Consider the following 57,671-nt stretch of genomic DNA (forward strand, 5'->3'; position numbering starts at 1 on the left):
CTAAAGTCGAGTTTGTTTTCCCCTTTCCTAATATTTTCAATAAATTACTGGTTATCATCAACCAGCAATTTCTCAAGTTCATCCATTTCCTGACTTATCTTTCTCTCCAGATCTCTTATATTTGCCATTATCTCAGATGTAGGCGGATACTCTACTGGTGTATACTCTACTTCCTTGTACTTATTGATGCTGAGGTCGTAAGCATTGTCCACTATCTCTTCCTTTGACACAAAGAATGACTTGTCCGTTCGCTTTCTGTCATTTTCTTTGTCAAGATGTGCAAATCTCTCTATTATGTCAGGTATATCGTTATCATTTACCGGTGTTCTCTTATCGTCAAGACTGTATCCGTCTGCCGTCATATCATAGAACCATACTTTGTCCGTTCCACCGTGATCTGTCTTTGTAAATATCAGTATCGCAGTTGAAACTCCCGCATATGGCTTAAACACTCCTGATGGCATGGAGATGACTGCCTGAAGTTTCTGATTTTCCACTATTTCTTTACGGATTGCCTTATGTGCTACAGACGAACCAAACAACACTCCATCCGGAACTATACATGCACATCTACCGCCTACCTGCAATATCCTTATGAACAATGTAAGGAACAGCAATTCTGTCTTCTTTGTCTTGCACATCTTGAGAAGATCTGCTGAAACTGATTCAGCATCCAGACTTCCCTTGAACGGTGGATTTGCAAGAACAAGTGTATATTTATTCTTATCACTATTCTGATCTGATAAGCTGTCTCTATATTCAATACATGGATTATCTATACCATGTGTCATCATATTCATAGCACCTATACGAAGCATCGTTCTATCCATATCATATCCATAGAACATATGATTCATATAGTGATCTCTATTTGCTTTGTTATAAAAGATGTCTTCTTTCTTCTTTTCCCTGAGGTACTCCCCTGACGCAACAAGGAAACCGGATGTTCCACATGCAGGATCACATATCATCTCGTCTGCTGCCGGATCCATCATCTCAACCATCATTCGGATTATATGTCTCGGTGTCCTGAACTGACCGTTTCTTCCAGACTGTGCTATCTTTGAAAGCAAATATTCATACACATCGCCTCTCACGTCAACTGACTGGATTTCATTCATCAATTTATATATCTCATCCAGCGAGTCAACAACCTTCGAAAGAAGAATCGGTGTCGGAAGCTTGAATATAGCATCATCCATATATTTTGAATATGCGCTGTTCTTGTCACTATGAAGATTTTTTATAAATGGGAAAACCCATTCTTGCATGACACTGTACATTTTCTCAGCAGGAAAATCCCTGAATACAGACCATTTGAGCTGCTTTCCGTCAATGTTTCTGTCTCCTATCTTCACCTCATCAGCAAATATACTGCTAAACGGAAGCCCTAGCATCTCACATTCCTTAGCCTTTTTGTTGTCCACATCGTCTAAATCATGGATAAACATAAGATATGTTATCTGCTCTATAACCTCAAGTGGATTGACGAGTCCACCCGCGGCAAATATATCCCATAAACTGTCTATTTTATTCTTCAAATCCCCTGTTATCATTTGCATTCTCCTTTACACGTACAACAAACCAAAATTTGTATGCTATAAATTATACACCACGTAATATCAAAAGCAAACAAATAAAACTCCCCATGCCAGCCATTTATGAAGGGGAAATAACAGATATGGAACATCATATAAATGCAAATGAGCCATATGACAGTCAGGCATACATAGACGAACTCTCACGGATACCCGATGATTTCGACGACTTCAAATACAGTGCAGGCAGATTGCAGTTCTAATTGGAAATTTTGATTACCATTATAAAATAGTTTATACGATACAATTTTATCCAAAAGTCCTAATGCAATTGCTCCATTCTCTCCCTGAGCACTTCCTCCTCAGTGTATGTGTGCTTTCCAAGAAGTTTATCTCGTTTTCCGCCAAATGCCTTATTTAACTTGCCAAGATTGAATCCAACAAGGAATGCGGCAATAACCGTACCGGCGCCCACGCTTCCAAGACTATGTATACAGATCAGGCATGTTACGACCGACACAGCCACCATAGAACAATCAAATCCGATCTTTACCTTTGAAAATTCAATGTGTGTGACCTCTGAAACAGCCTGCATAACACCCTCCCCGGCAAGTGGGATAAGATCCGCCGGCAGATAAAAGAATATTCCGCCTGCTATGAATACGGTACTCACAAGCATCAAGGCAACTCTGACAACTATGATATCTGTTGACGGCAGAAATGTCGCAAGATAATTACAGAACGTCGTAAAGTATCCAAATACTACTCCAACCACTATCTGAAGGAGATTTATCGGTTTGAAATTCTTTCGAAGTATAATGATCTGTATAAGCACCAATGCCGCATGGAATATGATCGTTGCCTTTCCCATCTCGATTCCCCATACACATGTCATCGTATATGGTATAGAGCTAACCGGCGACACTCCCAGATTGGATTTGACTGAAAGTGCTATTCCTATAGTCATAATAAACAGTCCAACAAAATACATTGGGATTCTTACCTTCATGTTCTTCATTACTCTGCTCCTCTTTTTCCAAAAACGGATCATCGTTCTATATATTTTGCAATGACAGATATTAAAATACTCATGTCAACCGGCTTCGCCACATGGTCATTCATTCCTGCTTCTTTAGCTTTCAGCCTGTCCTCCGTAAATGCATTTGCTGTCATTGCAATGATCGGTACCTTCTTTGCATCCACTCTGTCCAAAGACCTGATCATCTTTGTGGCTTCATAACCATTCATGACCGGCATCATAATGTCCATAAGAATAGCATCAAAATCACCAGATTCACTTTTTCTGAACAGCTCAACAGCTTCCTTACCATTCCATGCTTTTGTCACGTCCGCACCTTCATTATGAAGCACAAATTCTGCAATTTCCATATTCAGCTCATTATCTTCTGCCAGAAGAATATGCAGTCCCTTTATAGATTTTTCTGATACACACTTCTGCTCTTCACGTTTATTCGCATCTAGATCTATTTTAAACGGAACCCTGATCACAAAGGTAGTTCCTTCGCCTTCTTTGCTTTCAAAGGTAATTGTTCCACCCATTTTCTCGACCAGATTTTTTACAATCGGCATTCCCAGGCCTGTTCCTGCAAATTTTGTGCGGCTTCCTGTGTGTTCCTGCGTGAATGGTTCAAACACACATTTCTGGAACTCCTCAGTCATTCCGATTCCTGTATCCCGGCAGACAAATTCCATTGTCGTCATTTCTGGCTGTTCGGATGGAATTTCCATGCAGCTGATATATATACGTCCGTTTTCTATATTATATTTCACCGCATTCGACAGGATATTCATCATCACACGTTTCACATACCCTGGACTTCCAATAAAATTCTGGTGTGTGATTTCTTTTTTCTCCCACACGATCCGGATATTCTGTTCTGCAGCCATCGGCTCGATCACAACGAATACTTCCCTTGAAATACTGCTCAGATTAAATGGAATCTCTTCCAGAACGATTTCACCAGACTCAAGCTTACTCATATCCAGAATATCATTTACCAGTTCCAGCAACAGATTGGATGCCTCTTTAACCTTTGTCCTGTATTCCGCCTGCTTCTCCATATCATCTGCATAATAGTCTGCCATATTGACCAAACCGCAGATTCCATTGATCGGAGTCCGGATATCATGGCTCATTCGCTGAAGGAACTCCGTTTTTGCCTCATTGGCGGCTTCTGCCTTTTTTGCAGCTATCAGAAGTTCTGCTTTATATTTTTCGTCTTTTTCCTGTTCCAGTTTCTGATGTGTAAGATTGGTTCTGTATGCCCAGAACCAAAATGTACTGAACATCAGCAAATAAAGAAAAATAACACCTGCTACACTCAATGGAAGGTTATGAAACACTTCTGTGTCCGGAAGATATGCATAAATATAATAATCTCGCTGCTTCAGCATGATACCGTAACATCCAGTTCCCTCATTCTTCAAATGATAAATATGCTGACTGTCTGTATGCTTTTTCATTTCCTGAACAACCTCGTTACCAGTTGTATTCTGCCCCAGAAGGCTCTCATCGTTACTGGCAACAACTATTCCATCATCTGCAATAATTATTGTTCCATCTTTATGGACACTATAGCCGTTTAAAAGCCTCTGTATCGTAAGGGTATAATTTCTAGCAAATTCAGGTGATGTGTAATAGTAGATTGCCACAATACCCGGTGCATCTTTTCTGGCGCAGGCTGCAATATCAATATATGATCCATCTTCCCTGGTAAACCGTTCTGAATAAGATCTTTCTTCATATCCGGCAAAATCCATGATAATTTCTTTTTGCAGATACTCCGTAATCTCGTTGTACAGAAATTCATCCGTGCTGTATTCACAGTCCGTCTTTCCTTCTTTATCCAGTACAATGATACCATCCACCCAGAGCGTCTGCAGATTTTCTTTCAGAAATTCCTGACTCAGCTGACCACCGTTTTCTGTTTCCATGTCGATATTCGTACTCATCTGTCTGGCACTTTCAATCGCACGGAGGAGACTTTTGGATTCCGAAGATTCATTATAATGGGTGTAGCTTGAACACTGCACTTTGACATAGTTTACAATCTCCAACATTCTTTTCTCTGCTTCTGTTTTTTCTGCGTTGAAGAAATAGAACAGAAAGGCTATTGCCACACAGATTCCAATCAGACCACCGAGCAGCCGGATTCGTTTTTCTTTCTTCTTTCTCTTAATATCCAAGATCATCTACCTCCAGATACTTCTCAGGATTATCCAGGTATTTTTCAATGATTTTCAGGGATGTGCCATCCTGACGCATTTCTTCCAGCGTCTGGTCCATCTGCTCACAGATTCCTCTGTCATCATCTTTTGCGAAAGCAACACCTATCCCCGTAATCATCAGCGGTTCTTCTAGAATACGGAAGCTTGTGTTATAATCCTTCATATACTGGAAAATCGATTCCTCATGTGCGGCAACTGCATCTACATATCCTTTCCCCAGAAACGTATAAATCAACTCCCGGTGTGCAAGACTGATCAGATTTCCCAGCTTGGGGATTCTTTCATCTGTCCGGTTCAGAAAGATGCCTTCCGGTTTGGTTGTGGACTGGACAGCCAGGTTCTTTCCCTCCAGGTCACTCAGTTTATAGATATTGCTGTTCTCATTTACAGCAACCACCTGACGGCTTGCTATATATGGTCCCGCCCAGCGATAATCGTCAAGGCGTCCTTCCATGGAAAAACAACCCATGATACAGTCAATCTCTCCGCTCTCCACCAGTTCTTTTTTCTTCTCCCAGTTGATCTGTACAACCTCCACCTGATATCCCATTCTTTCGAAAGCTTCTGTAGCCAGTTCTACATCGATTCCTGTCGGGATTCCATCCTCATTCAGATAATTGTATGGTGGATAACTGTCACTCCCGAGCGTGATGATGGGTTTTTCCATTTCTTTTCTACTGTCACCTGTGTTTGTGCACCCTGCCAGGGTGACTGTTAAGATTCCCGCAAGCAGAATGCCTGCAATCACTCTTTTTCCTATCATTTTCCGTCTATCCTTTACTATTTTTTCGTTTTTTCATATCTGATTTCCTAATAAAATTATTATGGTTACATCTATGAAATAGCATCATAAAAAAACACTGTCCTACAGACAGTGCAACTAATTTCATGCAACTGGCTGCCATTTTAAAGGCCCTGTAGCTTTGCGTCCCAGACTTTCATCTGGTTTGCCGATTATCCTTTTTTAACTTTTAAACTTATACCCAAAAAAAGAACAGCCGATATATACATTCGAACTGTTCTTCTACTTCCGAAGTCCACACAACATTGACATCACTGTTTCCTGCTCATTTGTACTAAGATCGTTCCATATCTTTAAAACGTCTTTCTGCAAAAGTCATTTTCGCTTATATCTTTTTTATAATATCATAGGATGTTACGTTTGTCACATAAAACTTTGAAGCGCAAATCATTTTGTAAACCATTCAAAGCAAAATATTAGGCAATACCATTCAGCAAACTCTTTGCCTGTTTTATGTTAAGCACCTCCGTCCCCCATCTCTACCTATAGAAAAAAGATCCAGGCACAACTTATACGTCATGTCTGGATCTTTCTGAAATGTCTATAAAGAAATTATTTTATTGAATATATCTTACTTTTTGATAACCGCTTTCTTAGACACACCCCTTGCTACCAGAAGTTTCTTATAGTAAGCAAGCTTTGATGCCGGTACTTTTACGGTCATCTTTGCGTATGTTCCTGTAAAGGCAGCAGCTCCTACCGTCTTTGTGGTCATGGCTGTGTTTCTCACCACAAGTGCCTTGAGGTTCTTACATCCGTAAAATGCCTTTGAACCTATGGTCTTTACATTCTTGCTTATAACAACCTTTGCAAGCTTTGTATTGCCCTTGAATGCTCCGCCTCCTATGGCAGTGACCTTGAATGTCTTTCCGCCAAGCTTTATCGCATCCGGCACTGTAACAGAAGTTGTCTTCTTGACAGCTGACACAAGAGTTACTGTTCCTCTTCCGCTTGTGGATGCATTTGTTATCTTGTATCTATAGTTTCCGTATGTGTATACCTTTCCAGCCTTTGTAACTATATTGAAGTATCTCACCACACTTCCACCATAGTTGCCAATTCCGGTTATGACGACCTTTGCCTTGCCGAAGTTCTTATTGGAATAGCATGTTATCTTGTAGTTCTTATTCAATGTGAGCTTGGTCTTGCCATACACCACCTTGGTATTTGGCTTTACAGCCTTGCCTGTATACAGAACCTTTGCTGACACAGCCACCTTTGCCTTTTTGATATCTCTCTTTGCAATGGCAAATGTCAATGTAACCGTGCCTTTGTATTTTCCTTTGCCCTTTACGACCGCTTTGGCTGTTCCGGCATTTATATTCGATGAATATGTAACTGTGTAATCTGTGCCAGATACAAGTGTGGTATTTCCGACACTAACCACTACTGCAGGAGTTATCTTCGCTCCCGTATATTTAGCCTTGTAGGATGCCTTCTGTGTCGCCTTATAAATTACCTTTGCGCTCTTAGATATGTCAACCGTTATCCATGTCCACACAGCCTTCAGTGTAATATCTCCATCCACGGCTCCATACAACGCATCGGCCACATATGTCTTACCTGCATTGTCGGTCCATGTCAGGCTGTACCCAGGCTTTGATGCTGAGTAAGCTACACCATCTTTTGTAGTTATATCGAGCTTTGAGATATCAAGTATTGAACCCTTGTTGAATGACGATACACAGATCTGATCATCATTCTCATCGACAAATGTCACCTTGACCATAACAATGCTCTCACCCGTGCTGTCTACAGGATCCTTTGAATACGTCGGATCTCCGCCTATAACGGCATCTCCGTCAACTATGATCTTTCCATCGTCTGATCTGACACCAAATGATCCACCTGTACTTGAACCTGATGCATCTGCTGTGATCTTTCCGCCTACAAGCTTTATAGAATTATCCGCTGATATAACCGACTCATCCTCGCCAAGAGCTGTGGATGTGGCATCAAGCAAGCCACCTGTCATCTCGACATCCTTCGCTGCAACGGCCTCCGACACTGCCTCTATCTTGTTGCTGCCACCGGATATCTTCACTGTGCCAGCTGATTCAACGCCCTTGCCCTCAGACTTTATCTTTATGCCTGATATCTCAACATCTCCGTCAGCCTTCACCGCCGGAGCATCCGGTGTTGATGAGACTATCACTGATGAATCGCCATTTCCATTTATCTTCACAACACCTGATCCCGCAGAATTCTCCATACATTTGATTCCATCTGAGACGATATTGTTTCCAAGCACACTGATCACGAATGTTCCAGAATTGCCTGGATCTACTGTGAGTTTCTTTAACACAGCACTGTCTATCGTGATACTGCCTGCTTTTCCGGTATCAACCGCCACATCTGCGCCATCGCCCGTCACAGTATAATCACCGCTCTGTGTAAATGAAACCAGTATATTTTTACCGGACTCAGACACTCTTACAGTTGGATTGCCATTGCCATCTACCAAAGCTCCAACATATTCACTGTCGCCAAGTCGTCCAACATCTATTGTGTATGGATCTGACACAAGTGTCACAATCTCAAGTGCCTTACTCATTGCACCGGCATTCAGATTTGAAGTTGCCTTCATTCGTCCATATACATAATACTTTGTAAATGCCTTGCGTCCTGCAAAATATGCGCCGTCCTGCCATGTGAGACTATCCGCATCATCGACAGGAACTGTAGATATTGCATATTCAACTCCTGTATTTGTACCTGATACATAGCTCTCAACTGTTACAGATAATGATGAAACTGCCTTTTTGGCAAGTGACACACTAGCTGTGTTCTCAGACTTTGCGACTTTCGCTTTAAGAAGTATATTCGCTGTTCCATTTGCTGTTGTGATCACAAGTGTATCGCTATAGCTTCCTGCAGCAAGGCCTGTCACAGGTCTCACCTCAACAGAGGTCTCCTGTCCGGCTGCTATCTGACCTGCAGGATATACTGTGATCTGGAAATTACTTCCGGTCTTGAGACTCGCCTTCACATCGCTCAGCTCAGTCTCGCCACAATTACTTAAGCCTATGCGTTCTGAAGAAACATCCCCGTATCCATAGACAAGAGCATTCCATGCCTTTCCAGAAGTTTCGCATGACAGTTTTCCCGGCTCAAGAACCTTGACTTTGCACACAGCCTTAACTCCTGAACCATCCTTTGCCTTTGCGGTGATGGTGGCCGTTCCAGCTGTAAGTGCCGTTATCTTGCCATTCTGAACTGATACCTTTGTCCTGTCAGAGCTTGTCCACACGAGTGAGCTGTCTGTCGCATCCGCTGGTGTGACTGTGGCTTTTATCTGTCCACTCTCACCTACCTTCATAGTAAGTGCCGTTTGGTCAAATGTGATTCCTTTGACTGGTATAACCTGAGTTTCCGTAGAAGACTCTGTAGTCTTTTCTGTTGATGAACCTGTTGTTGATCCTGTCGAACCCGTGCTGGATCCAGATGAAGGATTCTTTGTTGCCTTCTCTGTGGTAGTTGTCTTTGTTGTAGTCTCAGTGGTGACATTTCCACCTGATTCACCGCTTATCGTCCTAAGCTCTGACGACACCTCGCTCTTTGGAACTACCTTCTGTGCTGCCTTCTCCTCATCTGTTCCGCTGTTCTTTACATACAGATAAAGTCCAGCTGCTGCACCCACAAGGCTTGCATTATAGTCCAGTGCAACCTCGTTCTGGTTATAATCTTCTGAGCTATCTACATAGGATGTACTCGAACCCGCCGGACCGCCAACCAAAGCGCCGACTAGTACATGTGCCTGCTTTGTATATGCATTTCCAGTTACAGAACCCTGATATCCGCTTGAGGCTCTGTGATGAGGGTACTTTGATGAATACTTGTTGTAACCGACAACAAAACACTTTGAACCTGCATTGTTGCCAAGTATGTACTTCATCTGACCATTTGCCCATGATGAATAATCATTCTTTCCATATATAGTATCATACAGAAGACCTGTCATCTGATGAGCAGTGTTATATCTCGCCGATCCCCAGCTGTCTATCAGGCAGAAATTGTTATCTCCTGACTGTGTCTTGCTTGCTATAAGTCCTGACTGGTTCTCCACGAACACGCTCTTCTTGGATGAATTAGGACTGTAGAGCAGAGCCGCCTGAGCCACGTTATTCCAGCAAAGAGCCCAGTTAGGATTTGTTCTGCCACCATATACATTATTGTATTTTGTTGCATATGCTGATTTTCCTGTAGCCTTGTACAGAAGAGCCGCCGCAAGGGCATAGTCATCTTCCCATGAATCTGAGTTATAGAAACCTGATGCCGGACCCGAGCTGTTCTTCTTAGCCTTAGTATCCGCATATGTGAAAAGCTTCTCCGCATAGGAAAGCGCTTTCTTATCCTTGTAATTTATATAATATGCCGCAAGTGCCGCCGCTGTCTCTGAAACGATATCTGTACACGTATCCGAATCAGATGTGAATGTTGCCTGTCCACTTCTTGATGACTGCTTTTCCGGAGCTCCCCAGTAGCCATGATCGACATTTCCATCACCGACCTGATAACAGAAAGCCTTAACCGAGCCATCACTTCCAAGGACTGTGCATCTCTCGAAATAATCAACGAATCTGTCCATGATCCTCTTATAGTGTGCCTCTGTAGCAGTATCCGCAAATGCCTCGGCAAACTCCATGTGCGCAAGCCCTAGAACTGTAGCCGAATATGCCTGTGGCAGACCAAACTTGGCATGATCTCCCGCATCATGGTATCCACCGCTGACATCCACAGTCTTTCCATTATATGTTGTTTTTGCATCCTCAGTATGGCAGTTTGATCTCCAAGAAAACTCACTCTTTGCAGATACATCACTTCCGCACATATTCGCATCATAAAGATACAGTGACTCCTGAAGAAGCTTTGCATAGTTGTACTCAACATCCGTATTGATCTCACCTGTGTTGTCCCCGGCTCCGCCAGATGATGATGAAAGTGAACCGATAAATGAGTCAAATGCACCTGACTGTGAGCTGTAGTACACCTTGACACCTGTTATAGACACACCATTTGCCGTGCCTGTGTAGCCAAGCTTTGAATAACTCACGCTCGATCCGGCATTTACTGCACCTGACTTCTTGGATGTGTTTGGATATATGTACAGCTTTCCATCACTGAATACACCCTTGAGGGCTGACCAGCTACTGTAATCCTTTACTGCAGTTACTGAACCATTCACATCAGCCACCGCTATCCAGTCTGCTATGTATGAATTGCTCTTGTTATTTATCGTTATCTCTGTCTCGTAGTAGCCGTCTCCCTTGGCTGTTCCATCTCCATCGGCAAGGCTTGCAGTTACGCTTGAGCTTGTGTTTCCTATAGAATCAAGATCCGCACTTCCTTGTCCGCTGCCTCCCGAACCGCCAGACTCCCCTGATGAACCACCAGATGTGCTCTTTGTTCCCGAGAGCACCGCTGACACGATCCTGAATTTGATCGTGCTGTTCTCCTGGAGATTTGCAATCTGTATACCAAATGCCACGCTCTCTGTGCTGGTAGTATTGATCGATGCCAGATCAAGTGTAGCCTCAAACTGTCCGGCTTTTTCCAGATTAATCCATACATCATTATTGGACCACGATGGCCCATATGATACAAATGGCATAACTCCTGAACTTTCCCCACTTAGTTCAGTGAAATCCTCCACCGCATATGTGATCTTGAGTGTCTTATACCCGGCATCAGCAATCGCTTTCATAGAGCCGAGTTCACTCGGTGGAGAAAACCTCATCTCTGCCTTAGGCTTCTTACTATAAGTATCCGACTTTGCAGTCACCGTCTTCCAACCGGTGTCCGGTTTCAGATCCAGCGTTATGGTCTCCGCCTTAGCTGTGATCTCCGGCCAGGTTATACTGCCGATGATCATGCATAAGGTGAGAACATATGCCAGGATCCTGCTCGCTGCTTTCTTTCTCATTTCCCTTTTCCTCCTTGTACTTCCTTTTCTACCAGAAAAAAATACCCTATTATTAAAAATATAGCACAGAAAACATCTTCATGCGACCCAATAATCCGTCATTATTTATCCGCATAATTACCAATGTTTTCTGTGCTATTTTACCAACACCTTGTTTCCAAGTATTCTCTTTGAATTCTCTATGTCATTTGTCATCTGGGCCTTGAGCTCATCCAGGCTTCCAAATTTCTTCTCGCCCCGGATCTTCTCTATAAGCTCCACCTTGATGACCTGTCCATATATGTTCCTGTCAAAGTCGAAGATATTCGTCTCTATGGTGATATTTCCCTTGTCGTTGACTGTAGGATTGTCTCCTATGTTGGTGATTCCCATATAGACTCTGAAGGGATCCTCATGTCCCGTATGCTTCCCCCGGATTATCCTGATCCTTGAAGCATACACACCAGCCGGCGGGTACAGCTTGCGCTCCTCCGGCAGCATATTCGCAGTCGGTATTCCTATTGTCCTTCCAAGCTGTTTACCGGACACCACTTCACCTGTCATACTGTACGGTCTGCCGAGCATCGGAATGACCGACCTCACATCTCCCTCAGAAATATTCTTCCTGATGACAGTTGAGCTGACCACCTCGTCATCCTGTTCCAGCTTGTCTATGACTATGACCTTATATCCATACTCGTCCGCATAGCTTCTGAGGGTATCCACATCGCCCTTTCTGTCTCTGCCGAATCTGTAATCGCTTCCAACCACGACATATCCGGCCCTCATCATATCTACCAGTACATCCCTGATAAAAGCCTCCGGCTCTGTTGCAGCAAATACATCATCAAACGGATATTCGACCAGAACGTCAACTCCGGTATCCGATACCACCTGTGCTTTCTCTTCAGATGTATATATGGTCTTCATATTACTCACATCAAACACATGATTTTCCCTCATGTCAAATGTGAACACAACGCCCATATATCCCTGTCTCTGAAGCTTCAACACCTGCTCTATCAACAGCATGTGTCCCTGATGGATTCCGTCAAACTTTCCAAGGGCAACCGCCGTGCGCTCTGTGCTATTCAGTTTTACCTTCTTCGTGTCCTTTATATGAATCATAACTGTCTGTCCTTAATTGCTCACCGGAAACATCTTGAACGGCACATACTGCCTCTTCTCATCGCTGTATTCATACAGTGCCGCAAATCTTCCATTCTCATTGAACACCTTGACATAGGTATCCCTGTGTATCTTATCCTCGGCAAATGCATCCGCACTGAGCTTATTTCCATTTGCCAGAGGCTTAACACCCTTCTCAGCTATATGAAGCTCCGGTATATTCGGCATGAGCTTATCCGTTGTTAATATATGCTGCATGAGTGTCCCGTCATCCCTTGCCTTCTCCACCTCATCAAGTGTCAGACTTTCCTCTATAGTAAAGCCCTTCACCTCGGTTCTGACAAGCTTCTCCATCACCGCACCGCAGCCAAGCTTCTCTCCTATATCCCTGCATAGGCTTCTGATATATGTTCCCTTGGAACAGCTCACATCGAATGTCACCCTCGGAAGTTCTACCGACTGTACGGTGATACCATGTATCGTGACCGGTCTCGGCTCTCTCTCTATAACCTGTCCGGCCCTCGCCAGCTCATAGAGCTTCTTACCATTTACCTTGATGGCTGAATACATAGGCGGGATCTGCATGTAATCGCCTACAAAACTCATCACCGCAGCCCTGACTGTCTTCTCATCAGGATATACATCTGTCACGTCTGTCATGACTCCTGTCACGTCTTCGGTGTCGCTGGTCTTTCCGAGAAGCATGGTACATGTGTATGTCTTGTTCTTCTCAGTGAGCAGATCGCACATCTTCGTAGCACTTCCCAGACACACAAGAAGAACTCCCTCCGCCATGGGATCGAGAGTTCCGGTATGACCTATCTTTTTCTGTTTTAATATACCACGGAGCTTTGCCACCACATCAAATGACGTGAACCCCTGCTCCTTATATATATTGATAAATCCATCTATCATAACTATTTCAAATCCAATCCAAAGTCTTTTACATCAGTCCGCTGTATCAGTACCTGTTCCAGATCGCATCTTTTCTGCAATTTATCAGCCAAGCTGTTTCTCTATATCCGCAACTATCTCCGCAACTATCTTTTCCGGATCACCTGACATATTGCATCCCGCAGCCTTCACATGGCCGCCACCGCCGTGACTGCACGCGATCTCACTCACGTTCACGATATCATTTGCCCTGAGGGATATCTTGTAATTATCCTCACCAGCCTGATACATAAAGAAAGCAACCTCAGTACCTGATGTCAGTCTGAGCTGATCCACTATTCCATCCGTATCCATCTTGCTGGCACCAAATCTGTCAAAGTCCTCCTTTGTCAGAAGTGTATGGGTTATCTTTCCATTCGCAAACTGCTTCATATTGAGAAGAGCATAGCCCAGAAGCTTGTTCTGTATGAGCGTCTTCTTGTAGAAGGTTTCATCTATGACAAAGCTTGGTCTTGCCCCCTTCTCTATAAGAATTCCCGCTATAGTCATGGCTGCCCTTGTTGTATTGCTGTGCTTAAACACTCCCGTATCGTGGACTATTCCGGTATACAGGCACTCTGCACACTTCTGATTGATCTTATCAGCGTCAAGGAGCTTGAATATGGCTTCCGCAGCAGAACACGCACCACTTTCCACATAACATACATCTCCAAAACCCTTATTGGACACATGGTGGTCTATACACAAGGTTCTCTTCGCAGTCTCATAATATCTGACAAATGGTGTGAATCTGTCCATATCTCCGCAGTCAAGCGACATAAACAGATCATAGGTCTCGTCATCTGCCTCATGCTTTACAGTAGATGCACCATTCAGGAACATGAACACATCCGGGAATTCCTGAAGATATACCTGAACCCTCTTGTCAGGGTAATTGCTTGTAATATAGTTATACATTCCAAGTGTTGAACCTATACAGTCACCATCAGGATTGATATGTCCTGTTATGGCTATGCTGTCTGCGTTCTCTATCTCCCTTATAAGATCGTTCATGATATACCTCCTTTTAAATTCTCATATTATATCCTACTCTTCAAACTCATCTTCACTCTCTGAGTTTTCATCTGTACTCTCGTCAGCATCGCCATGCTTTCCGAGAGCCTCATCTATCTTGTGGGACATACTGACACCATACTCTATGGACTGGTCCATGATAAATGTTATCTCCGGTGTATTGCGCAGATTTACAGAATGAGCAAGCTCTCTTCTGATATATCCCATTGCGCTGTTCAACCCTGCAAATGTGGAATCAACAGCATCCTGGTCACCCAGGACACTGATATATGCCTTACAGAACTTGAGATCAGGTGTGACAACCACATCAACGACCGAAGTCATAGGTGATATTCTTGGATCCTTGATCTCACGGCTGATGATCCTGCTGAGTTCTCTCTGGACCTCACCGTTGATCCTGTTATTCTTTACACTGTTTTTTCTCATATCTATTACTACTTTCTAGGCACCTCTACCATCTCGTATGCCTCTATCTGATCTTCCTCTGCAACGTCCTGGAAGTTCTCGAATACCATACCACACTCAAAGCCGGACTTAACTTCCTTGACATCATCCTTGAATCTCTTGAGTGAAGCAAGCTTTCCTTCAAATATAAGATTGCCCTCTCTGGTAATCCTTACGCTGCAGTTTCTGTTGATTGTTCCGTCGAGAACATATGAACCGGCAATGACACCGATACCAGAAGCCTTGTATGTCTGTCTGATCTCTGCGTGTCCGATGACCTTCTCCTCATATATAGGATCAAGCATACCCTTCATTGCTGAATCAATATCCTCTATTGCATTGTAGATGACTCTGTACAGACGAACATCTACGCCCTCGCTGTCAGCCATATCCTTTGCTCTCGCATCCGGTCTGATGTTGAAACCGATTACGATGGCATTTGATGCTGATGCAAGGATTATATCTGACTCGTTGATAGCACCTACACCTGCATGTATGCACTTGATAACGACCTCGTCATTTGAGAGCTTTAAAAGGCTCTGCTTAACGGCCTCAACCGAACCCTGTACATCTGCCTTGATGATGATCTTGAGCTCCTTGAGGTTGCCGGCCTGGATCTGGCTGTACAGATCGTCAAGCGACATTCTCTGCTTTGTATCTGCAAGAAGCTTCTCCTTACCCTGTGAGATGTATGTCTCTGATATGGTTCTGGCTTCCTTCTCATTGTCAACTGCCATGAATATCTCACCTGCGTCAGGAACTGTGTTGAGACCCTGGATCTGTACAGGTGTTGATGGAAGAGCCTCTGTAACTCTCTCACCTCTTGAGTTGGTCATGGCACGCACCTTACCATGTGACGCTCCGACAGCGATGTAATCTCCAACATGGAGTGTTCCCTTCTGTACAAGCATTGTTGCAACAGGTCCACGTCCCTTGTCAAGCTCAGCCTCGATGACGATACCTCTTGCCTTTCTGTTAGGATTTGCCTTAAGTTCAAGCACATCCGCTGTGAGGAGGATCATCTCAAGGAGATTGTCAATACCTTCCTTAGTATGTGCAGATACAGGACAGAATATTGTTGAACCACCCCAATCCTCTGGGATAAGCTCATACTCTGTAAGCTCCTGCTTAACTCTCTCTATATTGGCACTTTCCTTATCGATCTTGTTGATCGCTACTATGATCTCAATCCCAGCAGCCTTTGCATGGTTGATAGCCTCGATAGTCTGTGGCATTACACCATCATCGGCAGCTACAACAAGGATAGCTATGTCTGTACTCTGCGCACCACGCATACGCATTGCTGTGAACGCCTCATGTCCAGGAGTATCAAGGAATGTGATGGTCTGGCCATTTACATCTACAACTGATGCACCGATCGCCTGTGTGATTCCACCAGCCTCGCCCGATGTAACCTTTGTCTGTCTGATCGCATCAAGGAGTGATGTCTTACCGTGATCAACGTGTCCCATAACGCAGACTACTGGAGGTCTTGGAACCATGTCCTTCTCGTCCTCTTCGTCCTCCTTCAGGAGTTCCTCGATCACATCTACCTTCTCCTCTTCCTCAGCTATACAGTTGTACTCAAGTGCGATCTCTGAAGCCTCGTCAAATGGAAGCTCTGAGTTCACATTGACCATCTTACCTGCGAGGAACAGCTTCTTGATAAGTGCTGTTACAGGAGTCTTTACCGCATCAGCCAGCTCCTTGAGTGTTACAACCTCAGGAAGTGTGATGGTTCTGATTGCATCCGGATCCTCCTGCACAGTCTGCTGCTTCTTCTGTGGCTTGTTCTTCACATTCTTCGCAAGTCTGCTGATATCAGCCTCGACCTCCTCAGGTGATCTTCTGTTGCCCTTACGTGGCTTGTTCTTATCTCTGTTGTAGTTATCTCTGTTCTGGCTCTTTAAATCCTTACCCGGCATCTCCTTCGCATCGAAGTCCTTGCGTTCTCTCTTGAATGGTGCTCTCTTCTGAGCTGGGCTGTCATCCTCGTCATCCTTGCCAAATGGCATATTGATACGGTTGCTGAAACGGTTGCCACCATCTCTGTTAAAGCCTCTTCCGCCCTGGTTTCTATCCCCATTGCCGAAGCGTCCGCCACCCTGGTTTCTGTCTCCGTCTCTGTTAAACCTTGGTCTGTCACCCTGACCGTCCCTGCCTCCTCTTGGTCTGTCACCCTGGTTTCTATCACCATCTCTGTTAAACCTTGGTCTGTCATTCTGGCCGTCTCTGCCTCCTCTTGGTCTGTCACCCTGGTTTCTGTCGCCATCTCTGTTAAACCTTGGTCTGTCGCCCTGACCGTCTCTGCCTACTCTTGGTCTGTCACTCTGATTTCTGTCGCCCTGGCCATCTCTGCCGAATCTTGGTCTGTCACCCTGATTTCTGTCGCCCTGGTTCCTGTCGTTGCTGAATCTGGCTCTGTCTGAACCGCCCTGTCTGTCGTTGTTAAATCTGACTCTGTTACCGTTGTTATTCATCTTGCCGCCGTTTCTGTCCTCCCTGGCAAATCTTACATGATTGCCAGAACCCTGTCTGGCTGCTGAATTGTCATCCCTTGAAGGATTCTGCTTCTGCGCGTCCGCCTTTGGCGCTGCAGCAGGCTTTGCTGTCTCAGGCTTTGGCTGCTCTGTCTTAGGCGCTGCCTTTGGAGCCTCCTGCTTTGGTGCTGCAGGCTTTGGGGTCTCAGCCTTTGGAGCCTCGGCCTTTGGCGCAGTCTTTGCTCCAAACTTAGCCTTAATTATTCCAACCATCGAATCGTCCAGATTGGACATATGACTCTTGATCTCTATTCCCTTTGCGCCAAGGGTATCTATGATATCTTTATTTGAAATGTTTAACTGTTTTGATAATTCGTGTACTCTGATTTTAGCCAAATGTTACACCTCCATGTTTTCATTTACATTCATGTACTTTATGATCTGATTCCCGAATCCCTCGTCAAGTATCGCAATGGATGTTCTCATCTCATTGCCACTGTACTTGCCAAGCTCATCCTTTGTCCCGTACTCATAATAAGGAATCCCATAATAATTACATTTCTGGTCGAAAAGTTTCTTCGTATTGTCAGAAGCGTCCTTCGCCACAATGACCACGTACGCGCTCTGATTCTTAACTGCTTTCTCTACTGAGAAATTGCCACTGCACAGCCTTCTGGCTCTGGCACACAGAGAAATTAACGAGTAGATCTTGTTATTCTTCAATGTCACGCAGCTCCTTGTCTAATTGTTCATACACCTCAGCAGGTATGCTGACCTTGAAAGCCTTCTCAAGTGCTTTGCTTCCAACCGCCTTCTTAAGGCACTCGGATCTCTTGCATATATAAGCGCCTCTTCCGTTGAGCTTGCCGGTTGCATCAACTGCGAACTGCCCGTCATTGCTTCGGACTATCCTTATCAGCTCACTCTTCGGCATCATCTCACGGCATCCAAGGCATTGCCTCAGAGGTACCTTCTTTGCCATCTCATCACTCCCTATTCTCTATCATGTGCCACTACATCAATGCAAATGATTACTCTTCGTCGTTTGTGTCTACTGTTTCATCTATGTCAAATGAAGCAGCATCGGCATCTTTATCTTCGCTTACTTCATCATAATATTCATCGTCGTTATAAGAATCAAAGTTCTCATCGTACTCATCCTCTGGCTGCTCATCAAAGTAACCCATCTCCTCAGCCTTTGAATGGCTCTTGATATCGATCTTGTATCCTGTCAGCTTTGCTGCAAGGCGGGCATTCTGACCCTTCTTACCGATTGCAAGTGAAAGCTGTGTATCAGGTACTACGACAAATGCTGTCTTCTCATCAAGATCAACGGATACGTCCTCAACATCTGAAGGACTGAGCGCATTGTAAATAAACTCAGCAGGGTTCTCACTCCAAGGAATGATGTCGATCTTTTCACCGTTCAGATCTGCAACGACAGCATTTACTCTGTCACCATTGATTCCTACGCATGCTCCAACTGCATCGACGTTCTCATCGTTTGACCATACTGCGATCTTAGATCTTGATCCTGCCTCTCTGCAGAAGCTCTTGATCTCAACTGTTCCGTCTGCGATCTCTGTTACTTCCTTCTCAAAAAGTCTCTTGACGAGCTCTGGATGAGTTCTTGATACAGTGATCCTTGGTCCTCTGTTTGTCTTCTTGACCTCTGTGATATAAAGCTTTATTCTGTCGCCTCTCTCGTAGCTCTCTCCCTCGATCATCTCTGATGGCTTTAAGAGTGCCTCTGTCTTGTCATCAAGGCTCACATTCACGCTGTCTCCAACCTGTCTCTGAACGATTCCTGTTACGATATCCTTCTCCTTCATATGGAAGTGATCGTATATAGCTGCTCTCTCGTTCTCGTTGATCGCCTGAACGATGACATTTCTCGCACGCTGGGCTGCGATTCTTCCAAAGTTCTTAGTTGTGATCTCTATATTTACTGTATCACCTATCTCGTACTTGCTGCTTATCATCTTGGCCTGCTCCAGTGTTATCTGGCATGCAGGATTCTCAACTTCCTCAACAACCTCTTTGGCTGCATATACATGGCACTCACCAGTCTCTCTGTCCAGTGAAACTGTAATGTTCTCGTCTGTATTGAAATCCTTCTTGCAGGCTGTCTTGAGTGATCTCTCTATAGCCTCAAGCAGAACATCCTTGCTAATGTTTCTCTCCTTCTCCAGCTGGTTCAATGCTTCAATGATCTCTGACACCTTTTTATCCTCCTAATATATAAATGCTAATCGTATCATGGAAATATCTTTTCTCGTTATCGTTATCTCTGTCTCATCCTCAAGCTCAATGGTAACTGTATTCTCATCATATGCCTTGAGCACACCCTCGAATTCCTTTGCACCATTTACCTTGGCAAATGTCTTGATCTCCACGACCTTACCTATGCTTCTCTTGAAATCCTTCTCTTTCTTCAGTGGTCTCGTAAGCCCCGGTGAGCTGACCTCCAGTATATAGGCATCTCCTATATAATCATCCTGGTCAAGCAGGTCTCCAAGTGCTCTGTTCACTATCTCGCAATCACCGATCGTGATGCCACCTTCCTTGTCTGCATACACTCTGAGGTAATAATCACTGCCTTCCTTGACGTACTCCACATCAACAAGCTCCAGATTGTTCGCCTCAATGATCGGCATCACAAGTGCCTCCGTCTTTGCTTCAATATCCGCTCTCTTCGTAAATACGACCACCTTTCTGTAAAATATTATCCCCACAACAATTGAGAGTGGGCCAAGGCCCACTCTCATGCTGCAATCTATAACAATCTCACTTATTGTATCATAATTATCAAATAATTCAAGTACAAATATTAACAAATATTTATGCGTTTCTTCTGGCTGCGTCCTCACGGTAATATTTGTCAAGCACCTTGTTCGCCTTCTTGTCGTCAAGAACGCATTTGTTGGACAGTGCAACCTTGACGAGTTCATCCAGTGCTTCCTCCCTAAGTGCCGTGCTCTTGATGTTGACATTTGCAAGCTCTGTGTACGCTCCCATCTTTCTTGTGAGCGCCTCGTACTCCTCTGGAAGCATCCTGTCTATCATATTCCTGATCTGCTTGGATACCGCCTGGCTGTTGCCGCCTGTTGTGACTCCCACCACAAGATCTCCGCGGACGATAACGCCTGGAAACAGGAAGCTGCTGAGCTCCTTGTTATCAGCCACATTTACCATGATGCCCCTGTCATTACAATATGTACCTATCTTGGCATTGATCTCCGGTCGCCTGGTTGCCGCCACAACAATGTCTGCATTCTGCAGTATGTCAAGTGCCACGTTGCTCTCATGTACATTTATTCCCTTTATCGCTTTTATATCATCGCACACCTTCGGCGCAATGACAGCTATCTTCGCTCCAAAATACAGCAGCGAATTGATCTTTCTAAGTGCTGCCTTGCCTCCACCTACAACTATTACTTTCTTGCCCTCAAGATCGATGTACATTGGAAAGTATGCCATATCTTATCTCCTCCGAATATTCTATAAATCTAGTCATATACTTACTGTGAAAGCTGCTTAAAAAACTTTCACAGCAAATTATAAATGAGGAATTAAGAAATGGCAATTACAAATAACGTTGGTTCACTAAAAATTCAGATAACGAACAACAATTTCTTTCCCATCGAGGGTGCTTCCGTATACATAAGCCCTACGGGAATTCCCGATTCCACCTCAGAGGAATTTGTCACCGATAAAAATGGTATCGTCATCGATGAAGAGCTTCCCGCCCCCGATGTCGCCTACAGTCTGGAGCCTGGCGACAACCAGCCATACGCGGAATACAACGTCCTTGTGAACGCGCCAGGGTACAATGAACGCTTCATCTCCGGGGTCCAGATATTCTCCGGTGAGAACGGGATCCAGAACATAGAGCTGACACCATCCGATGGAAGCGATACGAACCCTACCGTTCTCGACGCCCACACCCTCTGGAAGCAGTATCCACCCAAGATCGCCGAGGACATGATAAAGCCGGTGAATCCATCAGGCGGCATAGTGTTGAGCCGCGTCGTTGTACCTGAGACCATAGTTGTCCATGACGGCGCCCCGGCGGACTCCACCGCCAGGGACTACTATGTTCCATATAAGGATTACATAAAGAATGTTGCCTGCAACGAGATATATTCCACCTGGCCTGATGCAGCCATCCGTGCAAATGTACTGGCGATACAGTCATTTACCCTTAATAGGGTCTATACCGAGTGGTACAGGGGAAAAGGATACGACTTTACTATCACGAGCAATACCGCGTTCGACCAAAAGTGGGTCTACAATGCAACCATATTTGAAAATGTCTCCCAGATCGTCGATGAGATGTTCGCCAACTATCTCTCAAAGCCCAACGTTACACAGCCACTATTCACCCAATACTGCGATGGCAAACGTGTATCCTGTCCGGGCTGGATGACCCAGTGGGGGTCAAAATCCCTGGCAGACGACGGTCTCACCGCCATCCAGATTCTCAGATACTATTACGGAGATACAATATACATCAACACCTCGGAGACCATATCCGGTATACCTTCATCATATCCGGGCTACGAGCTGACCATCGGCTCAAGCGGCGACAAGGTCTCCCAGCTCCAGAGGCAGCTCGCCAGGATCGCACTCAACTATCCCGCCATCGGTACCGTAACCGTCGACGGCATATATGGTCAGGAAACCGCTGATGCTGTGAGAAAGTTCCAGCAGATATTCAATCTTCCGGTTACCGGAGTCACCGACTATAAAACGTGGTATAAAATTTCACAGATATATGTGGGAGTTACGAAGATTGCGGAGAATGTGTAGCACCGCTTCACACACTATGGCATGAAAACACAAAAAAACTGAAATCATAATGATTTCAGCTTTTAGCAGTTCGTAGGGGAATCGAACCCCTGTTTTCGCCGTGAGAGGGCGACGTCTTAGCCGCTTGACCAACGAACCATAGGTCTTGTTATCTAATTATTGAATCTTTCGATTCTTAGCAGTTCGTAGGGGAATCGAACCCCTGTTTTCGCCGTGAGAGGGCGACGTCTTAGCCGCTTGACCAACGAACCATAAGTGCTTGTATCCTGCCGCTTCGCTTGCGACCTGTTTAATATAACAGAAACGAAAGCAGAATGCAAGCACTTTTTTTATAAAATTGCAAACTTTTTTCAGATTATTGACTTAATTTGTTCCGCCAGCCTACATAAAGTCAAACAGCGAAAGCTGATTTGTCTCCGGCATTCCGTCCAGGATGCCCAGCTCACTCATCTTCTCGATGGTTCCCTTGCCGATCTTTGCACGCTCATTGATCTCCTCCTTGGAGAGGAACGGCCCCTTCTGGGCGGCATCGTAGAGCTGCTGTGCAGCCTTCTCTCCCATTCCTTCTATGGATGCGAAGGATGGCATGATCTTGCCGTCTATTATCTGGAACCTGTCAGCCTTTGCCTTGTATATATCTATTGGAACAAAGTCGTAGCCTCTTGCGTACATCTCGAGAACTATCTTCAGATCCTTGAGCTTGCCCTCGTCCTTGGCTGATCTCTTGTTCTTGTCCACCTTGCTTATCTCATTGATATGGAAGAGAACTCTCTCCTTGCCAAAGCACATCATCTCATAGCTGAAGTCATCAGCTCTGATACTGAAGAATGCTGTATAGTATTCAAGCGGATAATTGACCTTGAACCAGGCAATTCTCCACGCCATCATGACATAGGCCGCCGCATGGGCCTTCGGGAACATGTACTTGATCTTCTGACATGACCATACGTACCAGTCCGGTACTCCGTGGGCAGCCATCTCCGCCTTCCAGTCATCCCATTTGTCACATTTGCCCTTGGCCACTATTCCCTTACGAACCTTCTCCATGATGTTGAATGCAAGTCCGGCATCAAGTCCCATGTGTATCAGATAAACCATAATATCGTCACGACAACAAATGGCTGTCGATATGGTACACTTGCCCGACTTGATGAGCTCCTGCGCGTTGCCCAGCCATACATCGGTTCCATGCGCCAGACCCGCTATTCGCACAAGATCTGAGAAACATGTCGGCTTGGCATCTATAAGCATCTGCATAGCAAAGTCCGTTCCGAACTCCGGCACCCCCAGGCTTCCAAGAGGTATCCCATTGATATCCTCCGGTGTGATCCCCAGCGACTTTGTGCTGTGAAACAATTCCATGACATCCTTGTCGTCAAGTCTTATCTTCGTGGCATCAAGTCCCGTCAGATCCTCAAGTCGCCTGATCATGGTCGGATCATCGTGTCCAAGAATATCGAGCTTCAGCAGGTTATGATCGATTGAATGGTACTCAAAATGTGACGTTATGATATCCGATGTCACATCATTTGCCGGGTGCTGTATAGGTGTAAATGAATATATCTCCTCATGTCTCGGAAGAACTATCATACCACCCGGATGCTGACCCGTGGTTCTTCTGACACCGGTACATCCCAGAGCCAGACGCTCCATCTCGCATCTTCTCTTTGTGACCGTTGCATTCTCCTCAGCGTACTTCTTCGCGGCCTTCTCATCCATTCCGGACGCCTTGGCCTCCGCCATGAGATCCTCCTTGGAGTGATCCTTGAAGTAATTATACACATATCCAAATGCTGTCTTTTCCGCAACACCACCTACGGTTCCCGCCTTGAATGCCTTGCCCTTGCCGAAGAGTACCTCGGTGTATGCATGTGCCTTCGACTGATACTCACCCGAGAAGTTCAAATCGATATCAGGCTCCTTGTCTCCGTTGAATCCAAGGAATGTCTCGAATGGTATATCGTGTCCTTCCTTTATAAGCGGTGTTCCACAATTCGGACAGTCTCTGTCCGGCATATCACATCCGCTCATTCCCGAATACGACTTTACAAGCTCTGAATCAAAATCCACAAAGTGGCATTTCGGACAGATATAGTGAGCCGACAGCGGATTTACCTCCGTGATACCGGCCATTGTTGCGACAAATGAAGATCCAACCGAACCTCGGGAACCAACCAGATATCCGTGGTCATTGGAATCCCACACAAGCTTCTGTGCGATGATGTACATAACCGCAAATCCATTTGAAATGATGGAGTGCAGCTCCCTGTCCAGTCTCTCCTGAACCTGAGGTGGCAGGTCTGGGCCATATATCTCATGTGCCTTGGTATAACATATATCCGTAAGTGTCTGATCCGAATTCTCGATGATAGGAGGCGCCTTGTCCGGTCTGACCGGCTCTATCCTCTCTATCATGTCCGCTATCATATTCGTGTTTGTGATGACGACCTCCTTGGCCTTGTCACTTCCAAGATACTGGAACTCTGCCAGCATCTCCTCCGTGGTACGGAAATACAGCGGTGGCTGCATATCAGCATCGTCAAAACCCTTGCTCTTCATGATGATCGCCCTGTATATATAATCCTCAGGATCAAGGAAATGCACATCACAGGTTGCGACCACTGGCTTGTTAAACATCTCTCCGAGCTCCACGATCCTCTTGTTGTATCCGATCAGATCGTCCATGGTCTTTGGATTCCTTGTATCCCTCGTCATGAATTCATTGTTGCCAAGCGGCTGTATCTCAAGGTAGTCAAACCAGTTGACCAGTCTCACTATCTCCTCATCCGACGCATCATCAACTATGGCACGGAACAGCTCTCCCGCCTCACAGGCAGAGCCTATTATCAGACCCTCTCTGTATTTGTTGATGAGACTCATCGGCATACGCGGCCTTCGCGCAAAATATGTCAGATGAGACTCAGATATGAGCCTGTACAGATTAACTCTTCCTATCTCGTTCTTTGCCAGGATAATTCCGTGATATGTCTTATCCTTTTTGATCGCATCAGGTGAGGTGCTTCCAAGGACATTTAGATCATCCATGGTCTTAACATCTCTCTCCTTCAGCATGTCGAGCAGCTTGAAGAATACTTTCGCCGTGGCCTCCGCATCGTCTATGGCTCTGTGGTGATGCGCATTCACGACCTTGAGTTCCTTACACACTCTGTCCAGAGTGAATTTTCCAAGCTCCGGCAGCAGTATATGGCTGAGCGTCATGGTATCCAGAACCGTGTTGTCGAACTTAAGTCCAAGCTCCTCCGCATTCATTCTCACAAATCCCGTATCAAATGACGCATTGTGGGCAACCACGATATCGTCACCGCAGAACTCCACAAATCTCGGAACGATCACATCGAACATCGGCGCATCCTTTACCATATCATCATTGATGGATGTGAGCTGTTCTATCTGGTATGGGATAGGCACACCCGGATTTATAAACTCCGAGAATGTATCTACGACCTCTCCGTCCTTCACCTTGACCGCACCGATCTCTATGATCTTGTTGTGCTTCTTGGAAAGTCCCGTTGTCTCTATATCAAATACCACGTATTCCGAATCAAGGCTCTGATTCCTTGAGTTCTTGACCAGATCCTTCAGGTCATCGACAAAGTAACCCTCGACACCATATATGATCTTGAAATCTTTTCTGAGTCCCTTTGTATGGTTTGCTATAGGGAAAGCCTGAACAACACCGTGATCCGTGATCGCTATGGCAGGGTGTCCCCAGTCGCTGGCACGCTTCACGATGGTCTCTATATCGACCACACTGTCCATCTCGCTCATCTTGGTATGCATGTGAAGCTCGACACGCTTCTCAGGATATGTATCCATACGAGGTACACGGAAGTCCTGAATGTGCTTCATACCGAGCACTCGGCATATCATAACCTCCTTGGCATACGAGTCGAACTCGGCAAGGCCCTTCATCCTATAGAACTTACCCTTCTGTATCTCCTCGCGGTAGACCTCCATATCCTCAGGACTGCAGAACATCTTGAAGCCTATGGTGTCTGTGAAATCTGTTATATATCCCGTCAGTATGATCTTGCCATTTCGGAGCTCTCTCTCCTCAGTGCTCATGATCTGTCCGTGGATGACGACCTCTCCGATACCATCGTTGATGCTGGATATCTCAAGCAGCTTGCCCTCCACATCTCTTCCTATGAACACCTCTGGATCATCTGAATATCTTCGCCTTCTTCCGAACTTCTCCTTTTCACCGCCATTTTTCTGGCCTGAATCGCCGCCGGAGGATGCAGGAGCAGCCTTATTCTCATCAGGCTTGTGTCCCTCGCTCTTCTTATTCTTATCTTCCTTCTTCGACACTCCGAGCTTATCCTTGTCCACGGCCTTTCCGTCCACGATGATGTCGCCATGATCCCTGAGGTTGTTCAATATGGCATCTATCTTCTGCTGCTCAACAAGTGCACTGGCTCTCCTCAACTTCTCCTTGTCCGCCTCACTGTACTCAAATGCAACATTGACATTCAGGTCAAATCTCTCCTGGAACATCTCCTCCATATACGCCTTTATTTTCTCAGCGTGTATATGCGCTATCTTACTGTCCTCTATAGCTATGGTTATCGCGTCTCCGTCACAGTACAGTTCTCCTATCGATCTGGATATAAGCCTGTAGCCCACATTGCTGAATGATCTTATATCGTAGAGTATGCTGTCCTGATATGCTTTGACTATTGCTTCGAGATTGTACTGTGTAGAAAGTGTATAGTGCTCCCGTATCTGGACCGTATACCTTTTATTGCCAAATACAAACTTACGGATACACTCCTCCGCCTTTTCTATATTCGGTCTGCTTATTATATGTCTCGATCTTATGTCAACCTGCAGGATATTTTTACTGTCATATATCGTGACTTTTGTCACATACACCTCGGTGAACAGACCTGCAAGCTCCTTAGTCATCTCCACTCCGGGGAACACCGTCATGAAGAGCTCCGCCTGCTCATTTCCGGCATCTGAAACCGCCGTTGCAGAGCCATCATTACTCTCATTTCCACTCACTGAGCCTTCCGGTGTATCAGCATCAGCCTCGCACCCCTCGACCATATCGCCACCAGTGCCATCACTGACCACGTCTTCGTCCTCGGCATCTTCCTCCATATCATCTGCGATATGCCAGCCCGAGTCGTGAACATCCGCCTGGGTGTACGATGCGCTCTCCTGCTGCATATCAGCATACATCTGGCTCTCATACATCTCCTGTTCAGCCATCTGGGCTTCATAATCCATCTGAGTCTGCATCTCATCGGCATACATCTGATCTATATTCTCTTGTTCCAAAATACGATCTTCGTTGTTCAATCCTATTCACTCCAATTATCTAACTCGCGCTTCAACGCTGGTATAAATTCATCCTCACTGAGTCTGCCAACTATCTCACCCTTCTTGATGAGCAGTCCGCAGCCCTTGCCTCCTGCAATTCCAAGGTCGGCTTCCTTAGCCTCTCCCGGGCCGTTCACCACACAACCCATAACTGCGACTTTAATATTGAGATGGTCATAGTCTGACACAAGCTTTTCCACCTTGTTTGCAAGTCCGATAAGGTCGATCTCAGTACGTCCACAGGTCGGACATGACACAAGCTCTACTCCGCCCTTTCTGAGTCCAAGAGCCTTGAGAATAAGCTTTGCTGACAGGATCTCATCCACCGGATCTCCTGTCAGGGACACTCTTATCGTATCGCCTATTCCCTCATGGAGTATGATTCCAAGTCCCACCGATGATTTGATATTTCCTCTTGTGACGGTTCCTGACTCCGTGATTCCCACATGCAGAGGGTAATCTGTCTTGTCCGCGATGAGCTCATGGGCTCTCACGCACATCATAACATCAGACGACTTGATGCTTATGACTATGTTGTGATAGTCAAGCTCCTCGATCATGCGCACCTTGTCAAGAGCGCTCTCAACTATTCCCTCTGCGGTCACTCCGCCGTACTTCTCCACGAGATTCTTCTCCAGAGAACCACTGTTTACACCGACCCTTATAGGAATATTTCTCTTTCTGGCAGCCTCGACTACCTTTGCCAGCTTCTCCTGTCCTCCGATATTTCCCGGATTTATCCTGATTTTGTCCACACCATTTTCTATGGCCTTTATGGCAAGCCTATAGTCAAAATGTATGTCGCCCACAAGCGGAATGTGGATCTGTTTCTTTATAGCCGGGATTGCATCTGCTGCAGCCTCATCGTTTATCGTACATCTGATTATGTCACATCCGGCCTTCTCAAGCTGGAGTATCTGTGCAACCGTAGCCTCCACATCGCTCGTCTTTGTGTTGGTCATGGACTGTATAAGTATCGGATTGCCTCCGCCTATAACCCTGTCACCTATGTGGATCTCTCTTGTCTTCATATATACTCACAGCGCCAGTACATAAGCACTGGCGCCTTTCCTCCTTCTTTAATTGTCTTTAACTGAAAAATACATTCTTTATATCATTGAACAATATTACGACCATGAGGATCATGACCAGCACAAATCCCACAAATGTGACTATGTTTTCCTTGTCCTTCGGAACCTTCCGCCTGGTTATAAGCTCGATCAGCAGGAACAGGAAACGTCCTCCGTCAAGTCCCGGTATCGGAAGCATATTCATGATTCCAAGGTTGGCCGAGAGAAGCACTATATAGTTCATCCAGTTGAGGAGAACCGTAAGGACATCGACCTTTGCAGCCTCATTGAACGTATCGTTCATGGACTTTGCCACACCCACAGGGCCGGACACCTCATCTGAGCTGACCTGTCTGGTGACTATGAGCTTAAGGCTCAGGAACGTGGCCTTGACCCAGTATCTGACCTCATAGGCAGAATACTTCATCAGCTCGCCAAAATTCTGTGGCAAGACATAACCGCAGCTTACGATTCCCACCTTATAACCTGCACTTGTCTCCACCGGATATACAGTCGTATCGTACACCGTGCCATCCTTCTTCTGCATCTTGAGGTCTATAGGAGAACCGTCCCCGTATATCTCAAGATATATCTGAAGCTCCCTGAAGTTCTTGATCTTGCTTCCGCCGATCTCAAGGACGGTATCTCCATCCTCTATCCCGGCCTGCTCCGCAGGATAAACTCCATTGAACTCCTTGACAACATCCGCATACTCGCTTTCCTTCGCCATCCCGCTGTCGTACACCCTGCCGATAGTCGCAGGATCTGTACCACAGAAGTGGATTATGACCGCTGAAAAGATAAATGCTATAACTATGTTCATGAACGGACCGGCAAGGACCTCCGCCATACGCACCCATATGGACTTCTTCTCAAATGCGTTCTCGTCATCCTCATGACCTTCCTCGCCTTCGCTTAGCAACATACAATAACCGCCCAGAGGTATGAGTCTCAGTGAATACTGTGTATCCTTCTTGGTAAACGAGAAGAGCTTTGGGCCAAGTCCCATGGAAAACTCAATTACCGATATATGATTGATCTTTGCGACAATAAAATGTCCAAGCTCATGAAAAAATATTATCACACCAAATACTAGAATTATGAGAATTATGTTCAATCTACCACCTGCTTTCTACAAAATCATATACCCAGCGCTCAGTGTCAAGTATCTGTGACACGTCAGGGTTTTCTATAACTGTATGACTCGCCATACACTCCTCTATTATCCTGTATATATCGAGGAAGCGTATCTTCCTGTCAAGGAATTTTGCCACTGCGCACTCATTTGCCGCATTGAATACAGTCGGCATTGAACCGCCATCTGCTATGGCAGAATACGCATACTTTAATCCCTTAAATGTATCCATGTCCGGCTTCTCAAGAAGAATCGAGTTCATAGTCCAGAAGTCCAGTCTGTCACCGGCCATGTATCTTCTCTCCGGATAACACAAAGCGTACTGTATCGGAAGCTTCATGTCCGGAGTTCCAAGCTGTGCTATGACTGCGCCATCCCTGTACTCAACCATCGAGTGGATTATGCTCTGTGGCTGGACTACCACCTGGATATTCTCCGGCTTCACATCAAAGAGCCACTTTGCCTCTATAACCTCAAGTCCCTTGTTGACCATGGTTGCTGAATCTATTGTTATCTTTCTTCCCATACTCCAGTTTGGATGCTTGAGCGCATCCTCCACCTGAACATTCTCAAGAAATGCGGTATCCTTTCCCCTGAAAGGCCCACCTGACGCTGTGAGCAATATCTTCTCCACATCGCCGTGCACATTTCCCTGAAGGGACTGGAATATAGCGGAATGTTCGCTGTCAACAGGCAGTATCGCTACATTCTTCTCCGCCGCCAGCGGCATGATGATATGTCCCGCTGTCACCAGAGTCTCTTTATTGGCAAGTGCTATGTCCTTTCCCGCATTTATGGCTGCTATAGTCGGTCTTATTCCGATCATGCCAACTATTGCCGTGACAAGGATGTCTGATGATGAAAGCTCTGCTATCTCTATCAATCCGTCCATGCCCGCAACAACTCTTATGTCAGTGTCCGCAAGGCACTCTCTGAGTCTCGCAGCATTCTCTTCGCTCCATATTCCCACAACCTCAGGCGAAAACTCCCTCGCCTGTTTTTCCAGGAGCTCTATATTACTTCCGGCGGCAAGCGCCACTATATTCAGATCTTCCTGAACCCTAACTATCTCAAGGGTCTGTGTTCCAATTGAACCTGTAGAGCCAATTATCGCTACATTCTTCATGTTATCCTCCTGTATCCGGATTTACCGGATCATCTATCCGAATATAATAGGCAGTATCCAGTGAACCCACTGGGCACTGCCCATCATGTATCCTACAGCAGATATACAAGCAGATAATAAATTATCGGTGCTGTAAATATTATGCTGTCAAATCTGTCCAATATTCCTCCGTGACCCGGAATCAGCTTTCCGTAGTCCTTGATGTCGTTATTTCTCTTTATCGCAGATGCTGCCAGATCTCCAATAACCGCCGGAAGTGCACCGACAGCGCCGACAACTGCAAAAAGTAATGGCGCATAGTTCATGGTGTCTACATACTTATCAAACAGTATGCCAAACACTGCTCCGAATACACCTGCTCCAACGATACCGCCGATAAGACCCTCTATGCTCTTCTTAGGGCTGAGCACAGGTGCCATCTTGTGCTTTCCGAAGGCTCTTCCCACGAAGTAAGCACATGTATCATTTATCCATGAGCTGACAAATATCAACAGGACAAGTACCAGTCCATGCTCCATGTTTCTTATGAGATATACAAATGACAGCATGACACTTACATAGAAGAAATCCATAAATGCCGCCATGATCTGTTTATCGCTGTATGTTGGGAATGTCAGCACATACACAGCAAGCATAACCAATAAATATACGACCATCATAGGAACAATAATGTCCATACGATCCAGGTATATGGCTATATAATACAGAACTGTCGCCAGGTAACACACGATTCCCGGAGTCTTCTTGTTCACTCCGTATACTCTGAGCAGCTCCATATTGCCCACAAGGGATACCAGAGCCATAAGGCCGCATGTTACTATCCCTCCAAAATATAATGTGATGGCCAGTATCACTACCAGAACCGCACCACTTATCACTCTCTGTTTCATTAACTAATATCCTCCGGATAACTATTTTGCATCTCCGAATCTTCTCTCTCTCTTATTGTAGTACCTCACGGCTTCTATCAGAGAATCCATGTCAAAATCAGGCCACAGTGTATCTGTGAAATAAAACTCAGAATATGCAAGCTGCCATGGGAGGAAGTTGGATGTTCTCTCCTCACCGCTTGTCCTTATTAGCAGATCAGGATCAGGCACACCCTTTGTGTCGAGATATTCCGCAAACAGGCTCTCGTCAATGTCATCCGCACTGATCTTTCCCGCATCGGCATCCTTCATGATCTTCTTCACCGCCCTGACAATCTCATCACGTCCACCGTAGTTTATCGCTATATGGAACTGAAGTCCTGTATTCCCCGCAGTCTCCCTCTCCAGATCATCCATCTTCTGAACTATATCCTCCGGGAGGCCCTCGCGCTTACCTATGAGGTTAACCTTCATGTTGGCGTTGTTAGATCTCTCTATACTGTCAACCAGGTACTTTCTGAAAAGATTCATGATACCTGTGACTTCCTCAACAGACCTCTTCCAGTTCTCCGTGGAAAAAGCATACACTGTGAGATACTTTATTCCAAGCCTATCGCAATTTTCACATATAGCCTCAAGAGCCTTCGCACCCTCTGCGTGTCCATAGTTCCTGGGAAGAAATCTCTTCTTTGCCCATCTGCCATTTCCATCCATGATCACAGCCACGTGCTCCGGCACATTAAGTAATTCTCCGTTAATCTCTCTCTTCATATTCTCTCCGCATTCCATTTTAGGGATACATCATATCCATGATTATTATACTGTCATGATCTCCTTGGATTTTGACTCAACAGCCTTGTCGATCTGACCAACGTACTTATCTGTGAGCTTCTGGATCTTGTCCTCGTTGTCCTTGAGCTCATCCTCGCTTATGTCTCCGTTCTTCTCCATCTTCTTGATGGCATCGTTGGCATCACGTCTGATGTTTCTTATAGCGACCTTTGCGCCCTCACCCTTCTTCTTGATATCCTTGACGAGCTCTTTTCTTCTGTCCTCTGTGAGCTCTGGGAAGTTGAGGATGATGTTTCTTCCATCGTTGTTAGGTGTGATTCCAAGATCAGAATTCATGATAGCCTTCTCTATCTCCTTGACAAGTGATGGCTCCCATGGTGCGATGACCAGTGTTCTGGCCTCTGGAACAGTTATATTTGCAAGCTGCTGCATAGGTGTTGGAACTCCATAATACTCAACCTTGATCTTGTTGAGGATGTTAGGGTTCGCTCTTCCTGCTCTGATGGTAGCATACTCAGCCTCAAGATTCTCAACTGACTTCTGCATCTTCTCTTCGTACTGTGTTAACATGATTCATTCCTCCTGGATTATATATTTTTCTTATTATTTTCCCTTTTATTCCGCATTCACATATGTTCCGGTGAAACCGCCTGTAACGGCTTTCACTATGCTGTTCTCATCATTCAGGCCAAACAGCATCATAGGCATCTTGTTCTCCATAGCAAGAACTGCTGAGGCAAGATCTATTACTCCGAGCTTGTTATCTACTATATCGCTCATCTTCATGCTGTCATACTTCTTAGCGTTCGGATTGGTCTTTGGATCACTGTCATATACTCCATCGATGGCCTTACCTGAAAGAATGACATCTGCCTGAACCTCTATTGCCATAAGCACTGTCGCCATATCTGTTGAGAAATATGGATGGCCGATTCCACCTGCAAAAAATACGACATCTCCCTGCTCCATATATGCGATTGCCTTGTCCTTGTCAAAAAGCTCAGTCATATTACCACATACAAATGGTGTCATGATGTGTGTCTTTATTCCGCAGCTTCTGAAGCTGTCCGCTGTGTAGATACAGTTCATGACAGTTGCCAACATTCCTATGGAATCCGCCTTAACTCTGTCCATGTTGTCTGAAGTTCTTCCTCTCCAGAAGTTTCCTCCTCCTATTACTACACATACCTGTATTCCCTTGTCTACTATCTGCTTTACCTGATTGGACACATCTCTGACTGTCTCCTCGTCAAAACCATGTTTCTTATCACCGGCAAGAGCTTCACCGCTCATCTTGAGCAGAATTCTGTCCATCTTCATATCGCGATCCATCCTTTGTGTTCATATTTTATTATTCATATTATATATCGTCATATCCTAGCATGATAACCCATGCAGACATCTGCCTGACGACCTGATTCATTATAGCACATACCCTTTACATTTCAAAGTAAAAAAGAAAGGCACATATCACTGTGTACACGTGCATATGATATGTGCCTTGCTGTTATGCTTATTTCTGTTATATGTCACCCGACATCCTGCTTTCAGATCCCAGATATCATCAATAGCCATCAGAATAATCTGACTCCGTCGATACAATGGAATCCACATCATCCTGAACTGTAAATGTATCAAGATCAAGCTGATTCTCACAGCCTGAATCATTGATGATGTTGTAGCTTATATTCTGTACGGTAGCTGACGGTGTATAATTCATGTCGTCGAACAGGAATCTGTGAAGTGCTGTGACATTCGTTGCGAGATCACAGGCAACGACATAGCTCACCTCATCCATGGTAGGACTGGCGATGGTAAACGGGAATCCTGTTGTAGTAGACAGCTTGTAGTTGAAGCAGGATTTTGCCATATCAATGATCTCTTCCTCTGTAAGGCTTGATGCAACATCATCCACAACCACGTTGATACAATCAAGCAGCTTGGAGATTCCTGCTGTCTTTGCCGCCTCTATCATCTTGGAGATAACTGTTCTCTGTCTCCATGTTCTTGTTATATCACCCTCATCTGTACTTCTGATTCTTGAGTAGGCTGTAGCCTGCACACCGTTCAGATGAACGACACCTGTGTCATATACATAATCTGAATAAATACCATTTACACCCATCTGCTCGTCAATACACTGGTTGAGCTTATAAAGCTCCTCCTCCTTCAGCTCTATATCAATTCCACCCAGGGCATCGATGGCTTCTGTGAGGGCTGTGAAATTGACCGCAACGTAATCTGTTATATTCAGGTCAAGGTTCTTATTTATCATATTGACAGCGCCCTGTGCTCCGCCGTATGCGTATGCATGAGCTGCCTTCTCGTATGACTGGCTGTCATTACAGAGCTCAAGGTAAGTATCTCTGTACAGTGAGAGAAGCTTGACCTCCTGTGTATCATTGTTGATGCTACAGATGATTATACTGTCTGAACGCACTCCTTCGTCAACCATGCCTGCATCTCTGGTATCTATACCAAACAATGCGATGTTGGTGTATCCTGTCATCTTCTTGACTGTTTCTTCATCCAGATCCTCATTTATATGAGTGTCCTTCAGCTCTTTGTACTGCATCTTGTTATATGTGTTGTTGATGTACGACTTCACAAACAGAACGCCTATGACTATGGCTGCAACAACCTCGATTGCAAGTATGATTCCCCATACTCTGTTCTTTTTCTTTCTCTTCTGATCCTTCATATCCTGCTCTTCTTCCGCATATTCATCTTCATAATATTCATCATCCGATGTATAAGCTTCCTCTTCTGATGCCGCATCCTCTTCATCGTCTGCGCCCGGTCCAAATGCGCTGTCGGAATAATCATCCTTTGCAATACCGGTTCTGCCATGATCATCTGAATAATCATCGGCATCGTCATCGTAATCATCTTCATCGTCAAAAAGCATCTCTCCGGCATATCTGCCCTTAACACGCTTCATATCATCGTCATCATGACCACTCATTTTATTTCCCATATTTTTCTCCTAAATATCGAATGTATCTGTCAAAATTTAACTCATATAGCAATACATTTTACTACAAATATCTCATCAATTCAACGGGATACACATAATTCACACATTTTTATACTTGATCAGTCAGCCAGGATAAACTTGTCCACCACCGGCACAAGTCCGTCCTCGTCATTTGACAATGTTATATAATCGGCATGTTCCTTCACTATGTCCTGTGCATTTGCCATGGCGACTCCCACCCCGGCATACTCTATCATCGTGAGGTCATTATATCCGTCACCGCACGCCACAAGATCCTTTCTGTCCATATCAAGGACCTCAAGAAGCTTCTCAAGGGATGTTGCCTTGTGAACATTTGGCGGCATGATCTCCACAAAATATGGCTCCGAGCGGAATATGTTAAGCTGATCACCGAACTTTTCTGCTAGCTCCTGCTCTATCTTCTCCGCCTTGTCAGGATCTGCGGTAAGAAGACATTTGTTGAGAGGGAAATCGATATATTCCCTGAAGTTATCTATCCTCATGATCTCCATATGATTGATACTTGCCTCAAATGTCATGTATCCGTCTATATCAGTTCCGGTTATAACTCGGTCTCCATCATATGTCACCATTCCGCAGCCCGCTTTCAGACAGTAATCATATATATCCCTCACCACATCATTGTCAAGCACAGCCTGATATACCACCTCACCGGTACTGTAATCGACGATCCTTCCGCCGTTGAAAGCAAGCACATATCCGCCAAATCTGTCAAGCTCTATGGTGTCTGCTATCTTCCTTATTCCAGGCAGTGGACGTCCCGATGCTATCGCAACGATATGCCCCTTCTCCTGTGCCTCTATTATTTTCTCCAGCGTTGCCGGAGTAATATCCTTCTGAGTATTTGTCAGCGTTCCGTCAATATCAAGTGCCAGTAATTTTTTACTCATTTTATCCTCCATAATGTTATAACATAATTTGCTATATATTTTCTCCTTGATGCTATATAATGTCATAGTTAGGATGCCGTTACGTCATCCTGCCGCCCATTTCTGACTTTAGGAGAAATCACATGGATATAAACATATACGTTAATCAGAAAAAAATCAACCCTTTGTATCAGAAAGCCATCGCCGAGTACGTCAAGAGACTTTCTCCATACTGTACTCTGTCTATAGTATGTGTTGCAGGGAAAATTAAATGCACATCAGGGAAAAACACCACAAACTACTGCATATCCGGCTCCGATACCATCTCATCTGAGGACTACGCAGCCCGCATCAACAGTCTGACTTCAAGCGGTACCTCAAAGATAAACTTCTACATAGGGTACGATGAATCACTCACAGCTGATATGGAAAATTTCTCTCTCTGTTCAGTACAGCCGTCCGCCGAGATGACTGCCCTCCTGCTGTCCGAGCAGACCTACAGGGCATACACTATCCTGAACAACATAACCTACCACAAATAATCCCTGTCAGCTCCGGCTTATGATCGCAAGCTGCTCCGCCAGCGTCACCCTTATGAGCTGATGCGGAAATGTCATATCCGACACGCTCATCCTGTAATCAGCCCTCCTCACTATATCTGCAGCAAGTCCAAGAGATCCCCCTATCACAAATGTAACCGTGTCATGTCCGCGCTCCGATGCCCTGCGGACCTGATCGGCAAGTCCTTCCGTGGTCGTCTTCTTTCCTTCTATACACAGTGCCATAACATAGTCGTCTCTCCCGATCACATGTCTCAGCCTGTCCGCCTCGGCCTCAATGATCATGGCATTTACCTTGTCGCCAGCCTTCTGAGGTATCCTCTCGTCAGGAACCTCGCATATCTCCAGACGTCCTCTCTTGTCGATCTCCTTCTTATATTCATTTAACATCTGCGTAAAATGCTGTTCCTTTATCCTGCCGACGCAGGCAATCCTGTATATCATATGAACTCCTTCAGATCAGGCCTGATCAGCCCTCATCCTGTCAAATATCTTCAGTTCTTCCTCTGTATTTTTCTGCGTGCACACACTTACTCCAATGGTGAACAGCAGACTCACTGCAAATCCAACCACGTCACCGCTGATACCCGAGTATGCCGCCAGGCTGCCTCCGTTCACAAACGGGAGATATTTCCACATAACAAATGTGAGTATTCCTGCTATTATTCCAGCATACATGCCTTTTCCGGTCGCATGCCTGTACGTCAGTGTACAGAAAAGAGGAGCCGCAAGTGCCGCCGCACACAATCCCCAGTTTTCGGCGATCATATGCTCTCTGTTGAATTCAACAAACTCTGCCACCAGGAAAACGCAGCATCCGGTCAGCACAACAACACCTATATCTATAAGAAGCTTTGCGATTCCACCGGCTCTTGAGATTGCAGGAACAAGCCCTCTTATATGTTCGCATATATTTCTCATGAACGATTCCAGCATTACGACAACCGCCGCTATAAACACCATAAGCGCGGCAAATCTGAACACATACGCATAGGTTCCCGTTCCAAGCAGCTTCTTGAGCATCAGGTTGTACACCTGGAATGAGTTCATATTTGCCCATGCCTTCTCAGGATAGAGCACCGGTACGACCAGAAGTGCCAGTATACAGCTTGAAAGTATTGTGAACCCTTCAAAGATTACAGCCCATATTCTTCCGACATCGAGCTCCTTGATATCCCGGATATTTAAGACACCCTTGTACATCAGCGGCATGGCTATACATCCAAGTCCTACTCCCGTCATGGATATCGCACTTCCTATATCCACTGTTTTGCCATCGTAATACAGTATATTCAGATAAATGCTGGTTCCCCCTGCAAGCCTTGATCTCCTGTAATTGTCAAGTATCTCCCTCGCATCCATCCTGTAAAATACCAGTCCGATCATCGTCAGACATACGATTATAACCATTATGAACACTATTGTCTTGATTATTCCCATCAGCTTATTGTCAACCAGTATGGTGGCAAGGATGAGAAATGACACTATGATGGCAAGGCTTATGCTCTCCGGCATGTCCATAAAATAGGCGACAACCGATACGATAACCTTGAGAACAGACACCAGTATCAGGCAAAGCGTCACTATCCATATGACGGACACCAGATCTTTCAACTTCCATGACCCATATCTTGCTGCGAACAGCTCCGGAGCATTGTGTATCTTTTTAGGGGATATCTCAGCATACGAATTCATACGCTTTGACAGAAATATCCATCCGACAACATTGCCCACGAACAATCCCATGGCCACAAGGCACTGTCCTGCACCATGTATTACTATATTAATAGGTAGCAGAAATATGACCCACAATATTACATCATTGGCGCATACCTGCCCTGCGGTGGACACACCGCCACAGTTCTGCCTTTTGATTCCAAATACTCTCTTATCACTAAAAACAGACATGTATCAGCCACTCCATTCTTTTATCTGAATCTTCGTTATCATTTTTATATAATATACCCTGCTCATTCTACCACAGTTGAAGTTTTGCCGCCACCATCATATTTATTGTGACATTTGCCGAAATGTTACCATCAATTGCATTATTTTTTCAATAGTACAAAAACTAGTGATGTGTTATAATTTGAACCGTATGGGCTTTTACATATTTATTACATATTTTTTACCTGTCAGAAACACAGGTAAAATTCATTTTACTCAGGAGGGCTATAATTTTGGATTTATTTTCTATTTTAACATTGCTCGGAGGCGTAGGTTTATTTCTGTTCGGAATGAATCTCATGGGTGCCTCGCTGAAGAATCTCGCCGGTGGCAGTCTGGAAAAGGTTCTTGAGAAACTTACAACCGGAAAAAATCAGTTCACGGGAACTATCAAGGGTTTTACACTCGGTACAGCCGTAACAGCCATCATTCAGAGTTCGGCAGCAACGACCATCATGCTCATCGGCTTTGTAAATGCCGGAATCATGAAGCTTGGGCAGGCCATACCTGTCGTGTTTGGTGCCAACATCGGTAGTACCGCGACCGCACAGATCCTTCGTCTCGGAGATCTTGCGGAGACTAATATTCTTCTTAAACTTTTAAAACCGTCATCATTTGCTCCTATCCTTATATGTATAGGTGCATTTATCATACTATTTACAAATAACAACAAGAAACGTGATATTGCAAGTATTCTTGTTGGTCTTGGAATCCTCTTTCTCGGCATGAATACCATGGAGGGTGTATTTGCGCCACTCAAGGAATCAGAGAGCTTCCAGAATCTGTTCACATCGTTTAATAACCCATTACTTGGTATTTTAATAGGACTTGTGCTCACAGCCATCATACAGAGTTCATCTGCATCAGTAGGTATACTCCAGGCCATTTCGTCCACAGGCGTCGTTACATACGGAACAGCCATTCCTATCATTATCGGTCAGAACATCGGTAAGTGTATGACCATTATCCTCGGGGGAATCGGTGCGAACAAGAAGGCAAAGAGAGTTTCTCTCTCATATCTTCTCTTTAACATATTCGGAGCTGTGTTCTTTGTTATTGTCATATACGGACTTCAGCTTTTCATAGACATGCCTTTCATGGACAAGGTCGTAAACCGTGGTAACATTGCAAACGTCCACTTCCTGTTCAACTTTATCATAAGCCTGATACTTCTGCCATTCTCCAATCAGGTGGCAAAACTTACAGGAAAGATCATCAGGGACGACGAGGAGTCCAAGATCGACAAAGAGCTCGCCACACTGGATCCGAGACTTATCGCTACCCCTTCCATCGCTATTTCACAGGCAAGAAATGTCATGTTTGCCATGGCTGACTGCATAAGAGAGAACTTTGCAATAGCATGCAGACTCATCAGTGATTTCAATGAAGAAGATGCCGCCAAACTCGAGGAGAATGAGGATTTCATAGACAAATGTGAGAGCTCACTCAACAACTTCCTCCTCAAGGTAACATCACAGAACAACATGTCCAGATCCGAACGACTTGATGTGTCTGAGCTTCTGAACAGTCTGAGTGATATGGAAAGGATTGGTGACCACTGTGAGAATCTTCTCGTTGTATCGAGAAATATAATAGATCAGAAGATAAACTTCTCAGATCAGGGAATGAAGGAGATCCATACAGCGCTCAAGGCGACTAACAATATTATTGATATGACTCTGAACGCCTTCAAGGAGGACGATCTTCAGGCAATATCAAGAATAGAGCCACTTGCACAGACCATCAGCGAGATAACAGAGCTTATAAAGGATCACCACGTTGTGAGACTTCAGATGGGCGAATGTGGTATCCCTGGAGGATTTGCACTGGTTGACATTCTCACAAGTCTTGACAGGATCGGAAGCCACTGTAAGAACATCGGCCTTCACATTGCCAAGAAGATCAGGGGTATCCATATGGACGAGATGCACGGACACATCTACATCACCGGATACAAGACATCTGAGGAATACAAGGCTCTGTATGCATATTATTCATCCATGTATGCCGATCCGATAACAGAAGGCTTTGATGCAAGCATCCGCGAACTCCGTGAGTTAACAACACCTGATGAACCTGATAACAAAGCTAAGGTTTCCGGCGACGAGCAAAAGAATGAGTCAAGGAACAACCAGAAGTCCGACCTGAAGAAAAAGTCATCAGCAAAAAACAAAGTAGCCGACAGGCACGAAAAGATAAAAGAAAAGATAAATGAGAAATATCCTGAAAAGGGTAAAAAGAACTCCAAGAAAAAGTAAAGGAATATAACAAACTGCTATGTGAAAAAGCTCTGCACAGATAATACACTGTGCAGAGCTTTTTCGTTATATTTATATTGTAGTTTATATGCCTGGTCTTTTAAACCATATCAGTCACGGCTGTAATTGACGATCATATAGCCATCTTCTATCTCTATCCTTGCATCCTCCGATACAACCCGGTTGCTCACTCCAAGGCTGTCTCCTATCTCAAATGTACGATTCTCCACGTTGTATTCAAACCCTGTAAGTGTTACCCCCGTGACGCATCCACCGTACGGTATAAAAGATATATAATCGTATCCCTCCAGCCGGCTTATTCCGGCACTGGAATTTATCATGGTTATTACATTATGGTCATCCTCTATATACGCATTTACGCCTTTATCCGCACATTCCTTGAGTAGCCCTATGTTTGCCATTGTGTGATCAAGTCTTGTTCCTGTGGCCCCCGATATATAAATATCCGTAGCACCTTCCTCCATGGCATGCATGATGGCTACATGAGTATCCGTGAAGTCCTTGTGTGTGTCCAGATCAACAAACTGTATGGAGTGCATCTTTTTAGCCATCTTCCTGTACACGCCCACAGTCACCTTGCTGGCTGAATCGAAGTCACCCACGATCACATCTGGTACTATTCCTATCTTATTGCAGGTCTCTATACCCTTGTCCACAGCTATCACTCTGCTGCTTTCAAGGTGTCTGTCCATGATTTCCTGAAGTGAATACAGATCAACTCTGCCTCCGGATATTATAATATAACTCTTCATATCACTATTTGCCCTTTATTATCTATGCCTCATATTTCTCAAATACTTTGAGAAAGCTGCAGCTGTTCTCATAAGCATCTCCGCCAAATACCGCAGAACCGGCAACTATGACATTTGCACCGGCTTCTATGACGTCACCCACATTCTTCAGATTGACTCCACCATCCACCTCTATATTGAGCTCAAGGCCTCTGTCATCTGCCATTTTTCTGACCTCAGCCACCTTTCTGAGTGCTGAAGGAATAAATGACTGTCCGCCGAATCCCGGATTGACACTCATAACAAGTACCATATCCAGATCGTCTATCACATAGTCAAGCACTGATACAGGAGTTGCCGGATTGAGTGCCACTCCGGCCTTCATTCCAAGCTCATGTATCCTGGCAACGGTTCTGTGCAGATGCTTACAGCTCTCTGCATGTACGGTTACCCAGTCAGCACCTGCCTTCTTGAAATCCTCAAGATATCTGTCCGGCTCCTCTATCATGAGATGCACGTCAAATATCATGTTCGTCTCTTTTCTGAGACACTTTATGACAGGCGCACCAAATGATATGTTCGGAACAAACGCACCGTCCATAACGTCAAGGTGCAGCGCAGGAACTTTCGCTCTGTCAAGCTCCGCAATGCCGTCCGCAATATGTGCAAAATCAACTGACAATAATGAAGGTGAAAGAATTATCATTACCATTTCCTCTTTTCTTTTAAGTCGTTATATATCATTACATAATCTTCGTATCTTATACGGCTTATCTCTCCGTCCGCAACCGCCTGCTTTACCAGACAATCCGGCTCACTGACATGATTGCACATGTTGAATCTGCACTCTCCCGTATATGCCGCAATATCCGGGAAATACTCCTTGAGATCCTCCGCCTCTATGGAATCAACATAGAGCGATGAAAAGCCCGGGGTGTCCATAATATATGTCCTGCCGCCAATGTGCATGAGCTCAGAATGTCTCGTGGTGTGCTTGCCACGCTTTATCTTGTCACTTATAGCGCCTGTCTGGGCCTCCGCCTCTGGCTTGATCGCATTGAGAGTAGACGACTTGCCGACTCCCGATGGCCCCGCAAACACCGTTGTGCGGTCTTTTATGATCTCCCTGAGCCTGTCTATGCCCTCGCCTTCCCTGGCGCTTATAAAGATTGTCTCATACCCGCTCTTGCTGTATGATCTGCAAGCCTCCATATTGTCCGGCGAAAGATCCGTCTTGTTAAAACAAATGATAGTCTCAACACCGCTTTTCTCCATGCTGACAAGGAATCTGTCAAGCAGGTTAAAGTTCGGCTCAGGCTCGCTCACGGCAAATATTATGATCGTCTGATCCACATTTGCCACAGCAGGTCTTATTAAAGAGTTAAATCTAGGCAATATCTCAACGATATTACCTAGATTGTTCTCAGGATCAAGTATCTCTATATTCACATTATCTCCGACAAGGGGCTTGATCTTTTTGTTTCTGAAGATGCCCTTCGCCTTACATTCGTACAAATGTCCATCCTCGGCGTCTATATAATAGAATCCACCGATTCCTTTGATTATCTTTCCTGATATGATCTCTGCCACTACTAATTACTCTCCTGTGTAAATGTAGCGGACAAACCGCCCGTGTTAAAGCTTGATGTGACATCTATTCCCTCTGAATCCGTGATGGTCACAGAGAATGATCCCTGGTTGCTCTCAAGTCCTGTAGGACCCTCAACTCCATCTATATTGATAGGGAAGTCTCCTGCACCAGCCTTGCCGCTGTATACAGAGAATGTCTGTCTGCCTATTGTGTATGAGATGTCAACTGTCACACTTCCAAATGTATCAAAATCAAACTCTATATTCGATATTGAACCGCTGAAAGATACAGAGTATGTAACCTTCTGAGGTCCCTTACTGACAACATATGACACGGTAGTTCCCTCGTCAACCTCAGTGTTGACCTCAGGATCCTGTGATATTACCTGGCCTTCCTTCACATCATCGCTGTACTCATAGCTTGGATTGCCTACCATGTTGACCTCCTGAAGCTTATCTGCTGCATCTGCCTCAGACATACCCTTGAGGTTAGGAACTGCGATCTTCTTCGTCTCCTTACCGTTACTGATGATTATCTTGACTGTTGAGCCCTCCTCAACCTCTGTTCCGGCAACAGGATCTGAGGATATTACATGATCCTTCTCAACATTATCATCGTACGCATAGCCATGTGTTACCTTAAGTCCTGCCTCCTCGAGCAATGTTGTGGCCTGACTGTCCTCATATCCGAAAACATCCGGCACCTTGGTCTTTTCCTTGCCCGATGACACGTAAATAGTTATCTGTGTGTCCTTTGTTATGGATGTTCCATCATCTATACTCTGTGATATTACATAGCCCTTCTCAACTGTGGCATCTGTCTTCTCCACAAATGTATAGTTGGTGAAGCCATTCTTCTTCATCTGCTCCTCAGCCGCAGTCTTATACAGACCTACTACATTGACCATAGGTACTGTCTCCTGTGCAGTTGTGTCGTTCGCTCCCTCTGTGGTTATGACATCGGTGCTTTCCTCCGTCTTACCCTTACCGCCCAGAATATTCCAGCCGGCTATCTTGCCTATGAGAAGTATGGCAAGTATGGCAAGAACCACCGCGATGGCAATACTTGATACCATGATTATCTTCTTAAGTCTTGGATCAAGCTCCTCTTCTCCATCGTATTCCTGCTCCTGTTCTCCATCATCTGCCACTGACTCGTCCGTATCATCCTCTTCATCGTCGTCATCTGGGAACAGATCGTCGAACTGTGACGGCGGCATAACTGGCACGTTAGCCTTGATCTCTGACGTTCTCGGACTTACAGGTGGAATCTCCGTAGTATCTGCCTTATCGACCTGTCTTCCGGTCTTGATCATCTCCATCTCCTGCTTTGTCATCTCAATGGTAGGGGATGTAGGAACGCTGGTCTTAGGCACCACTATACAATCTATATTAGGATTCTCTTTTACTCTGTTGAGATCAGCTATAAGCGCATTTGCTGTGAGATATCGTCTCTCCGGCTTCTTCTGTGTACACTTTCTTATGATCTTCTCAAGGCTTGTAGGTATATCCGGGTAATACTCCCTAGGTGATACCATCTCGCCCTGAATGTGCATCAGCGCTATAGCCACATTGTTCTCGCCTTCAAATGGAACATGTCCTGTGAGCATCTCATACATGGTGATACCGAGTGAATAAATATCACTTCTCTCATCTGAGAATCCGCCCCTTGCCTGCTCCGGTGATATGTAGTGAACACTACCCATCGCATTTGTCGTGGTCGTGCTTGACGATGCGGCTCTTGCGATTCCGAAATCAGTAACCTTCAGCGTGCCGTTGTTCGACATGATGATGTTCTGAGGCTTTATATCTCTGTGTATCGTGTGATGCTCATGGGCTGCCTGAAGTCCCTGGGCTATCTGTATGGCAAAATCGATCGCCTGCATAGGCTCTATTCTGCCGTGGGCCTGTATATATTCCTTGAGGGTGGTTCCCTCCACAAGCTCCATTACTATATAATATATTCCGTTGTCCTCACCGACATCGTATACATTCACAATATTAGGATGTGACAGCCCCGCCGCAGACTGGGCCTCTATCCTGAACTTTGTAACAAAATTAACGTCTGAGCTGAACTCAGGCTTAAGCACCTTTATGGCAACATATCTGTTTAACACATGACATTTTGCCTTATATACCTCTGACATACCGCCAGATCCAACCAATTCTATGATCTCATAACGACCGCTGAGCATCGTTCCCGGATTTAACATACCAATTTATTCCTCCCAATCTATCGCAGCTACAACGGCAGATATATTGTCCTTGCCGCCGTAGTAATTCGCTCTCTCCACCAGCTTCTCACCGACTGTCTTAAGATCATCCGACTCTGATACAATGTCCCGAATCTCGTCGTCCTCTATCATGTTCGACAAACCATCAGAACATAGAAGGATCTTATCATCCGCTGAAAGTTCTACTTCAAAGAAATCCGGAACCACATCATCACCTATTCCAAGTGCTCGGGTTATAATGTTCTTCTCTGGATGATTCCGTCCCTTATTCCTGTCGAGCTGACCATTCCTTATCAGCTCCTCAACCAATGAGTGATCAAGTGTGACCTGTCTTATCTCATTGTTAACTATATATAATCTGCTGTCACCTATATTCGCGACATACATGATTCCATCATCGATCACTGCAGCTACAAATGTCGTTCCCATACCTGCGTAATCCTCCGGATTGCTGAGCGCAAGCTTATACACCTTGTCATTGGCATATATTATCGCCCTCTTGAGCAGCGATACAGGATTGCTTATCTCGCTTTCACTTATATATTCAACTGCGGCTTCAATCGCCGTTCTGGATGCAACGTCCCCGGCCTTATGACCGCCCATGCCATCCGCAACTATGTACAGATTGCTGATAGCCCCTATTGGCTCATCTGTATAAAATATGCTGTCCTGATTCATGGAACGCTTTTTTCCAACATCTGTTATTCCAAATGATTTCATATATTCTCTCCATCAGCCTAAAATATTATCTGATACGCCACCTTGCCTATTTTAGCACAACACATAAAAAAGAACAAGACGAACTATTTATCCGTCTTGTTCTCCTCCTCATATTTACGGCGGAGCTGTCCGCACGCTGCGTCTATGTCACGCCCCATGCTTCTTCGCACCGTAGCTGTTATCTGGTTTCTCTCCAGAATATTTTTGAAATTCTCAATGGCGCTGTTATCCGCCCTCTCGTAATCCCTCTCCTTGATCGGATTTACGGGGATGAGGTTCACATGGCAGTTTCTTCCCCTTATGAGACGCGCCAACTCGCATGCCTTCTCAGGGCTGTCATTCTGCCCTTTTACAAGAGAATACTCAAATGTTATCCTCCTGCCCGTCCTATCAAAGTAATAATCACAGGCGTCCAGAACCTCTGCAATGCTGTATCTGTTGGCTATCGGCATGAGTGCCCTTCTGTCCTCGTCATTTGGCGCGTGAAGCGACAATGCAAATGTAATGGAAAGCCCCATATCCGCAAGCCTCTTTATCTCAGGCACTAAACCGCAGCTCGACACTGTGACATTTCTCTGGCTTATGTTCAGTCCATTCTCGTCCGTCAGCATCTCTATGAACCTGACAAGATTGTCAAAGTTATCCAGCGGCTCTCCTGTTCCCATCACGACCACATTTGACACACGCTCACCTGTTATCTTCTGGATGCTGTATATCTGTGACAGCATCTCGGACGCTGTGAGATTCCTCACCAGCCCGCCTATGGTCGATGCACAGAACCTGCAGCCCATACGGCAGCCCACCTGGGATGATATGCACACGGAATTGCCATGCTTGTACTTCATGAGCACGCTCTCTATTACATTCCCATCATGGAGTCTGAACAGGAATTTATTTGTGCCGTCATCCTCTGAAATGAGTCTGGTGACAACGCTCACACCATATATTCCATATTCATCCATCTTCTCTCTGAGGCTTTTCGGCAGATTGGTCATCTCCTCCGTTCCGTCCGCAAGCTTCACATGAAACCACTGATATATCTGCTTCGCCCTGAATGCCGGCTGACCGGCACCGGTGACCCAGTTCCTGAGTTCTTCCATATTCATTGATTTCAGATCCGGCTGTCTAATATCCTTATCTTCTCTATCCTTTACTTCCATACTCTGTCCAATCTTTTATACATGTTCTATCTATTTTGTACGCACGAACTTCGATATGAAAAATCCATCACACTCATCGACTCCCTGTAACAGAGTTACATATCCTTTATCGCCGCCGTGCCCCGGTACAATCTCATCTATACTCACAGTCTCAAAATCATGATTTTCCGCAAACCACTTAACATTGTTCTGATTCTCCCTGCTGTCTATAGTACATGTCGAATACACCAGTGTTCCACCCGTTTTCACATATCTGGATACAGTGTCAAGAATATCCCTTTGAAGCTGTGCCAGCTCGTCTATGCTGTCACCTGTCACATTGTACTTGATATCGTTCTTCCTGCCCATTATGCCAAGTCCCGAACACGGAAGGTCTGCTATTACCACATCAGCCTTTCCGACAAGGTTCTCATCAAGGTCTCTCGCATCCCATGCCTCGACAGTGACATTTGTCAGTCCAAGTCTGTCCACGTTCTCCTCTATGAGCTCCGTCTTGTTCTCGGTGAGATCCCTTGAGATAACCCTTCCTGTCTGTCCCGCAAGACTTGCGGCATACATGGTTTTGCCGCCCGGTGCTGCACACACATCCACCACCAGATCTCCATTCTGTATACCTGCTGCCCTTACAGCCAGACACGAACTCTGATCCTGTACAACAAATTCTCCATCCATGAATCCTGGGATCCTTCTGACATAATCATATCCCTTTATAAGAAGTGATGTGTCATTCAGGTTTCCTCGCACTGTCTCTATTCCAGCGGCCTCCAGCTTCCTCTCGACTTCATCAACGCTTATCCTGTCTGTATTCACCCTTATGGATGTCGGACGCATTTCGTAGCTGCTTCCGAGTATCCTGTCCACCGTTTCTCTGTCATAGTCCTGCAGCAGTATCTCCACAAGCTCCACAGGAACTGAATATTCAACCGAATAGTATTCCAAAGATGATGTGTTCTTATCAGGGTATTTTATACCATCCCTGTTTCTTGCGATATTTCTGAGCACTCCGTTGACAAAGCCTCTGAGGCTTCCAAATCCATGATCCACCGCCAGCTTCACCGACAAGTTGCAGGCAGCCGAATCCGGAACAGAGTCCATAAAGAACAGCTCGTAAGTTCCCATCCTGAGGACGCATCTTATGAGCGGCTTGCACTTGTTCACCTTTGTTTTGGAGAACTGGTTTATTATGTAGTCCAGCTTTATCCTCTGCTCTGTGACTCCCTCGACCATTCTCGTGATGTACGCCCTGTCCTGTTTGCTCATGAACTGGTTGGCGCGGAGTGCCGTTCCAAGTGCTATATTTGAAAATGTATGATTTTTCTCAATGTCCAGTAATGTGGTCAGAACCACCTCTCGAGTCTTTGTATCCATTCTACCTCTTGTCCATTCTTCATCAGATATATTTGATCAGATGTGCTCTCCGGCTGTGAGTTTATTGCCCGCAAGGAACGCCGCCGCATCCATAGGCTTCTTGCCCTCAGGCTGCAATCTTGTTATCTGGAGTGCATCCTGTCCACACGCTATGGCAAATGTCTTCTTGGTCACCATGGTTATCTCACCCGGTGCAATGCCATCCTCACGGCTCACTACCTTTGCCCCATATATCTTGACATTCTTGCCGCCTATCCTTGTGTATGCACAAGGCCATGGCTGAAGGCCTCTCACAAGTCTCTCTATCTTCTCTGCCGGCTCACTGAAATCTATATCTCCCATACCCTTGTTCAACATGGAAGCGTAACAGCTCAGGCTGTCATCCTGAGGTGTCCGGACCGCAGTTCCATTCTCAAGCTTTTCAAGGGTTGACAGTATAAGCTGCGCACCGCTTGCCGCAAGCTTGTCCGTCAATTTCTCTCCAGTGTCATCGTCACCGATAGACACAATCGAATGTTCTATCATATCTCCGGTATCAAGTCCCTTTGCCATGTACATGGTGGTGACTCCGGTCTCCTTCTCGCCGTCAATGATCGCCCACTCGATAGGCGCCGCACCGCGGTACTTCGGGAGCAGCGATGCATGGATATTGACACATCCGTACTTCGGAATATTGAGTATGCTCTCAGGAAGTATCTGGCCATATGCTGCCACAACTATCACATCAGGTGCATACTCTCTGATGATGTCCACGTTCTCCTGCTCACGGAGCTTCACCGGCTGATATACCGGAATATCATATTCCATTGCCTGTACCTTCACCGGTGTCGGTTGAAGCTTTTTGCTCCTTCCCTTTGCCTTGTCCGGCTGCGTAAAGCATGCCACAACGTCATGTCCCGCTTCCACTATTGATACAAGTGCGTGCACGGCAAAATCAGGGGTTCCCATATATATAACTCTCATCTGCATGTCCTCCTTGTTATAGGTTAAGTATCTCTTAATTCTGCTCTACCTCGTGAAGGCCATCCTCGACAAGATCCTTGTAAAGCTTTCCGTCAAGATGATCAAGCTCGTGGCAGATAGCTCTCGCCAGAAGTCCCTCTCCCTCGACTGTAAACTCCTCCATATTATCGTCAAATGCCTTGCATATTACATGCATAGGTCTTGTGACTGTTCCAAATTTTCCAGGAAGGCTGAGACATCCCTCCTCACCAGTCTGCTCTCCATCTGATTCTGTTATCACAGGATTTATAAGACAGAGTGGATTGTCATCGCCGACATCGATAACAACTATCCTCTTGAGGATTCCAACCTGAGGTGCGGCAAGTCCAACTCCATTTGCCTCATACATGGTATCAAACATATCATCTATGAGTGTAAGTGTTCTGTCATCCATCTTCTCAACCGGTCTGCACACCTTTCTGAGTATGTCATCTCCGTCATATCTTATATTTCTTATCGCCATGTCCACAAATCTCCTTTTCACTAATACATATTTACCGGATTCAGGTCAAAGAATACGCTCACATCGTTCTCTCCGTTCTCCTTAAGCCATTCCTCGACATAATCCTTGACATCCACCAGCATCCTGTAATCCCGGTGTTTTATATACAACACCCGCCTGTACACATCCTTTATCTTTGATATGGCCGGTTCCGAAGGACCGATCACAGACAGATGTCCTGCATTTATATATTTTCCCCTTATAAGAGAATACATCCTATCCATTATATTGGCAAGCTGTTCTTCGTCCATGCCCGTGCCCATTATGACCATCATATTCCACTCCGGCGGATACCTCATGAGTGATCTGTACGCCTCCTCGATATCGTAGAATGCCCTGTAATTCTGGGACGCTGCCGCAGTTATGGCGTAGTTGTCCGGCTTGTAGGTCTGTATCACAACCTTTCCGGGCACATCACCCCTTCCGGCTCTTCCCGCAGCCTGGGTCAGCAGGTCAAATGTCCTCTCACCGGCTCTGTAGTCTCCGCTGAACAGTGTGAGATCCGCCAGCAGCACACCCACAAGTGTCACTCTGGAAAAGTCATGTCCCTTGACTATCATCTGGGTTCCAATGAGTATGTCCGCATCGCCTCTTCCGAAGCTCTCAAGTATCTGCTCATGAGAATTCTTCTTCGAGGTCGTATCCCTGTCCATCCTTAAAGTCCTGGCCTCCGGGAACAACCTGTGTACCTCCTGCTCGACCTTCTCGGTTCCGACTCCATAGCCTCCTATGAGCTTTGAACCGCACGCCGGACATTTGTCCGGCTCCGGCATTCTGAATCCGCAGTAGTGGCACACAAGCATGCCCTTCTGTGTATTATTTCCAGAGTGCAGTGCCATGGACACGTCACAGTGCGGACATTTCACTGCCTCTCCGCAGCTCCTGCAGGATACAAAGCTGTTATATCCCCGCTTGTTGATGAACAGTATGATCTGTTCCCGCTTGCTGAGCCTGTCCGCTATATCATTTGCAAGCTCGTCGCTTATTATGGATCTGTTGCCCCGGTGGAGTTCATCCCTGAGATCTACTATGCTTGTCTCTGCCATGACTCTGCCCTCAACACGGCTGTCCATGGTCCACAGCCTGTACTCACCCGCCAGTGCACGCTTGTAGCTCTCCACGGAAGGAGTTGCGGAACCGAGTATGACACTCGCCCCCTCAAGCCTTGCACGTTCTATGGCAGTCTCCCTTGCGTGATATTTTGGCGGGCTGTCACTCTTATAGCTGCTCTCATGCTCCTCATCTATTATTATAAGTCCCAGCTTCTCAAATGGGGTAAACAGCGCAGACCTCGGGCCTATCACCACATCCACATCGCCCTTCCTTGCGCGCTCAAACTGATCATACTTCTCCCCGCTGCTGAGCTTTGAGTTGACCATGGTCACACGGTCACCAAAGTATCTGGAGAAATATGTCAGTGTCTGATACGTGAGTGCTATCTCAGGTATCAGCACGATCGCCTGTCTGCCCGCGCGGACGACTTCACGGATACACCTCACATACACCTCAGTCTTGCCGCTTCCCGTCACGCCATGAAGAAGATATGTCCTGTGTATACCCTGATCTGCATCACTTACGAAATCATCGACTATCCTCTGCTGGTCACTGTTAAGCTCTATATCAGGAGCCTCAAATGCCTGCTGCCTCACCGCGTCAGACACCACATCCCGGTATCTGCTGTCCTCAACGATACGAACGACACCTTCGTCCTCCATGGCCTTAACCGCCTGATGTGACACATTCAAAGTCCCGGTGGCCTCCGTCATTGGGAGCTCATGTCTCACCATAAGCTCGCGGAGGAGCCTGAGCTTTGCCCTGGCATTCTTCTTCATATATCTGTATTCCCATGTGTCCACATCCTCGCATGAAAGGACAACATATCTGACCACCACGGACTTAACCGTTTTTTTCACCGGCATCACCGTCTGGATGGCATTTATCATGGTGGAGCCGTAGTTCTCCTTTATCCACGCCGCAAGGGCAAGGAGCCTTCCCGGAGCTGCCACGCCGTCCTCGCACAGAGAATCTATAGACTTTATCCTGCTCTCATCATATTCCGTGGAATCCGATATCCCTATGACATAGCCTTTTCTCAGATTATTTCCCTTGCCAAATGGAATGTTGACCTGACTTCCTATCTGTATCCTGCCGGCAATATCGTCAGGAATAGCATATTGAAATGTTCTGTCTATCGCCTCATGGGATATATCAATTATCACATCTGCGTACAATCCCCGCATTTTTCTCCTCCAATATCTGCCGTATCATTTCTCTCTCGTCCATTTGTGTCCTGCGTCCCTCTATATCCTGATATGTCTCATGGCCTTTGCCGGCCAGAAGGACTATATCATCCCTGTCCGAAATCTCCAGAGCGTATCTTATAGCATCCAGACGGCTGCATATCTTTACATATTCTCCTCCGCCCTCGAGAACCCCGGTCTCAATATCCGTCATTATCGCCTCCGGGGATTCAAACCTCGGGTTATCACTTGTTATGACCGTCATATCCGCCAGCCTGCCCGACACAAATCCCATGCCTTTTCTGCGCCCGGCTGATCTGTTGCCGCCGCATCCGAACAGACATATAAGCCTCTTCGGCCTGTACTGTCTGAGGGTGGTCAGTACATTTTCCAGGCTCACGGCATTGTGGGCATAATCGATGAATATCCTTGCGTATCCCGGAATCTCCACCGGCTCGAGTCTGCCCCTCACCTTCATATCCGACTGCGAATCCTGCATTACCTCCATCGGTATCCCGATGATCCCGCAAGTGGTTACCGCAGCAAGAGAATTGTACACATTGAACTCTCCCGGTATGCCAACAGTCATGTAAGTGCTCTCCCCGTCCGTTCTCTCACACTCATAGCCTATCCCCATAACTCTATGGAGAATGAGCCTGTGTATCGCTCCCGCCATACACACATTGCCATCCCCGGCTGCAGTGTGATTCCTCACACCATAATATACCACTTCAGCCCCTGCATTCACAGCCTCGGCAGCAATACACCCAGAATACATGTCATCTGCATTTATCACCGCAGTCTTACACTTTGAGAACAGGCTTCTCTTCCATCTCCCATACTCGGCAAATGTGCGGTGTTCATTCCGCCCAATGTGATCCGGAGCAAGATTTGTATATACGCATATATCAAATTCTACCCCTGACACACGGCCGTGCATAAGCCCCTGTGACGATACCTCCATGACGCAGTATTCCGCACCATTTGCCACCATGTCTGCAAGCTTGCGATGGAGATATATCGTTCCCGGAGTGGTGTTCACAGATGGTATCTTCCGGATACAGTCATCGATCTCTATGGTTCCCACAAGACCGGTTCTACGCCCCCATCTGTCCAGCATAGACTTTATCATACATGCGACCGTGGTCTTTCCCTTTGTCCCGGTCACACCTATAACCTTCATACTTCGTGACGGAAAATTCCAGAAATTATTACATATCATTCCTATACCGTGGCGATAGTCATACAGTCTCACGATCAGTACACAATCGGTATCCCCCCAGCGTCCGGCTGACCGCTCCGCAGGTATGCCGATATCATCTGTCATGACTATACACGCTGCGCCCCTTGCCACGGCATCATCTATATAGCGATGTCCATCTGTTCTCGCACCTCTCCGGCACACAAAAAGAGTTCCCTGTGTGACATCTCTGGAATCATCTGCCAGATCCGTAATCTGACAGTCAATGTCCCCTGCCAGGATCTCATAGACCGTGCCTTTTAGAACATCTGACGCCCTCATGATACACCTCCCGTCGACATATTCCTGTTTATTTAGAATATGCCACATCCGGCACAGTTGTGTATCAGAAAAATAGGAGGCTGTGCTAAAAGCTCCAACCTCCATTCTTCTCACTTACCGCTATATATTCCGGTCTGTTAATCCTCGTCTGCTCCGACGATCTTTACCTTTCCATGGTAAACTTCATCTACAGCGATGGATAATGGCTTCTTCTTTGGGTCTGCTGCCACCATAGGCTCCTGGCCATCAATGATCTCTCTTGCTCTCTTTGCTGTTGCAAGAACGATTGAATATCTGCTGTTTACTACAGGCTGCTCACCTGGCTCAACCTCTGCATTTACTACTGACATTAAGTCTGTGTATGATGGATGTAACATGATATTATATCCCCTTTCTTATATGATTATTGAAATATTCTTCTAAACTGCTGTCCACTGTTATCCAGTCTAATTTATCAGAGTTTCTTTATCTCTGCAAGCTCTTCTTTTATTCCGGCTATATATCCAAGCTGATTATCTCTTCTGCAGCCATAGCTTCTGATGACTGAATCCACGGTGTGTATACACTCGTCCAGATCATCGTTGACTATGATGTAGTCGTACTTGTCCATGTCCTCAGCTTCCTCTGTGGCCTTTCGGAGTCTCTTGATTATGGTCTCCTCCGACTCTGTTCCTCTTCCTGCCAGTCTGCTCTTAAGCTCGCTTATGCTTGGAGCTGATATAAATATGAGAAGCGCATCAGGGAACTGCTTCTTGACATTGAGTGCACCCATGACCTCTATCTCGAGTATGACGTCCTTGCCATCAGCAAGCTTCTCCTCAACATACTTCTTTGGAGTTCCATAATAATTCTCTACATACTGTGTCCACTCGATAAATCCGCCGTAGTCAATGAGATTCTCAAAATCCTTGCGATCCATGAAATAATACTCTCTTCCATCGACCTCACCCTCTCTCGGTGATCTTGTCGTCGCCGACACTGAAAGGTTATATCCAAAATCCGACACAAGTCTCTTGACAACTGTGCCCTTTCCAACTCCTGAAAAACCGGATATGACTATGAGCGATCCACGCTTTGTACTCTTATCTGCCATCATCATTACCTCTAAAAATTATGTATTCTATTCCAGATTCTGTATCTGCTCTCTGACCTTCTCTATGTCAGTCTTGAGCTGTATCGCCTTGTCTGACACATCAAGTGAATTGGCCTTTGAAAGTATCGTGTTCGCCTCTCTGTTCATCTCCTGTGCGATGAAATCCAGCTTCCTGCCGACGCTTCCGCCATCCTCCAGAATCTTCTTCGTGCTGCTGATATGGCTCTTAAGCCTTACAGTCTCCTCGTCCACACATATCTTGTCCGCATATATAACGACCTCTGTGGCGATCCTGTTCTCATCTATAACAGGATTGTCAAGAACCTCTGTGATCTTGTCCGTGAGCTTGCGTCTGTACTCCTCCACAAGTTCAGGTGATATCTCCTCTATATAATCAACGGCAGCTCTCATTCCGTCAAGCTTGTCGATCATGTCCTTCTTAAGGTTCTCTCCCTCTGTTATCCTCGACTGCACGAACACCTTCGCAGCCTCGTCAAGGGATGTCTCTATTATCTTCCACAGCTCATCCTGGTCAACCGCCTGCTCCTCAACCGTGAACACGTCAGGGAAGCCTCCAAGCTGTGCAGGTGTTATGCTGTTCTCAATTCCAAAATCCTTGGACATCTCCTCGAAATATCCCATGTACTTCTCGGCAACGTCCTTGTTGTACTTCAGCTTGACATTGTCATCCGAGAAATCCTCGTATGTGATGAACACGTCAACCTTTCCTCTCTCAATATATTTTTTGAGATATGTTCTTATGTTTGTCTCAAAGAAGCTTATCTTCTTTGGGAGCTTTATATTGATGTCGCAGAATCTGTGATTGACTGACTTCATCTCTACAACTATCTTGTATGCATCAGTCACCCTCTCGCTGCGGCCAAATCCTGTCATGCTTTTTACCATATCTGTCTCCTAATATTCCCAGGTTATATGTTGTTTTCAATTACCTGATAACAGATAATATATTATACTTCACACCTGTTTAAAAATCAAATTATTTATTGTACTTCCTCTATTCCCGCAATCCTCGGCTCTGCGATCATCGAGTAATTCGTATGATATATTACAAATCCAGGCTTTGCCCCCGCAGGCTTTTTGATATTTCTGCGCTCGGTATAGTCTATCTCCACCTTCGGTGCCGTCCTTCCAGACGAATAATACGCTGCAAGTCTTGCCGCCTCCTCATATGTAGAATCAGGAAGTTCTCCCGCACCCTCAAGTCTCACGATGACATGGGAACCCGGCATCTTCTTAGCATGGAACCACATATCCCCACCATTTGCGAATTTAAATGTGAGCTCATCGTTCTGGATATTATTCTTGCCCACATACATATGGAATCCATCGCTGGATATGTAGTGCAGCGGTTTCGACTTTGCCTTTTTCCTGTCGCCCTTGCGTCCGTAATGTCCCTTTACATATCCGCAGGCTACGAGCTCCTCCTTGACCTGTGCCAGTGAATTCTCATCTATCGCCATATCAAGGAACGTCTGTACCGACTGAAGATGCTCCAGCTCACTCTTCGTCTCGACAGTGAGCTGTGTAAGTGCCTCATAAGTCCTCTTGAGCTTGTTGTATCTCGCAAAATATCTCTTGGAGTTATCCATAACAGATATGGTCTTGTCAAGCGGGATCTTTATCATCTCGTTAGTATAGTAGTTGAGAGCCTCAAAACTGTCCGCTCCCTGTTCTATATTGTAACCATATGTGTTGATCAGTTCTCCGTACACACGGTACTTTTCCCTGGATTCAGTGTCCTTTAACTGAGCGAGCTGCAGGTCGTATTTCTTGCTCGTTCTCTCAATGGCATTCGAGACGATCTTTCTGAGATCCGATGACTTCTGTCTTATCCTTGTGACCGCACTCTTTCTGTAGAAATACTCATCAAGCACCTTTGAAATGTCATCCCTTGATTCTATGGTCTTGTCGCTGTACATCGACAGATGCACCGACGAGAACTCCACTGGAGTGTAACCGTCCAGTATGATTTCAGGAGTATAGTTCCCGTTCCTTATATCAGATACTATCCCGGCAAATTCATCATAAAGCCTTGCGACATCCGCCTCGCTCATGCTGTCCACAGGCATGTTGCCGTCAAGTCCTGCCCTGTAGGTTATCTCACTCGCCACAACCGGTGAAAATCCGGTTATGTTCTGGTATATCGCCTT

45 protein-coding genes, 2 tRNA genes and 1 riboswitch (1 of these 48 only partly in view) are annotated in these 57,671 nt (G+C 45.6%); of the genes, 3 read left to right on the forward strand and 44 right to left on the reverse strand.

Annotated features, from left to right (window positions below):
• Positions 1-44: 44 nt before the first annotated feature.
• From DW159_RS04265 to DW159_RS04335, 15 genes are all read right to left on the reverse strand, one after another.
• A complete protein-coding gene (locus tag DW159_RS04265) occupies positions 45-1,556 on the reverse strand; it encodes a class I SAM-dependent DNA methyltransferase (protein ID WP_117549047.1) in 1,512 nt (503 codons plus the stop codon).
• Positions 1,557-1,860: 304 nt separating this feature from the next.
• Positions 1,861-2,556 (reverse strand): YczE/YyaS/YitT family protein, encoded by a 696-nt coding sequence (locus tag DW159_RS04270; RefSeq protein ID WP_117549048.1) that lies wholly within the window; start codon positions 2,554-2,556, stop codon positions 1,861-1,863.
• Between the two features lie 29 nt (positions 2,557-2,585).
• Entirely contained in the window at positions 2,586-4,751 is a 2,166-nt protein-coding gene (locus DW159_RS04275) for an ATP-binding response regulator (protein ID WP_117549049.1), read from the reverse strand.
• Positions 4,735-5,550, reverse strand: coding sequence for a substrate-binding periplasmic protein (locus DW159_RS04280; protein ID WP_117549050.1), 816 nt, complete (start codon positions 5,548-5,550; stop codon positions 4,735-4,737). Before DW159_RS04280 ends, DW159_RS04275 begins: the two co-directional genes overlap by 17 nt.
• A 123-nt stretch (positions 5,551-5,673) precedes the next feature.
• Positions 5,674-5,749, reverse strand: a riboswitch (cyclic di-GMP riboswitch).
• Between the two features lie 411 nt (positions 5,750-6,160).
• Complete coding sequence (locus DW159_RS04285) at positions 6,161-11,512, reverse strand: glycoside hydrolase family 9 protein (RefSeq protein WP_117549051.1); 5,352 nt, start codon at positions 11,510-11,512, stop codon at positions 6,161-6,163.
• A 135-nt stretch (positions 11,513-11,647) separates the two neighbouring features.
• Entirely contained in the window at positions 11,648-12,619 is a 972-nt protein-coding gene (locus DW159_RS04290; protein ID WP_117549052.1) for a bifunctional riboflavin kinase/FAD synthetase, read from the reverse strand.
• A 12-nt stretch (positions 12,620-12,631) separates the two neighbouring features.
• Positions 12,632-13,534, reverse strand: coding sequence for a tRNA pseudouridine(55) synthase TruB (truB, locus tag DW159_RS04295; protein ID WP_117549053.1), 903 nt, complete (start codon positions 13,532-13,534; stop codon positions 12,632-12,634).
• A gap of 84 nt (positions 13,535-13,618) precedes the next feature.
• Complete coding sequence (locus DW159_RS04300) at positions 13,619-14,566, reverse strand: DHH family phosphoesterase (RefSeq protein ID WP_117549054.1); 948 nt, start codon at positions 14,564-14,566, stop codon at positions 13,619-13,621.
• Positions 14,567-14,599: 33 nt separating this feature from the next.
• Entirely contained in the window at positions 14,600-15,013 is a 414-nt protein-coding gene (gene rbfA / locus DW159_RS04305) for a 30S ribosome-binding factor RbfA (RefSeq protein ID WP_015534838.1), read from the reverse strand.
• Positions 15,014-15,021: 8 nt separating this feature from the next.
• Positions 15,022-17,907: a translation initiation factor IF-2 gene (infB, locus tag DW159_RS04310; RefSeq protein ID WP_117549055.1), complete on the reverse strand. Its 2,886-nt coding sequence runs from the start codon at positions 17,905-17,907 to the stop codon at positions 15,022-15,024.
• A 3-nt stretch (positions 17,908-17,910) separates the two neighbouring features.
• Positions 17,911-18,240, reverse strand: a complete 330-nt coding sequence (locus DW159_RS04315; protein WP_082418050.1) for a L7Ae/L30e/S12e/Gadd45 family ribosomal protein — start codon at positions 18,238-18,240, stop codon at positions 17,911-17,913.
• The gene (rnpM, locus tag DW159_RS04320) at positions 18,224-18,493 is read right to left on the reverse strand and encodes an RNase P modulator RnpM (RefSeq protein WP_015534837.1); all 270 of its coding nucleotides are present in this window, start codon (positions 18,491-18,493) and stop codon (positions 18,224-18,226) included. The genes DW159_RS04315 and rnpM overlap by 17 nt, the downstream gene beginning before the upstream one ends.
• Before the next feature lie 49 nt (positions 18,494-18,542).
• Complete coding sequence (gene nusA / locus DW159_RS04325; protein ID WP_117549056.1) at positions 18,543-19,733, reverse strand: transcription termination factor NusA; 1,191 nt, start codon at positions 19,731-19,733, stop codon at positions 18,543-18,545.
• Positions 19,734-19,745: 12 nt separating this feature from the next.
• Complete coding sequence (gene rimP, locus DW159_RS04330) at positions 19,746-20,168, reverse strand: ribosome maturation factor RimP (RefSeq protein WP_055144996.1); 423 nt, start codon at positions 20,166-20,168, stop codon at positions 19,746-19,748.
• 184 nt (positions 20,169-20,352) lie between these two features.
• Complete coding sequence (locus tag DW159_RS04335) at positions 20,353-20,991, reverse strand: precorrin-2 dehydrogenase/sirohydrochlorin ferrochelatase family protein (protein ID WP_015534836.1); 639 nt, start codon at positions 20,989-20,991, stop codon at positions 20,353-20,355.
• Positions 20,992-21,090: 99 nt separating this feature from the next.
• Between DW159_RS04335 and DW159_RS04340 the strand changes: the two genes are divergently transcribed.
• On the forward strand, positions 21,091-22,323 hold the full coding sequence (locus DW159_RS04340) for a peptidoglycan-binding domain-containing protein (RefSeq protein WP_117549057.1): 1,233 nt from the start codon (positions 21,091-21,093) through the stop codon (positions 22,321-22,323).
• Between the two features lie 66 nt (positions 22,324-22,389).
• Here DW159_RS04340 and DW159_RS04345 read toward each other — a convergent pair.
• The 12 genes from DW159_RS04345 to DW159_RS04400 all read right to left on the reverse strand — a co-directional run bounded on the left by DW159_RS04345 (position 22,390) and on the right by DW159_RS04400 (position 36,573).
• Positions 22,390-22,461, reverse strand: a tRNA-Glu gene (locus DW159_RS04345).
• A 41-nt stretch (positions 22,462-22,502) separates the two neighbouring features.
• Positions 22,503-22,574, reverse strand: a tRNA-Glu gene (locus DW159_RS04350).
• Positions 22,575-22,704: 130 nt separating this feature from the next.
• On the reverse strand, positions 22,705-27,606 hold the full coding sequence (locus tag DW159_RS04355; RefSeq protein WP_117549058.1) for a PolC-type DNA polymerase III: 4,902 nt from the start codon (positions 27,604-27,606) through the stop codon (positions 22,705-22,707).
• Positions 27,607-27,653: 47 nt separating this feature from the next.
• Positions 27,654-28,703, reverse strand: coding sequence for a flavodoxin-dependent (E)-4-hydroxy-3-methylbut-2-enyl-diphosphate synthase (ispG, locus tag DW159_RS04360; RefSeq protein ID WP_117549059.1), 1,050 nt, complete (start codon positions 28,701-28,703; stop codon positions 27,654-27,656).
• A 58-nt stretch (positions 28,704-28,761) separates the two neighbouring features.
• Complete coding sequence (locus DW159_RS04365) at positions 28,762-29,859, reverse strand: M50 family metallopeptidase (RefSeq protein ID WP_117549060.1); 1,098 nt, start codon at positions 29,857-29,859, stop codon at positions 28,762-28,764.
• Position 29,860: 1 nt separating this feature from the next.
• Positions 29,861-31,003: a 1-deoxy-D-xylulose-5-phosphate reductoisomerase gene (gene dxr, locus DW159_RS04370; RefSeq protein WP_117549061.1), complete on the reverse strand. Its 1,143-nt coding sequence runs from the start codon at positions 31,001-31,003 to the stop codon at positions 29,861-29,863.
• Between the two features lie 92 nt (positions 31,004-31,095).
• Complete coding sequence (locus DW159_RS04375; RefSeq protein ID WP_117549062.1) at positions 31,096-31,893, reverse strand: phosphatidate cytidylyltransferase; 798 nt, start codon at positions 31,891-31,893, stop codon at positions 31,096-31,098.
• Positions 31,894-31,914: 21 nt separating this feature from the next.
• Positions 31,915-32,643 carry an isoprenyl transferase gene (locus tag DW159_RS04380; RefSeq protein ID WP_117549063.1) on the reverse strand — a complete coding sequence of 243 codons (729 nt, stop codon included), beginning with the start codon at positions 32,641-32,643 and terminating at the stop codon, positions 31,915-31,917.
• Positions 32,644-32,688: 45 nt separating this feature from the next.
• The gene (gene frr, locus DW159_RS04385; RefSeq protein ID WP_015534829.1) at positions 32,689-33,234 is read right to left on the reverse strand and encodes a ribosome recycling factor; all 546 of its coding nucleotides are present in this window, start codon (positions 33,232-33,234) and stop codon (positions 32,689-32,691) included.
• A gap of 45 nt (positions 33,235-33,279) precedes the next feature.
• On the reverse strand, positions 33,280-33,978 hold the full coding sequence (pyrH, locus tag DW159_RS04390; protein WP_055145001.1) for a UMP kinase: 699 nt from the start codon (positions 33,976-33,978) through the stop codon (positions 33,280-33,282).
• Between the two features lie 250 nt (positions 33,979-34,228).
• Positions 34,229-35,641 (reverse strand): LCP family protein, encoded by a 1,413-nt coding sequence (locus tag DW159_RS04395; protein WP_117549064.1) that lies wholly within the window; start codon positions 35,639-35,641, stop codon positions 34,229-34,231.
• A gap of 119 nt (positions 35,642-35,760) precedes the next feature.
• Positions 35,761-36,573 carry a Cof-type HAD-IIB family hydrolase gene (locus DW159_RS04400; protein ID WP_055224117.1) on the reverse strand — a complete coding sequence of 271 codons (813 nt, stop codon included), beginning with the start codon at positions 36,571-36,573 and terminating at the stop codon, positions 35,761-35,763.
• A 122-nt stretch (positions 36,574-36,695) separates the two neighbouring features.
• Here DW159_RS04400 and DW159_RS04405 point away from each other — a divergent pair, with 122 nt between their 5' ends.
• Positions 36,696-37,094 carry a 23S rRNA (pseudouridine(1915)-N(3))-methyltransferase RlmH gene (locus DW159_RS04405; RefSeq protein ID WP_015534825.1) on the forward strand — a complete coding sequence of 133 codons (399 nt, stop codon included), beginning with the start codon at positions 36,696-36,698 and terminating at the stop codon, positions 37,092-37,094.
• 6 nt (positions 37,095-37,100) lie between these two features.
• Here the strand turns inward: DW159_RS04405 and DW159_RS04410 are convergent, their stop codons facing one another.
• On the reverse strand, positions 37,101-37,556 hold the full coding sequence (locus tag DW159_RS04410) for a 23S rRNA (pseudouridine(1915)-N(3))-methyltransferase RlmH (protein WP_117549065.1): 456 nt from the start codon (positions 37,554-37,556) through the stop codon (positions 37,101-37,103).
• A 15-nt stretch (positions 37,557-37,571) separates the two neighbouring features.
• Positions 37,572-39,020 (reverse strand): hypothetical protein, encoded by a 1,449-nt coding sequence (locus DW159_RS04415; RefSeq protein ID WP_117549066.1) that lies wholly within the window; start codon positions 39,018-39,020, stop codon positions 37,572-37,574.
• 272 nt (positions 39,021-39,292) lie between these two features.
• Between DW159_RS04415 and DW159_RS04420 the strand changes: the two genes are divergently transcribed.
• Positions 39,293-41,317 carry a Na/Pi cotransporter family protein gene (locus DW159_RS04420; RefSeq protein ID WP_242992612.1) on the forward strand — a complete coding sequence of 675 codons (2,025 nt, stop codon included), beginning with the start codon at positions 39,293-39,295 and terminating at the stop codon, positions 41,315-41,317.
• A gap of 110 nt (positions 41,318-41,427) precedes the next feature.
• Here the strand turns inward: DW159_RS04420 and DW159_RS04425 are convergent, their stop codons facing one another.
• The 15 genes from DW159_RS04425 to DW159_RS04495 all read right to left on the reverse strand — a co-directional run.
• Positions 41,428-42,090: a thiamine diphosphokinase gene (locus DW159_RS04425; RefSeq protein WP_015534822.1), complete on the reverse strand. Its 663-nt coding sequence runs from the start codon at positions 42,088-42,090 to the stop codon at positions 41,428-41,430.
• A 22-nt stretch (positions 42,091-42,112) separates the two neighbouring features.
• On the reverse strand, positions 42,113-42,775 hold the full coding sequence (gene rpe, locus DW159_RS04430) for a ribulose-phosphate 3-epimerase (protein WP_117549067.1): 663 nt from the start codon (positions 42,773-42,775) through the stop codon (positions 42,113-42,115).
• The gene (gene rsgA / locus DW159_RS04435) at positions 42,775-43,647 is read right to left on the reverse strand and encodes a ribosome small subunit-dependent GTPase A (protein ID WP_117549456.1); all 873 of its coding nucleotides are present in this window, start codon (positions 43,645-43,647) and stop codon (positions 42,775-42,777) included. Before rsgA ends, rpe begins: the two co-directional genes overlap by 1 nt.
• Before the next feature lie 14 nt (positions 43,648-43,661).
• On the reverse strand, positions 43,662-45,872 hold the full coding sequence (gene pknB / locus DW159_RS04440; RefSeq protein ID WP_117549068.1) for a Stk1 family PASTA domain-containing Ser/Thr kinase: 2,211 nt from the start codon (positions 45,870-45,872) through the stop codon (positions 43,662-43,664).
• Positions 45,873-45,878: 6 nt separating this feature from the next.
• Entirely contained in the window at positions 45,879-46,613 is a 735-nt protein-coding gene (locus DW159_RS04445) for a Stp1/IreP family PP2C-type Ser/Thr phosphatase (RefSeq protein ID WP_015534819.1), read from the reverse strand.
• Positions 46,614-46,696: 83 nt separating this feature from the next.
• Complete coding sequence (rlmN, locus tag DW159_RS04450) at positions 46,697-47,773, reverse strand: 23S rRNA (adenine(2503)-C(2))-methyltransferase RlmN (RefSeq protein WP_015534818.1); 1,077 nt, start codon at positions 47,771-47,773, stop codon at positions 46,697-46,699.
• Positions 47,774-47,803: 30 nt separating this feature from the next.
• A complete protein-coding gene (gene rsmB, locus DW159_RS04455) occupies positions 47,804-49,141 on the reverse strand; it encodes a 16S rRNA (cytosine(967)-C(5))-methyltransferase RsmB (protein WP_117549069.1) in 1,338 nt (445 codons plus the stop codon).
• A gap of 36 nt (positions 49,142-49,177) precedes the next feature.
• A complete protein-coding gene (fmt, locus tag DW159_RS04460; protein WP_117549070.1) occupies positions 49,178-50,104 on the reverse strand; it encodes a methionyl-tRNA formyltransferase in 927 nt (308 codons plus the stop codon).
• 34 nt (positions 50,105-50,138) lie between these two features.
• Positions 50,139-50,606 (reverse strand): peptide deformylase, encoded by a 468-nt coding sequence (gene def, locus DW159_RS04465; RefSeq protein ID WP_117549071.1) that lies wholly within the window; start codon positions 50,604-50,606, stop codon positions 50,139-50,141.
• 20 nt (positions 50,607-50,626) lie between these two features.
• The gene (gene priA / locus DW159_RS04470) at positions 50,627-52,885 is read right to left on the reverse strand and encodes a replication restart helicase PriA (RefSeq protein WP_117549072.1); all 2,259 of its coding nucleotides are present in this window, start codon (positions 52,883-52,885) and stop codon (positions 50,627-50,629) included.
• Positions 52,854-54,407, reverse strand: a complete 1,554-nt coding sequence (locus DW159_RS04475; protein WP_117549073.1) for a UDP-N-acetylmuramoyl-L-alanyl-D-glutamate--2,6-diaminopimelate ligase — start codon at positions 54,405-54,407, stop codon at positions 52,854-52,856. Before DW159_RS04475 ends, priA begins: the two co-directional genes overlap by 32 nt.
• A 137-nt stretch (positions 54,408-54,544) precedes the next feature.
• Complete coding sequence (rpoZ, locus tag DW159_RS04480; protein WP_015534811.1) at positions 54,545-54,784, reverse strand: DNA-directed RNA polymerase subunit omega; 240 nt, start codon at positions 54,782-54,784, stop codon at positions 54,545-54,547.
• Positions 54,785-54,861: 77 nt separating this feature from the next.
• Entirely contained in the window at positions 54,862-55,500 is a 639-nt protein-coding gene (gene gmk / locus DW159_RS04485) for a guanylate kinase (RefSeq protein WP_117549074.1), read from the reverse strand.
• A gap of 27 nt (positions 55,501-55,527) precedes the next feature.
• Positions 55,528-56,406, reverse strand: a complete 879-nt coding sequence (locus DW159_RS04490) for a YicC/YloC family endoribonuclease (RefSeq protein ID WP_117549075.1) — start codon at positions 56,404-56,406, stop codon at positions 55,528-55,530.
• Positions 56,407-56,501: 95 nt separating this feature from the next.
• Positions 56,502-57,671: the 3' portion of an Rqc2 family fibronectin-binding protein gene (locus tag DW159_RS04495; RefSeq protein WP_117549458.1), read on the reverse strand. 576 nt of this gene lie beyond the right edge of the window; the window shows 1,170 of its 1,746 coding nt (coding positions 577-1,746); its start codon lies beyond the right edge, outside the window — the gene reads right to left on this strand; its stop codon occupies positions 56,502-56,504.

This window comes from Coprococcus sp. AM14-16 (assembly GCF_003434675.1).
Classification (GTDB): domain Bacteria; phylum Bacillota; class Clostridia; order Lachnospirales; family Lachnospiraceae; genus Coprococcus; species Coprococcus aceti.

Excerpts from the sequence above, each read along its gene's own strand:
- rpe (WP_117549067.1), bottom strand. The coding sequence starts at position 42,775 with ATGATAATTCTTTCACCTTCATTATTGTCAGTTGATTTTGCACATATT.
- DW159_RS04265 (WP_117549047.1), bottom strand. The coding sequence starts at position 1,556 with ATGATAACAGGGGATTTGAAGAATAAAATAGACAGTTTATGGGATATA.
- def (WP_117549071.1), bottom strand. The coding sequence starts at position 50,606 with ATGGCGATAAGAAATATAAGATATGACGGAGATGACATACTCAGAAAG.
- DW159_RS04490 (WP_117549075.1), bottom strand. The coding sequence starts at position 56,406 with ATGGTAAAAAGCATGACAGGATTTGGCCGCAGCGAGAGGGTGACTGAT.
- gmk (WP_117549074.1), bottom strand. The coding sequence starts at position 55,500 with ATGGCAGATAAGAGTACAAAGCGTGGATCGCTCATAGTCATATCCGGT.
- dxr (WP_117549061.1), bottom strand. The coding sequence starts at position 31,003 with ATGAAGAATGTAGCGATAATTGGCTCTACAGGTTCAATTGGAACACAG.
- rimP (WP_055144996.1), bottom strand. The coding sequence starts at position 20,168 with ATGCCGATCATTGAGGCGAACAATCTGGAGCTTGTTGATGTGGAGTAC.
- DW159_RS04285 (WP_117549051.1), bottom strand. The coding sequence starts at position 11,512 with ATGAGAAAGAAAGCAGCGAGCAGGATCCTGGCATATGTTCTCACCTTA.
- fmt (WP_117549070.1), bottom strand. The coding sequence starts at position 50,104 with ATGAGAGTTATATATATGGGAACCCCTGATTTTGCCGTGCACGCACTT.
- DW159_RS04335 (WP_015534836.1), bottom strand. The coding sequence starts at position 20,991 with ATGGCATACTTTCCAATGTACATCGATCTTGAGGGCAAGAAAGTAATA.
- DW159_RS04475 (WP_117549073.1), bottom strand. The coding sequence starts at position 54,407 with ATGAGGGCGTCAGATGTTCTAAAAGGCACGGTCTATGAGATCCTGGCA.
- DW159_RS04445 (WP_015534819.1), bottom strand. The coding sequence starts at position 46,613 with ATGAAATCATTTGGAATAACAGATGTTGGAAAAAAGCGTTCCATGAAT.
- DW159_RS04340 (WP_117549057.1), top strand. The coding sequence starts at position 21,091 with ATGGCAATTACAAATAACGTTGGTTCACTAAAAATTCAGATAACGAAC.
- DW159_RS04355 (WP_117549058.1), bottom strand. The coding sequence starts at position 27,606 with ATGTATGCCGATGAGATGCAGACTCAGATGGATTATGAAGCCCAGATG.
- priA (WP_117549072.1), bottom strand. The coding sequence starts at position 52,885 with ATGCGGGGATTGTACGCAGATGTGATAATTGATATATCCCATGAGGCG.
- DW159_RS04400 (WP_055224117.1), bottom strand. The coding sequence starts at position 36,573 with ATGAGTAAAAAATTACTGGCACTTGATATTGACGGAACGCTGACAAAT.
- DW159_RS04410 (WP_117549065.1), bottom strand. The coding sequence starts at position 37,556 with ATGATATACAGGATTGCCTGCGTCGGCAGGATAAAGGAACAGCATTTT.
- DW159_RS04290 (WP_117549052.1), bottom strand. The coding sequence starts at position 12,619 with ATGATTCATATAAAGGACACGAAGAAGGTAAAACTGAATAGCACAGAG.
- truB (WP_117549053.1), bottom strand. The coding sequence starts at position 13,534 with ATGATAGATGGATTTATCAATATATATAAGGAGCAGGGGTTCACGTCA.
- DW159_RS04415 (WP_117549066.1), bottom strand. The coding sequence starts at position 39,020 with ATGTCTGTTTTTAGTGATAAGAGAGTATTTGGAATCAAAAGGCAGAAC.
- DW159_RS04275 (WP_117549049.1), bottom strand. The coding sequence starts at position 4,751 with ATGATCTTGGATATTAAGAGAAAGAAGAAAGAAAAACGAATCCGGCTG.
- frr (WP_015534829.1), bottom strand. The coding sequence starts at position 33,234 with ATGTTAACACAGTACGAAGAGAAGATGCAGAAGTCAGTTGAGAATCTT.
- ispG (WP_117549059.1), bottom strand. The coding sequence starts at position 28,703 with ATGAAGACAAGAGAGATCCACATAGGTGACAGGGTTATAGGCGGAGGC.
- DW159_RS04300 (WP_117549054.1), bottom strand. The coding sequence starts at position 14,566 with ATGAACGATCTTATAAGGGAGATAGAGAACGCAGACAGCATAGCCATA.
- DW159_RS04395 (WP_117549064.1), bottom strand. The coding sequence starts at position 35,641 with ATGGGAAATAAAATGAGTGGTCATGATGACGATGATATGAAGCGTGTT.
- DW159_RS04380 (WP_117549063.1), bottom strand. The coding sequence starts at position 32,643 with ATGAAGAGAGAGATTAACGGAGAATTACTTAATGTGCCGGAGCACGTG.
- rlmN (WP_015534818.1), bottom strand. The coding sequence starts at position 47,773 with ATGGAAGTAAAGGATAGAGAAGATAAGGATATTAGACAGCCGGATCTG.
- pknB (WP_117549068.1), bottom strand. The coding sequence starts at position 45,872 with ATGTTAAATCCGGGAACGATGCTCAGCGGTCGTTATGAGATCATAGAA.
- DW159_RS04280 (WP_117549050.1), bottom strand. The coding sequence starts at position 5,550 with ATGATAGGAAAAAGAGTGATTGCAGGCATTCTGCTTGCGGGAATCTTA.
- DW159_RS04425 (WP_015534822.1), bottom strand. The coding sequence starts at position 42,090 with ATGAAGAGTTATATTATAATATCCGGAGGCAGAGTTGATCTGTATTCA.
- pyrH (WP_055145001.1), bottom strand. The coding sequence starts at position 33,978 with ATGGACAGAATTCTGCTCAAGATGAGCGGTGAAGCTCTTGCCGGTGAT.
- DW159_RS04405 (WP_015534825.1), top strand. The coding sequence starts at position 36,696 with ATGGATATAAACATATACGTTAATCAGAAAAAAATCAACCCTTTGTAT.
- rsmB (WP_117549069.1), bottom strand. The coding sequence starts at position 49,141 with ATGGATACAAAGACTCGAGAGGTGGTTCTGACCACATTACTGGACATT.
- rnpM (WP_015534837.1), bottom strand. The coding sequence starts at position 18,493 with ATGGCAAAGAAGGTACCTCTGAGGCAATGCCTTGGATGCCGTGAGATG.
- rbfA (WP_015534838.1), bottom strand. The coding sequence starts at position 15,013 with ATGAGAAAAAACAGTGTAAAGAATAACAGGATCAACGGTGAGGTCCAG.
- DW159_RS04270 (WP_117549048.1), bottom strand. The coding sequence starts at position 2,556 with ATGAAGAACATGAAGGTAAGAATCCCAATGTATTTTGTTGGACTGTTT.
- DW159_RS04375 (WP_117549062.1), bottom strand. The coding sequence starts at position 31,893 with ATGAAACAGAGAGTGATAAGTGGTGCGGTTCTGGTAGTGATACTGGCC.
- rpoZ (WP_015534811.1), bottom strand. The coding sequence starts at position 54,784 with ATGTTACATCCATCATACACAGACTTAATGTCAGTAGTAAATGCAGAG.